Raw genomic sequence first — 53,136 nt, forward strand, 5'->3', positions numbered from 1 at the left:
CTATTGTGTTTTTCTTTATGTTTTATCCGTTTCTAAATATTATTAGCAGTTACCATCATCAAAAATATTTTAACAGCGAAGCTTGGATTGAAAATCCGGCATTACGTTACGAAATGATCGATAATACGATTAAGTCCGATACGTTAATTGGATTTTCAAAAGATAAAGTAACAGCACTTTTAGGTAAAGCCGAATGGCTAACTTGGGATAAGACTAAAGACGTACATTACAACAACAAATGGAATTATGGTCTTGGTATAGAACCTGGTGCGTTTACGGATCAAAGAGAATGTGTAGAAATTACGTTTAAAGATAATAAGGTTATTTCCTTAACACCTTATCAAGAAGACCTAACATACGAGAATGAAAAAGAATAAATCCATCCTATATATTATCGCTATTATTGTTGGACTCATAATCGTTAATGCGATTTCCGGTTCGGTATATCAGCGCTTCGACTTAACAAAAGACCATCGTTACACCCTTTCTGATGTTTCAAAAGCATTGATTAGCGACTTAGATTCTCCATTAATAATTGATGTGTTTTTAGAAGGTAATTTTCCTTCAGAATTTAGATTACTTCAAACCGAAGTGAAGCAGATTGTAGATGAGTTTAAATTAGAATCCAATCAAATATTCGTCAATTACATAGATCCAATTGAAGATGAAACCACACGCCAACAATACATCGAACAGCTTACTAGTGCAGGATTAGAGCCATATATTAATACCGACAACAGTACTGGAAAAGTAACACAAGACATTATTTTCCCTTGGGCTTTTGCCAGTTATAAAGACCAAACACTTAAAATCCCCCTTCTTAAAAAAAGCATTACACAAGGGTTGCCAGAGCAAATTAACAACTCTGTCCAATCTTTAGAATATGCGTTTGCCGATGGCTTTAGTAAGCTTGTCAATGCTAAAGCAAAGAAGATTGCGGTTTTAAAAGGAAATGGACAGTTAGATGACCTTTACATTGCTGATTTTCTAGAAACGATAAAGCCGTATTATAATTTAGGGAAATTCACATTAGATAGTGTGGCTACAAACCCACAAGGCACACTTGATAAATTAAATGCATATGATTTAATCATTGCAGCCAAACCAAGCATCCCATTTACTGAAAATGAAAAATTAGTTTTAGATCAATTTACCATGAATGGAGGTAAAAGCCTTTGGCTGACAGAATCTGTTATAATGGATAAAGACAGCCTTTACAATGATGCGGGCACAGGAGTTTCGATTATGCGCGACTTACAACTGAATGATTTTTTCTTCAAATATGGAGTAAGAGTCAACCCAACGTTAGTAAAAGACCTCTACTCTGCTCCAATTATGTTGGCCATTGGCGAAGGTAGTCAGGCACAAATGCAACCCATTCAATGGCAATATTCACCTTTGGCTGCATCAAACCCTAATCATTCCATTACTAAGAATTTAAGCTTAGTAAAGTTTGATTTTGCAAGTCCAATTGATACGTTAAAAAACGGCATTAAAAAGTCTATTTTATTGCAAAGTTCACCGCAATCAAAGCTTGAGGGAGCACCAACCACTATTTCTTTAGCTAATGTAACCCAAGCACCAGATGAAGCCAATTATAGTTTAGGCCCACAAAATTTAGCAGTCCTTTTAGAAGGGGAATTTTCTTCGGTATATGACCAACGCATATTACCTTTTAAGGTGAACAATTTTAAATCGAAAAGTGTAGCGACTAAAATGGTTGTGATTTCTGATGGAGACCTTATTAAAAATGACGTTATAAGAAACAGGCCACAAGAATTAGGCTTTGATCAACTCACCGGAAAATCATTTGGGAATAAAGAATTTCTACTTAATTCGGTAAATTACCTGTTGGATGATTCTGGACTTATAAACATAAGATCAAAAGAAATAAATGTGGCATTTTTAGATGCTGAAAAAATAAAAGACAGCAAATCCACATGGCAATTTATTAATATTGCTTTGCCACTCATACTTTTAGCACTGTTTGGATTTGTATTTAACTATTTAAGAAAGCGAAAATACACCTCGTAAATTTTTATACTTAACACAAATAAATATCACCCTTAAAATGGGTAATTTGTTAATAAGTTTGTTTTAAAAAACCCTTCTATTGAGATATATTTGTAATACGGATAATAGTATAAAACACATCTATTCAGCATGAAACATCTCACTAAATATGGTTGGGTTTTTCTTAAAAATTCAATTTAAGATGTTACATGTAACTTATAAAAAAAACAATTAAGATATAACGCATGAAATTTATTGTTTCAAGTACCTATTTATTAAAGCAACTCCAAGTATTAGGAGGTGTAATTAATAACAGTAATACATTACCAATTTTAGATAATTTCTTATTTGAACTAAGCCTGTCAAAACTAACGATTTCGGCTAGTGATTTAGAAACGACGATGTCTGCAACAATAGATGTTGAAAGTGATTCTGAAGGTAGCATTGCTTTACCCGCAAGATTACTATTAGATACCCTAAAGACATTTCCTGAGCAACCATTAACTTTTGTTGTTGAAGAAAACAATACAGTTGAAATTAGCTCTAACCATGGTAAATATGCTTTAGCTTATGCTGATGGAGCTGAATTCCCAAATGCAGTTTCTATTGAAGATGCGAGTACCACAACTATAATGGGAGATATCTTAGCAACTGCAATTAGCAAAACAATATTCGCTGCTGGTAATGATGATTTAAGACCTGTAATGAGTGGTGTGTTTTTTCAATTTTCTCAAGATAATTTAACCTTTGTAGCGACTGATGCTCACAAATTAGTTAAATATACAAGAAACGATGTGAGTGCAACCGAAACTGCTGAATTCATTATGCCTAAGAAACCTTTAAATCTTTTAAAAGGAATTTTAGCAGGAAGTGATGATGATGTGTTGGTTGAATACAATGACTCTAATGCGAAATTTACTTTTGAAAATTCTGTATTGATTTGTCGTTTAATTGATGGAAAATATCCAAATTACGAAGCAGTAATTCCTAAAGAGAATCCGAATAAATTAGTAATTGACAGAACTCAGTTTTTAAACTCGGTTCGTCGTGTTAGTATTTTCTCTAACAAAACTACGCACCAAATTCGTTTAAAAATTGCTGGTGCAGAATTAAATATTTCTGCAGAAGATATTGATTATTCTAACAAAGCCGAAGAACGTCTAACCTGTGATTACCAAGGAGACGATATGCAAATTGGTTTTAACTCACGTTTCTTAACCGAAATGATAAATAATTTAAACTCTGATAACGTGCAGTTAGAAATGAGTTTACCAAATAGAGCTGGTATCTTAACACCTATTGATGGTTTAGATGAAGGTGAACATGTAACGATGCTTGTTATGCCTGTAATGCTAAACAATTAAGACTTTCTTGCAACTTAATTCAATTAAAAAAGGCTCACCAATAATTAGGTGAGCCTTTTCAATTCCAAGTCTTTTACTTACTAACTAATAAAATTAAGAGACAATGGATAGCTAGGTAATTCTCCATTACTAGCTTTAACTGCATTTATAATTGGCATTACAAAAGCCAAGACGGCAACTAATATTAACGTTAAAATTCCTAATCCAACTACAAATATTAGAGGAATACTGATTATAGAATAGATAAGCATGCTTAATTGAAAATTCAAAATAGATTTTCCATGAACATCCATACCATCAACTTGCTCTTTCTGTGTCGCCCAAATAATCAAAGGTGCTAAAAGCCCTCCAAAACCGGTTACGTAAGTTAGTAATTGTGATAAGTGGGTAACTACTAATAATTGATTGTCTGTGCGTTTAAGCGTGTGATAATTTGATTCCATGATTGATAATTTTACATTAATAGGACGCAAATTGATTCAGTTTGTTACAGCAAATCATTAAAAATTAACAAGAGGAACAACTTCCACCCGCTTTCTTCACACCTAATTTCACTAAAATAGTCTCTAATAAACACCATTTAGTAAATGCAGACTGAATTAAATTCACTCCAATAAATACGGTAAACCACATCCAATTTGGACTTACGTAAACAGAAAGTACAACACTTAATAATACCATTATACCCACTATAACTCTAAAATACTTGTTTAACATTTTCTCTTATTTTTTAACCTGTTAAGCTTTGCGAACCTTATAGGTTTTTATTATTATTTCATTTTTATAACTGTCAGGTTTTAAAAACCAAACAGGAAATGTGCCTAAATAAATCTTTCAATAGGAACTACAACCGCTTTTATTGGGTTATTAGTTTCTATGTTTGAATTAAATTCTTTTATAATATCAAATAACGCATCAATCTTTTCCTTTTCTGTAAAGGAGAAAAACAAACTAGATTCATTACCTGATTTTTGTCCTGCAAACCAACTTGAAGCCATCAAAACAGATAATCCATTTTTATGACCATCAATATCTGAACTACTAAAATTTTCAATATTTGCCTTCTTGAAGAGTTTCAAAATAGCTGATTCAAATTCTTCAACTGCTGTAACTATGACTAATTTCATACTTTCTTTTTTTACAACCTGCAAGGTTTTGCCAACCTTGTAGGTTTTGATTAATTACTGCTTTTTATACCTATAAGGTTTTTGAAACCTTACAGGTGAAACTAGATTTATTTATAATTCTTCTTCTCTATCATATAATAAACCAATGGCACAACTAACAACGTTAACACTGTTGAAACAATAGTCCCTCCCATTAATGAAATGGCTAAGCCTTGGAAAATTGGGTCGAACAGAATTACAAAGGCTCCGATAACAACCGTTCCTGCTGTTAATAGAATTGGTGTTGTTCTTACAGCTCCTGCTTCAATGGCAGCCTGTTTTAATGGTACACCTTCTGCTGTTCTCAGGTTTATAAAATCTATTAGTAATACTGAGTTTCTCACCATAATTCCTGCTAAAGCAATCATTCCAATAAATGATGTTGCTGTAAAAAAGGCTCCCATAATCCAGTGTCCCAGAATAATCCCGATTAACGATAACGGAATTGCAACCATCATAACGATTGGTGCTTTGAAATTCTGAAACCATCCTACAATTAAGATATAGATTAGGATAATCGCTCCTAAAAAGGCAATACCTAAATCTCTAAAGACTTCTAGTGTAATTTGCCATTCTCCATCCCATTTTACGGTATAATTGTCTTCAAAATCTGGCTGACCTAAATACATTTCGTTCATTTCGTATCCTGCTGGCAACGGAATTTCTTTTAACTTTTCTTCCATTCCCAAAATAGCATACGCCGGACTTTCCAATTCTCCCGCCATATCAGCCAATACATAAACCACACGCTTCTGGTTTTTACGATAAATACTTTTTGCAGCTGTAGTTTCACTAATAGTTACCAAATCTGCAATCGGAACCATATTACCTTGTTTCGATTTTACTTTTAATTGTGAAATATCTGTAATGGTCGATTTTTCCTTTTCATCTAAAGTTAGGACTAAGCCAACTTGGTTTACAGCATCTTCATCATATAAGTTGGTGATGGCTCTGTTAGATAAAGCCAAATTCATAGTATATGCTATTTGCTGTGGTGCAACACCATACAACATTGCTTTTTCTTTGTTGATTTCGAATTGATATTCCGTTTGATCATCTTCAACCATCCAATCAATATCAACCACATCAGCTGTGTTTTTCAGAATATTTTGAACGCTATTCGCTACTTTGATTTGCTCATCGTAATCTGGTCCATAAACCTCTGCAACAATAGTTGATAATACCGGTGGTCCTGGTGGCACTTCAACCAATTTCACATTAGCGTTATATTTCTGCGCAATTTTCTGAATATCTGGTCGTAATAATTTAGCAATATCATGACTCTGAGCAGAGCGTTCTCCTTTATCAATTAAATTCACTTGAATATCTGCCATATTAGAGCCTCCACGTAAATCGTAATGACGAACCAAACCATTAAATGTAATTGGTGCAGACGTCCCAACATAATTTTGATAATTCACAACCTCTGGTCGTGTAGATAAATATTGAGAAATCTCTTGAGCTACAACTCCTGTGCGTTCTAGTGTTGTACCTTCTGGCATATCTATCACCACCTGAAATTCATTCTTATTGTCAAATGGCAACATTTTTACAGCAACCGAATTGGTAAAAAACAATACCATAGTTCCCATTAATACGGCGAACGTTCCTAATAAAAAGATCCAACGTTTTGCTTTACTCTCCATTAAAGGACGTTCAAACTTGTTGTAAATTCTATAAATACGTGTGTCTTCTAATGGCTTTTCTACTTTTTCAACTTTACCTTTTTTATCCTTTTCTCTCAAGAAAATTAATCCTAAATAAGGTGTAATTGTTAAGGCTACAAATAAAGACAATATCATGGCAATAGATGCTCCAATTGGCATTGGTGCCATATATGGTCCCATTAACCCAGAAACAAAAGCCATTGGTAAAACCGAAGCAATCACTGTAAATGTGGCTAGAATCGTTGGATTTCCAACTTCGTTAATCGCATATAAAGCAGCTTGCTTAAATGGTAAACGTTTCATTTTAAAATGTCGATGCATATTCTCGGCGATAATAATGGAGTCATCGACGACAATTCCTGTTACAAAAACTAAAGCGAAAAGTGTGATTCGGTTTAGCGTGTAATCCATCATATAGTAGCTCAATAACGTTAAAGCAAACGTAATTGGCACGGACAAAAACACCACTAATCCACCTCGCCAACCCATGGCTAACATTACAACAAGTGTTACGGCGACTATAGATCCAATTAGGTGCCATAGTAATTCGGACACTTTGTGAGATGCTGTTTCTCCGTAATTTCTAGTGATTTCAACTTTAACATCATCAGGAATTAAAGTTGCACGTAAATGATCTACTTTATCAATAATAATTTTCGAAAGTTTCATTGCATCTGCACCTTTTCGTTTGGCAACAGAAATGGTAACCGCAGGATATTCCGATTTATAATCCGATGATTTGACAGATCCTTTTCCAAAGCCTAAACTCACATAATTTTGAGGCACTTCTGGTCCATCAATAATTTGCGCTACTTGCTTTAAATAAATAGGCTGATTCTGTTGCACACCAACTACTAAATTTTCTACATCTGTAACCGACTCTAAAAACTTCCCAGTATTAATTAAGAATTCGGTATCGTTTTTATCAAAACTTCCTGAACTCATTTGGCTGTTATTCGCCTTTATCATTTCGGAAACGGACAAGAAATCTAATCCGCTTGACGCTAATTTGTCTTTATCTAAAACCACACGTAATTGACGATTTCTTCCACCAATTTTATGAGTCATGGAAACATCATTTACCTTTTTAATTTCAGCTTCCAATTCTTGCGCCATTTGGTTTAACTGATGATCATCGTAGTTTTCACTCCATAAGGTTAAACCTAACATAGGCACATCATCAATAGCCCGTGTTTTTACCAACGGAAACGTAACTCCTGTTGGCATTTGATCCATGTGCTTGTTAATTTCGTTGTACAATTTCACAAACGAGCGCTCAATATCTTCGCCCACATAAAATTGGACAATGACCATGCCTTGCTCTTTCATTGACGTAGAATACACGTATTCCACACCTTTGATATTCGAAATTAATTGCTCTAATGGCTTTATGACGCGCGACTCCACTTCTGTAGGACTTGCTCCTGGATAACCTACAAAAATGTCTGCCATTGGCACATCAATTTGCGGCTCTTCCTCACGTGGAATTAAAAATGAAGCATATACTCCAACAACCATAAACACAATCATTAACAACACAGTTAACTTAGATTGCATAAAGACTTTGGCAATTTTTCCTGCGATACCTTCTTTCATTATTTTAACTTTTTATAATTACCTCGAAAGAGATGTTTTTATTATTTTGGGCGTTACTTTTGGCTCATACCTGTCAGGTTTTTAAAACCTTACAGGATCGCAAAAAGGATTTCCATTACAAATGTTTTTGCATTAATGAGTTCATTAACTTGAAATAATAAACCACGAATAATCCTTAACGCAATTAATTTTCTGCTATTTACTCTTCTTTATATTATACCTACAAGGTTTTGACTTCGACTTCGCTCAGCCACCAAGAAACCTTCCAGGATACTAAAAACAGTGACTGAATAACTACCTACTGAACAATAATTTTAACTCCATTGAAAAGCTTTCCTTCAGCAGAAACGATATAAGCTTCATCTGCATTTAATCCTGATAATACTTCTACTTGATCTCCAAAAGTTCTACCCAAACGCAACCAACGTAATAGCGCTGTATTACTTTGGCTTACCGTATACACACCAGATAACTGTCCGTTTGTAATAATAGCTTCGGTTGGAACTAAAACCATTTCCGATTTTGCTTTTCTTTCTATTGGAAACTGAACTGTAGTAAACATACCTGATAAAATATTAGCCTCTGTTTTGTCTAAAGCTATTTTAACTAAATATTGTCCACCTGTATTTTTAGCAGATGTACTTACTTCTGTTACTTTTCCTTTTATAGTTTGGTTAATGGATTTTACTAAAACATCGACGGTTGATCCATTTTTAATTTCAGAAATTTCAGATTCAGGCACCATTGCCATGACTTCAAAAGCGCCTGGTGTTTCAATGCTTATTAATGGTGCTCCTGGATTTGCCATATTTCCTGGCTCTACATTTTTACTTGTAACAATTCCGCTAAATGGTGCGGTAATATTACTGTATGTAAATTGTGCGTTCACTTCGTTTTTCATTTGGTTAGCCGATTCTAAACGTGCTTTTGCCATTTCAAAATTAGCCGTCATATCATCCATTTCTTTTTGAGAGGCACTTTGCTCTGCAAATAAATTTTTAAAACGATTATAATCTTTTTGCGCGTTATTAAAAGCTGCTGTTGCTTCTGTAATTCCTGCGTTGACTTGTGCACGTTTGGCTTGTAAATCGGCATTATTGATAGACACTAATAATTGTCCTTTACTCACTTTATCCCCAACATTAACGTGAACCTTGTTTACATAACCCATCATTCTAGTACTTAAATCTGCACTATTTGATGCTTGAATTTTTCCGCTTACGGATAAAAACGGACTATTTTCATTAGCTTCCACCTGACTAGTTTTCACCGTAATTACTGGTGTATTTTCTACAACTGATTTTTTGTCTTCGCTTCCGCAATTCGTTAACAACAAGGCTAAAGAAAATGCTACGATGGTATATATCTTTTTATTCATTTTATATCTTTTTTAAAGCAAGCATATTTGTCTTTGCTCTTGGTTCTTTTATCTTGATTCTCTTTTTATTCTTTCGTTAAAAATTGTAAATAAGCTTGTGCGTAATTGTATTCGAAAATAGTTTGATAATATTCTAACTGCTTTTGTGCAAATTGAGTTTCAGCAATTAGTAAATCAGATGTTTTTTCTAAACCTTCTTTAAATCTATTCGTTCTAATTCTTAAAGATTCTTCGGATTGCTCTAAGGCTAAACTGTTTAATTTCAATTTATTTTCTGCATCAATAAAAGCGCGTTTAGCTTTGTTTAATTCTAAATTACTTTGCGATACATATTGTTTGTATTCTAGTTTCGATTTTTCAAATTCGGACTTACTTTTTTGTGCTTTCCCAAAACGTTTAGAGCCTTGAAAAATATCCCAACTTAATTGTGCGCCAAATAAATACCCACTGGCATCGGCTTGAAAAATTTGATCATCATATAACTCATAACTTCCAAAAGCGTTTAACCGTGGTAAAAAAGCCATTTTATCAGCTTTATTCATCGCTTCATATGCGTTTGAAGCTAATTGCATCGCTTTAATATCCGAACGATTTTCTGAAATACTTTTATCCCCTAATCCAAAAGTTATAACCGTTAAGTCATCTGTTGGTGTATACACCACATAGCTTTCGTCATTCATTAAAAACGACAAATAATTAGAGGCGTTTTGCACATTGCTTTTAGCTGACTGTAATTGATTTTGAACTTCCGTAACTCTTACTTCAACATTCAGCACATCGGCACGTTGCAAATACCCTTGTTTTAAACTATTATCGGCTAATGATTTGTTAGCATTTGCAGCTTCTAGAGCTTTTTCTAAAACATCAACTGCTTTATAAGCCAATTGTAATTGCATATATGCTTTTTCAACTTCAAAGGCTAAATAATCTTGAGTTCGCTCTGTTTTTAACGACATCGCTTCCATTTTAGATTTGGCTGCTTTTCTTTGAAACATGCCATCAACATTAATTAATGGCTGTTGAATTTCGAATTTTGTAGCGTAATTTTCAATTTGAGAAGGGTCGTTTAATAAGGCCGGATTGAAATCGTTTTGTGTTAAAATTTCCTGATTCAATTTAGAACCAAAAGCCATCAAAGGATTTGTGGTTGCCATTGCTGTATGACTTGCAGTAATATTTGGTAAAAACACAGCATTAGTTTGTCTGAAATCTGCTTTGGCTTGATTGTATTCTTCAACAGAAATTTTAATACTTGTATTGTTTTCTGATACTTTAGCTAAGACTTCAGTTTTTGTGATAGGAATGCGTTCTTGCGACTGCAATTTAATGCCCCAAAAACAGACAAAAGATATTACTATATAAATTATTTTTTTCATGTTTAAATTATTTCTATGACAAAAATAGTTCGATAAAAAAGTTTACTTGGTAACCTATGTTACCTAACAAAAAAAGCATCCATTTAAAAAATGAATGCTTTTTACTAATCAACCAAAAACTGAAAACCACTTCAGCTCAATTTTACAAACCCCTAACTATAAATCTTTTATATTTTGAAATGTTTCAATTCTGTATAGAAAACAAATTTTATGATTAGTATTATAACTCAACACAAAACACTTTACATAACAAAAGTAAATCAATATCAAACAACGCTTAGTAACTATTGTTACTTAACCTAAAACGTATAACTATTTGACATTTCTATTTTAGATATAGTTTGAATTTTCTACCGTTGGCGTCCTTAGAGTGGCAAAATATGCTTAAATTTATTCACTTTTTTTAAATAAAATCTTATACAAGATATCTATGTTTTGTTTCAGAAATCTTGTCAACATATAATTCGAATTTTCATGAATATTACTGCAGCATATACAGACCTTTATCAAATTACAATGGCTCAAGTTTATTTTGGCAAAAAGCCAAATGGACGTGCGGTTTTTGATTATTACTTTAGACATAATCCCTTTAACAGTGGTTACTCCATTTTTGCTGGACTAGAAGATGTTCTGAATAGTCTTGAAACCCTTAAATTTTCATCTTCGGATATGACCTATTTAAAACAAAAAGGGTTTGACAATGATTTCTTAGAGTATTTAGAAAATTTTCGATTTAAAGGCAGTATATATTCGTGTAAAGAAGGTGATATTGTATTTCCTAATCGACCAATCTTACAAGTCGAAGCAAATATTATAGAAGCTCAAATTATTGAGACTTTTTTGCTAAACATTCTTAATTTTCAAACTTTAATTGCGACAAAAGCAAGTCGTATTAGGTATAGCGCTAAGGATGCTATTCTCTTAGATATGGGCCTGCGTCGTGCACATGCAACTGGTGGCTATTACGCGTCTAGAGCTGCTGCGATTGGAGGTTTTGACAGTACTAGTAATGTGAAGGCTGCCGAAGATTATGATATTCCTTCTACTGGTACTATGGCACATTCATTTATACAAAGTTATGAAGACGAATTGCAAGCATTTAGAGACTTTGCGAGCGTGAGACCCGAAAATTGTGTGCTCTTAATAGACACTTATAACACGCTTAAAAGTGGATTACCGAATGCTATTACGGTCGCCAAAGAAATGGAAAACAAAGGTACGCGCTTATTGGGTGTTCGCTTAGATAGTGGCGATTTGGCGTATTTATCTAAAAAAACACGATCTATACTAGATGATGCTAATTTAGGTTATGTAAAAATTGTAGCGTCTAACCAATTAGATGAATATGTCATAAAAAGTTTGAAAGAACAAGGAGCACCAATTGATATTTTTGGTGTTGGAACTAACCTCGTTACCGGGAAACCAGATGCAGCATTAGATGGTGTTTATAAACTTGCAGCTTTTAACGATACCCCACGAATTAAACTCTCTGAAAATATTATTAAAACCTCACTTCCATTTAAAAAGCAAGTCTATCGCATGCTAGATAAAAATGGCATGTTCTACGGTGCAGATGCTATCGCTATAGCGTCTGAAGATAAGATTACTAAAATGGAACACCCTTTTGATACTACTAAAAACCTAGATCTAAGTCCTTTTAAACACGAACCGTTACTAAAGCAAGTGATGAAAGACGGAAAAAGAACCATTCCGACTCGAACCGTTTCGGAAATTGCAGACTATTCGCAATCGCGCTTGAACCAACTTCCTGACGAATATAAACGTTTTCAGAATCCACATATCTATAAAATCGGACTCAGTACAGAGCTTAAAAAAGAACGAGATGTTCTAATTAATAAGCATAAGTCTTAGACCCAACTAGTTAATTCAATTTATTCAACATAAAATTTTAAGTATGAAAACCCTATTAATCATTGATGTGCAGAACGATTTTATGCCAAATGGATCTCTTCCTGTTCCGAATGGTGATCGTATTGTCCCAGTAATTAATGCCATGCAATATAAATTTGATTTAATCATTGCCACACAAGATTGGCACCCAAAAGATCATATCAGTTTTGCAAGTAATCATAACGGAAAATCTAATTTTGACATTATTGAAATTCATGGTCAGTCACAAACCTTATGGCCAAATCATTGTGTACAAGGCACGGAAGGTGCAGAGTTTCATCCAAATTTAAAAACGGATAAATTTGAAGCTGTTTTTAGAAAAGGAACCGATAAAACTATTGATAGCTACAGCGCGTTTTATGATAACGGCCATTTAAAATCTACCGGATTGGCTGGTTACTTAAAAGACAAAGGGACTTCAAAATTGTACTTATGCGGTTTAGCTGCAGATATCTGTGTTTTCTTTTCCATTATGGATGCTAAAAAAGAAGGCTTTGATTGTTCTTTTATCCATGATGCTTCTGAAGCATTAGATAATAAAACGTTTGAAAAACTAAAAAAGGAGATGATTGGTATGGGAATTGAAATCGTGACATCAGAAACGATATAATATTCATTGAACTATTATTTCTCTGATGTCTTATTCATTTTAAAGTAAGTCCATTTGACAAACAAAAGTCCTAAAACCCCTCCTAAGGCTGACACAAACAAATTGACAGTCAATCGTAGACCATCAAAATCACCATTATTCATAATGTGCCAAGGATCAAAACCAAACCTCCCTAAAGTTTTGATTAACAAAATACTTCCAAAAACACCAACCAACGTATTTCCCTTAAACCCAAATGTATATTTTGTCTTTAAGTATCCAAATACATTCGCGGCTAATATTCCTACAAGAATACTAATTAATGAAATTAATGTACCTGTCATGATAGCGTCATTATATTAATGTCCATAATCCATGCGGTCTATTTTTCCTGCCGTTAATCTTTTCTGAACAATCATGTACACGAGAATGAGCACAAAGCCGATAATTCCCCATATTAAAGCAACAGATAACCCATATTCTGATGCTGCCGTATTATAAATGGTTAAATGCTCATGAGTATTATTTACTGAAGGTAATATAACAGGAAACAATGATGCTAGAGATGACGTAATTCCTCCAACAATTATTAACGTTGAGAGCAAAAATGCATGTCTGTCTTTTTTGATTTTTTTTATAAAAAATAATCCAATAACTCCTGTTAAATAAATAATAGGAAATACCATCAGGTAAGGTTTATGACTAAAATTATCTAAAGAATTAGGATTTACGAGCTGCCATACATATAAAGAAAATGCTGTAAGGATAGCAAGCGTTATATTCAATTTAAAAATGACACCTTTTAATTTACTATTAATGGATGAATTGGTTTTTAATATCACCCAATTTGCACCATGAATAGCCAAAGTAACAACGGATATTAAACCTATAATAATAGTAAACCAATCGATGACACCGGGATGTTCGGCTAAAGGACTAAAACTACTATCCCATAATGGTAAGAAAAAATAATGGCCTTCGTGAACAGATATACCATTATCAACACCTCCTAAATTTACACCTCTAACGATATTACCTAAAGCGATTCCAAAAAACAAGGCGAGCAATAAACTAGAAACCCCAAAAGATTTATCCCAAATATCTTTCCACATTTGATACTTAAACTGTCCTCTGAATTCAAGCCCAATCGCTCTAAATATGATGAGCCATAACACTATAATTAGAGGCAAATAGAAACCACTAAAAACAGAAGCATAAAACGATGGAAACGCCATAAAAAGCATTCCACCTGCGGCCACTAACCACACTTCATTAGAATCCCAAAATAGACCTGCAGATTTCGTTATAACTTCTTTGTCTTTTTCTTTTTTAGCAAAAAACAGATGGATGATTCCTGCTCCGAAATCATAACCATCTAAAACAAAAAAGATGGTTAAAACAACTCCTATTGCGATATACCAAAATAGTTCCATAATTAATGTGTTTGAGGTGTTGGACCTTGGTTAATAGTTTTACCGACTAAGACTAAAAACAATAAGCCTAGTAGCATATATAAAGCCACAAAACCTAATAAGGTAAATAAGGTATTACCAGAAGAAACTGTTGGCGAAACGCCCTCACTTGTTTTTAATAGGCCATAAACTAAATACGGTTGTCTACCCAATTCTGCTGTATACCACCCCGTAATATTAGCGATATAAGGAAACGGAACTAAAAACATAATAGTCCAAAGTAAAGGCTTAATAGTAAATAGCTTTTTTCTCCATAAAAAGAAAAGTGCTAAAGCCATAACGCCTATGAATATGGTACCTAATCCCACCATTATATGATAAGAATAATATAGTGCAGGAATATTATCTGGTAATTCTTCAGCTTCAAACTGATCCATCCCAGGAATTTGCTTGTCCCATTCTTGATAGGTTAAGAAGCTTAATATATTAGGAACGGCAATTTTATTATCTAACTTTTTTTCAACCATATTAGGTTGCCCAATAAGCACAATTTCAGCACCTGCATCTTCAGTTTCAAAAATACCTTCCATAGCAGCAAATGTTCCTGGTTGGTATTTTGCGACGTTTTTAGCATTCCAATCTCCTGTTGGGAAAGCTACCAAAAGACTAGAAATTAACCCGAATACAACCCCTGTTTTTAAAAACAATCTGCCATATTCAGAATGCTTATCTCTTAAAATATAAAATGCACCTATACTCGCCATCACAAAAGCCGATGTTACAACCGAAGCCATTTGATTATGTAAGAAGGCAGGCAACAGCCATGGATTAGTGAAAAGCTCAGAAAAGTTTTCTAATACAAACTTCCCATTATCTAAAATCTCATAACCTACAGGGTGTTGCATCCAAGCATTAGTCGCTAAAATAAACCAACCACTAGCCCAAGACCCTAAAAACACCAAAAAGCCTGTGAGGAAATGTAATTTTTGACCCATTAGTTTTTCTCCAAAAATAAAAAGGGCTAAAAATGAAGACTCCAAAAAGAAAGAGAACATGCCTTCCATAGCTAAAGTCTGACCAATGATGCCACCTGTTAGTTCAGAGAATTTTGCCCAATTAGTTCCAAATTGAAATTCCATAGGAATACCTGTGACGACTCCCATGGTAAAATTAATCGCAAAGATTTTCATAAAGAACTTTGCAGCGTTGTTATATTTTTCAATTTTAGTTTTAAGAAATTTCCACTTAAAGAAGACTATCATGAGTGATAATCCCATAGTCAGTTGCGGAAATATGTAGTGAAATGTGATAGTAAATGCAAATTGCAATCTATCGTAGAATAGCATGTCTTCCATATCTATTTTTTATGTTATTCAAAGATACGAAGCCTATAACATCCTTAAGTAACTTTTGTCACAAAAAAACGACTATTTTAAGCATAAAAAAGAGGGAGCTAATTACGTACTACCCTCTTTTTAAAATTTAAAATACTTATAACTAATACTCGGAACTTTCATCCTCATTGAGCGTGTTAGAATCTTCTGTACTTTTACCTTTCGAAATAAAATTAATTAGAATACCTACCAATGAGATACAAACTAATGCAAAAATTGCAATCATTACGACTCCACTCGTCCAACTATATAATGCTATTACTGTATTAATCATATTTGTGTTTCTTTAGTTTTTACCTTGTAAAATTAATACCAAAATTTATAAAGAAACATGACTTTTATCATCAATGAAGAAATTTATAAAAAATTCTTTAATAAACTAGTGAGATGATTTTATAACATTGATAATATCATCTTTTTGCAAGACTCCCGATTGCCTCCAAACCTGTTTACCATTTTTAAATAACAGCATCGTTGGCACACCTCTAACTTGATACTTTGAAGCTAATTCCTGATTTTTATCTACATCAATTTTAATAATGCTAATACCCTCTCCCATCTCCTCTTTTACCTGCTTTAAAATTGGACTCAACATTTTGCATGGCCCACACCAATCGGCGAAAAAATCAACTAAAACGGGTTGATCTTGATTTATTATTTCTGAAAATTTACTCATACCTGACTTGAATTTTATTAATTAAAAGTAACACCCCAAATCCTTCTAACTTCATTAATATCGTAACCAGTAGCGTTATCCATTGGATATAAACCATTAATTCTTGTTAGCGTTGAAGCTTCTATTGTTCATTAAGTTTACCATGTCATTAAAGACACATTAGGTTAGTCGTAATTGAGTATTTTACCCTTACTTGATCTTCTATTTCTTTTACGATAGAGCTTGCTTTTTATAATTCGCTACAACTAATAATCTTATTCAATTTTTCATACTGAACAAAATTCACATAAAAATATGAACGAAATACGAATACGTTGGTAACATATGTTAAAAGTTCTTAGTCATACTAAGAATGCATTAAAGCCTCTATTTCATTTAATGTCGGATTCGTTTGAAACGATATTTTATCAATTTCAACGTCGTCTCTTGTGATGGCTATGGCTCCTAAGTGATTAGCGTTCAATTTAAAACTTATAACCCTCAAATTTTCAAAATCACAAACCAACGAACTCGATATATTATGAAAACCATTTGTAACGGGAATTTTAATTAAATCTTCATCAATACCTTTTCCTGTTGCCTTTACAATAGCTTCTTTTCTTGTCCATAATTTGTAAAAGGCATGCCTATTAACTTCAGAGTCACGAATGAAATTTAATTCCTCTGTATTAAACACTGTTGGCAGAATATCTTTATATTCAAATTGAGGATTAATATACTCAACATCAACTCCTAATTCACAATCACCTATTGCAATTATCGCAAAATTACCAGCATGTGACACATTAAAAAACAAACCTTTATCTAAAGGAAAATATGGCTTATGATTATCACTTTTTTCAAAATACACTTGAGAAATTTCTAAGTCCTTTTGCTGTGCAATTATTATTTTAAGAAAGCTTCTACAAATTATAAATCGGTTTGAATCTTTTAAGTGATGGTACCTGTGTGCTCTTTGTACTTCATCTGGTGTCAATATTTTCAATAGCACATCTACCAGATCATAATATTGAGGTAATTCGATTTTAAATAATTTAATATTTGGGTCAGCATTATTTAAAAACACTCCACTCTTATCTGACACTTCGGAAGATCCACAGAATAAAGTGCTCTCAGAATTCTTAATTCTCATTTCAACTATCTAGTAAATTTTGCAAGATTCGACCTAACTTTTTATCATTCGGAGGTGAAAGCATATTTCTATGGTTTCCAGGTATATCATGCCTGTTAACACCTCCTTTGGCTATTGGTCCCCAACCTAACAGATCAGTATCGTGTGCATAAAAAATATCATCTTCAGTTACTCTTAATAAGTCTACTTTAATATCTAAAGGTAAAATTTGATAATTATTAACAGCTTTATTGTGCATCTGATCTAATTGATAAGGCCAGCTATTAATAAGATTATGTTGATTTTCTTTCCCTAATTTTATTTTTAAATAGTTGTTTTTTATAGCGTTTTTACACAATTGAATTCTTCGATTAAATTTCGCTTTACTACTTAACATTGTCTTGGTCATAAAAATAGCCATTCCTATTTTATACTTTATCTTAGCCATTTTTTTCGCTCTAGGATTTGAGCTATAATAATGTGGGTAAATATAACTATCTAATAAAACAACCTTCTTAACTTCCTTATTATTAGACATCAACAGCCTGGCCATTTCAAAAGCAATCACTCCTCCAAACGAATAACCTGCCAAAGCGTAAGGACCTTTTGGATTAGTTTTAATGATTTCGGAAATATAATATGCAGCCATATCATGTACCTTATCATGTGGTATGTCTGATCCATTGAGACCTTTTGACTGCAAACCGTACAAAGGTTGATTCTCATCGATATTTTTAACTAAGGCATTTAAAAACAAAACATTATGCTCTGCACCATGTACCACATATAGTGGTGTTTTATTACCGTTTGGTTTTACTGACACTAAAGACTTTAACAAAATTTCTTTATAATCCACAGCAATGAACTCGGCCAACTTGTTAATGGTTGGATAAATCATTAATGCCGATAGTGGTAATCGTTTTCCTGTTTTCTTTTCTAGCAGAGACATTACCTTAACCGCAATTAATGAATGACCTCCAAGTTCAAAGAAATCGCTATAAATATCAATTTTTTCTAGATTTAGACAATCTTGCCAAATGGAAGCTACAATTTTTTCGGTTTCAGTACGAGGAGCGGTATACTCTGTAATATTCGTTTTCTTAGGTACTTTACTTTTTAAAGCATTACGATCTATTTTCCCATTTAATGTAGTGGGAAATTCCTTTAGAAAATAAAAATTATGAGGAATCATATGTGTGGGAAGTTGCTCTGACAAAAACATTTTCCATTTGCTTATGACCTTATCAGAGACCTCTTCGCTGTTAGAAAATATAATATGTGCCTCTAATAGATTCTCATTTACCAAGACAACTGAGCTTTCAACTTTATCTAATTTATTAATTGCTTCTTCAATTTCTCCAAGCTCAATACGGTGTCCTCTTATCTTGACTTGCTGGTCAATACGTCCTAAACACTGAACTTCTCCTGTAGGTAATAACTTAGCCAAATCACCCGTTCTGTAAAGTAATGTGTCCGCCTCAATATTATATGGATTATTTATAAATTTTTCAGATGTTAAATCCCTACGGTTCCAATAACCTTTAGCCACACCATCACCCGCAATACACAATTCACCTATTTTACCAGGTGCCATCAATTGACCAGTATCATTTACAATATATAACTGCGTATTTGCTATCGGTTTTCCAATAGTGATTAAACCCTCTTCTTTCTTAATTTGTTTTATTGCGGACCAAATGGTAGTTTCTGTAGGTCCGTACATATTCCAAAGTTCATCAACTCTATCTAGTAATTTAGTTGCTAAACTCAAAGGGAGTACTTCACCCCCACTAAGCGCTTTTATAGGTAATCTTTTTTCCCAACCTATATCTATTAACATTTGCCATGTCGTTGGTGTAGCCTGCAATATACTTATATCTTCATCATCAAGAAGTTCTAACATTAAACGCGTATCCTTTGCAGTTTCATCATTAGCAATGACCAAGGTCGCCCCTTTTAACAAGGGTAAATATAACTCAAGACCTGCAATATCAAAAGAAATTGTAGTTATAGACAATAGTTTGTCAGTTTCCTCTATACCAGGTTTGTCTAGCATACTATATAGAAAATTAACTAGGTTCTTGTGTGTTACTTGAACTCCTTTGGGGTTACCTGTTGACCCGGAAGTATAAAGTAAGTAAGCCATATCATCTACACCAACAGGAAAATTTTGAGGTGTAGAAGGAAATTTTGACAAGTCATTAAACAAATCTTCCATTACTAACACCGTTGCAGATGTTTCTATATTTAGTATATTTTTATTGGATGAAATAAATACCGCAGCTTCAGAGTCTTTCATCATAAAGTCTAGTCGCTGTTGAGGATAACTAGGGTCTAATGGCAAATATGCAGCGCCACATTGCATAATAGCGGCCAAGCTTACAACCAACTCAATTGATCGCGGTAAAGCTACAGCTATAACAGTTCCAGACTTTACACCTTGTTCTCCTAGAGCATGTGCTAATTGATTGACTTGTTTTTCAAATTCTCGATAGGTAATTTCAGAAGATTCAAATTTTAAAGCAGTCTTAAAAGGAGTAATTTGCGCTTGTTTTGAAATAAGTTCATGTAATGGCTGTTGTGGATATGACGTGGTTGTATCGTTCAATTCTGAATAAACAGAAGGATCTACTTCTATTATATTTCCAATTTTGATACTTGGATTAGCGACTATTTCATTAAGAACTTCTTTGAAAGAAGCCATCATCTGTTCTATAGTTTCAGGTTTGAAAAGTGTTGTATTATATCTCCAACGAAAACAAGGTCCCTGGCTAGACATAAATATCTGAAGTTCAATTTCGAAAGTTCTATACCTATTTTCATTATGCTTTATTTCCGTTGATAGATCATAAAATCTATCTTTATTTTCTAATACGTCACCTAACTGAATATTTATAATTACAGGTACTAAAGGAATCCTTGATGAATCACGAGGAATGGAAATTTTTTCTAAAAGGTGTCCGAAGCTAATTGATTGATTGTCGTAAGCATCAAATAGTTGTGTGTTTCTTTGCGTTAAATAATCATTGAAATTTATTTTTGCATCAAGCTTACTACGAAGAGGTAGTAAGTTAACAGAATGCCCAACCATCTGCATCATATCATAATTTGCACGTGTTGAGCTTATAAGACCTAAAACTAAATCATTCTGACCTGTTTGTTGATATAAGAAAACTTCAAACGCAGATATTAAAGTTGTAACTATACTGGTAAACATGCCGGACTCAGGACTATTCCCGATTTGCTTCAACGAATTTAAAAGACTATTATCTATTACACAGTCTAGATAATTACTGTTATACGATCTTAATTTAGGTCTCGGATAATCTATTGGCAACTCAACTTTTGGAATAGACTCTTTATACATATTGATCCAAAACTCCTCTGAATCTTTAAATGCATCACTTTCGACAAATTTATTTTCTTTATCTGCAAACGAACTGAAGTGATCAGGTTCGTTTAATCTTGGTATTTTACCTTGAGCAAAAGCTGTATATAAAACACTAAGCTCTTCAAGCAATACACTAGTACTTAAACCATCGCAAATAGCATGGTTGACTAACAATAATAACTCATGCTCATGTTCATTTGTTTTAACTAAATTAAACTTTAACAAAGGACCATTAACGAGATCACAGAGATAATTAATATCATCATTAATAAAAGAAGAGATAGACATTTCTTTCTCTGATTCTTCTTGTTTTGAAATATCGTGATATAAAATGTCTACATGAAAATCAGTATAAATTTGCATCGTATTAAGATCCTCACTGAAGGAAGATCTTAAAGATTCGTGACGTTCTACCAAAGATTGAACAGCACGTTCTAAAGCATCATACTTTAATTTACCTGCAAATTTTAACGATACGGAAATATTGTAAGCTCTTTTTGCATCATCACCTCCAAAAATACAATCAGTTAAGATTTCAGATTGCGCTTTAGTAGTTTTAATAACTAGTTCTGTCTTTTTTTTATGTACAACATTAGTGTGTACTTCTTGAGGGTTTAATTTGTTTATGGATGCGGTTACTTTTGCATTAACAGTATCAGCAATTGTTTCACTCTTCTCTTCAACTTGTAAATTTTCACTTAAGGATTCCGCAAGCTGAGAAATTGTAGGATATTGAAATATTTTAATTAAAGGTATTTTTATATTTAACTTTTTTCGTAATGCCCCAATAACTCTTTGAGCTATTAATGAAGATCCACCCATTTCAAAAAAATTGTCTCTAACATCAATTACAGGTATTTGAAGGAGTTCACTCCAAATATTAGCTATATCTTTTTCAAGTTGAGTTTGTGCAATGTTAAGGTCAGAGTTAGAATCGGTTCTTACATATTCTGGACTTGGTAGTTTTGTTTTATCTATTTTCCCATTAGTTGTTAAAGGGAAATTTTCAACCCACATAAATGTTGAAGGAATTTGAAACTCTGGTAATATCTCTTTTAGTTGATCTCTTACTATATTTAAATTATCTTCAGTGTCAATTGGCTGTATATAAGCAACCAAACTCAGTTCTCCCGCAAGGTGATTGCTTGTAACAACAACAGATTGTTTAATGTTTGACAAAGATCTTAAAGCAGCCTCAACTTCTCTAATCTCAATACGGTGACCTCGTATTTTTACTTGGTCATCATTACGACCAATAAACTCAATCTCCCCATTAGGAAGCCATTTTGCAAGATCTCCAGACCGATACATACGTTCATCTTTCTTAAAAATATCAGGCAAAAACCGCTCTTTAGTTAATTCCGGACGATTAAGGTATCCCCTTGCTACACCTTTTCCTGCCACATAAAGTTCACCAACAACTCCTACAGGCTGTGGGTTTTTATATTCATCTAAAATATACGCGGTAAGTGTAGGAATACAATTACCAATAGTACTAATATTGCTATCTATAGCAAATTGATCGATTTCTTTAAAAGTTACATGTACCGTGGTCTCTGTAATCCCGTACATATTAATAAATTTGATGTTGGGATATTTATTATACCATGTTTTTAAATGCTTTGGAAAAAGTGCTTCACCTCCAAAGATTATATAACGTAAATTCAAACTTAAGTCTAAACTATTTGTACTCTCTACTAAGTTAATAAAAGCAGATGGAGTTTGGTTTAATACGGTAATACCTTCCTTTTCTATCATTGAGATGAACTCAAAAGGATCTTTAGCTGTTACTTCTGGAACAATTATTAATTTCCCACCAAAAAATAAAGGGCCATACATTTCCCAAACTGAAAAATCAAAACAAAAAGAATGAAACATGCACCATACATCATTCTCATTAAATTTGAAAAGATTTTTACCATTATAGAGCAAACTAACCACATTCCTATGCTCAACCATAACTCCCTTGGGATTACCAGTGGTTCCAGATGTATAGATGACATAACAACGACTTTCAGGAAGAGTTTTAACTGAATCATTTAATTTAGGTGAAAGCTCATCTAATTTGTTTATGAAATCTGTTATAAACTGGTTGTCTATTACAATTTTACATTCACTATCATCTATAATATACCTTTTTCTTTTTTCAGGATATTTCGGTTCTATCGGTACATACGCAGCTCCAGATTTTAATATCCCAATCGCGACCACAATAATCCATTCACTGCGTTCGATCATAACACTAATTAAATCATCAATCTTTACTCCATGGAAATCGATAAGATAATTTGAAAATTGATTGGATAAACTATCTAACTCTTTATAAGTAATTTTTTTAGACCCAAAAGCTACAGCTATATTATTAGGAGTCTTTTTTACTTGTGATAAGAACAAATCTACTATGCTTTTCTCTTTAGTATAATTTTGATAGTCTTCATCATCTAAAACGCAAGATTTATCAATTATTGAATTTGATAAAAATACATTAGTGTCGTTCAGTTTTGCCGCAGCTGAATTATCCTCTTTTATAATTTTACCTATCTCAATATTTGGGTTTGCTACTATGCCATAAAGCAATTCTTTAAAAGAAGTCATCATCTGCTCTATTCTTGTCGATGTAAAAAGAGCAGCATTATACGACCATTGTAAAACAAGTTCATTTTCTGTTCCTGAGGCATTTAAAGCCAGTTCGAAATTTTCAAAAGACCGTGGATTACTTTTTAACTTATAATTTAAACCCTCAAAAGCAACATTATTGGTCTTACCCATATCGATATTAAAAACAACCGGAACCAAGGGCACTCTTGAGAGATCTCTTGCAATATTGAGTTTTTGTAATAATTGACCAAAGCCAAATCGCTGATGATCGTAATCATCGAAAAATCTATTTTTTCTATTTTTTAAATATGTATTAAATGGCATATCACTTGCAAGTTTACTTCTCAAAGGAAGCAAGTTTACACAATGCCCTATTAATTGAATCTTCCCCGTTTGGGATTGACCAGCTGCAGGAAGTCCTACAACCAAATCATCCTGACCTGTTTGATGATATAAAAAAACCTCAAATGCAGATAGTAATGTTACCACAAAACTAGCGCCAGATTTAATCCCTACTTTTTTCAAATCGGATACCAAATCATAATCAAATCCAAAATCTAAGCGATTGCTTTTAAAGGTTCTTATTTTGGGGCGTGGAAAATCAGTTGGTAGTGATACGATAGGAATTGAAGCTTCATATTGTTTAAGCCAATATTGCTCAGTTTCTTTATACTCTTTACTTCCAATAAATCCATCTTCCTCTTCTGCATAGGCACTAAAACTAACAGGTGTTGCGACATTAGGTGTTTTACCATTCATAGTTGCAGAATAGAAACTACCCAATTCATCTAGCATAACTCCTACTGACCAACCATCGCAAATTATATGATGAGCTGTGAGAACTAAATGATGTTCCGTTTCAGAACATTTTATAAGTCCCACTCTAAAAAGAGGGCCTTTTACTAAATCAAAAACAGTATTAGCATTAGCAGTCACATTTGCCTTTATTGATGCCTTTTTTTCTAATTGACTCAATTTAGATAAGTCTTGAGTTTCTATCTCAATAGGTAGGTTCTTAAAAATAGTCATAAATTGGCCATCAGTACTAAATACTGATCGCAACGCTTCATGTCTAGATACTAAGTTTTGTACAGCATCTTTAAGCACTTCATCTTTTAAACGACCATTTAAAATTAATGAAACCGATTCATTATAAGACATATTAGCATCATCTCCTCCTAACTCACATGCGAACCAAATTTCTACCTGTGATGGTGTTGTATATATGACTTTTTCTATCTCAGGACCCGAAAAAGGATTAAAGTTAGTGGTAGTATTAGATATGTTAGTTTCTTCCATAATTTAAATTCAAAAAAACCGAATCAATGACCTAGCATTGAATTAATTGTAATTATTTTAATGATTTCATCTCAGAACTTATATTTCAATAATTGAGATGAGGATTGGTCACTTTTTATATTAAGGGACTTTGTTGAGATATTATGGTAAATACTACGGAAGTTACGGTATGTTTTTTATCTACAACGTGTTTTCTTTTAGTATCCCATTCTAAAACCTTTACACCCATAACATCTATTTATTACAAATCTATTTGTACAAATTTACCAAGCTCATTTGAATCGGGAATAAACCATGCAGGATTTCCTACTTCGTCTATCCCCAGACGCGCACCATTAACGGGTGGTTGATTTAGTCTTTTTGATGTTAGATTATTAATAACTTCACTACCATTCGTATTCGATTCTGACGTTAAAATACCAACTTCAATAAGTTCCTCAATGCTAATAATAATATTTCTAACTAATTTATCGATATCATCTTCAGTAAAGGCCTCTGTCATATAGCAAGGAAAACCATCCCAAATATGAAATCCTTTCTCTCTCATTAAAACAAAAAGTAATTCAGAATACGGAATATCTTCCAAAAACGTAAGTCGCCATAATGAGCCGTAATATTTGACTTCAATCGGTAAACTATTATTTTTAAAATAAGTATTTAGCTCTGTCGCCAAGCGATCGGTTAAAGATGATAAACCTTCTTGAAGTGCTACTCCTTTATTTTTAAAATGGTTTAACGATGCTTTCGCAGCTGCCAAAGCTAGAGGGTGACGCACAAATGTCCCTGCAAAATAAGTGACCCCTACTTCTGGAAAAGATTGATCTCCGTACTGCCAAAAACCACCATCAAGTGCATCCATATATTTTCGTTCACCGAGTATCGCACCAATGGACATACCACCACCGATAACTTTTCCGTATGTAGCCACATCTGCCTTAATCCCGAATAAAGCCTGAGCTCCTCCCGGGTGCATTCTAAATCCAGTGATAATTTCATCAAAAATAAGAACGGTATCTGAGGCTGTGGTAATTTCCCTTACCTCTTTTAAAAACTCAATTGGCTGAAAATCTGGACGTCGACTTTGTACAGGCTCTACTAATACTGCTGCTATTTCATGAGCCCGCTCTTTAATAATGGTTAAACTTTCTTCTGTTCCATAATCTAAAATCAACATATTCTTTACTGCTTCTGGTAAGATACCTGGTGCTGCTGGAAAGGTTCTTAATTTTTTTGAACCTCTAACAATCACCTCATCATTAATACCATGATATGACCGTGAAAAAGCAACGATAAGAGAGCGCCCTGTAACTGTTCTTGCGATTCGCATAGCACCTAAAACGGCTTCTGACCCTGTATTACATAAGGCTGCACGATCATGCCCTGTAAATTCACATAATAATTCACAAACCTCACCAGCTAGTGGATGCTGTGGACCAACTTCAAAACCTTGTTCAATTTGATGGTGTAAGGCTTCTTTTATAAAATCTGGTTGATGCCCAAATAAACAAGCACCAAATCCATTTAATATATCCATATACTCATTACCATCTAAATCCCAGAGTTTATTACCCAAAGATTTCCCAATTACTAATGGGTAAACAAGCTCTTTTGTTAGAGGTTTAAAACCAGTAACAACCCTCGGGTCAGCCATTTTAGCACGATGATTTTGCGCATAAGCTTTACTCTTAGCTGTTTTAATATTATAACTTCTTATTAAATTCTTTAAAAACAGACTTTGCTCACTACTTAAGTCTGAAGCTAGTTTATCTATTTTTGGAGCCGCCCCAAAAGGCTTTTCATGTTCTTTCTTTTCTTCTTCTGTACGACTATCAGTATTAGAGTCCGTTAATGGAGATACAGAATTGATTGTACTTTTAATTTCAACCTGAGGGGAACTCGGTGTATTTGAAACAACTGGTGCAGGTGGTGCTACATTATTTCCATTGTCTTGAAGCAACTGTAATTGTTGACCTAAAAGTTGTAACTGTTGCGCGATAATATTCAATGCAGAATTTTGTCCTGTCTGTGGAACTACATAATTATTCTGTGCACCATTAGCCGCAGGTGCTGTTGGTTGCACTGGAACTTGTTGCTGAACCGGAACTGGCTGTTGTACTGATTCTGATGCTATGACATTCACAACTGGAGCAAAGGCTTCTGCTGGTAATACCTTATCTAAATGTTCCGCCAATAAGTTTGGGGATCCAAACTCATCATTAAGCTGTCTAAATGTTACAGGAGTATTAAATTCATTTCTACACGTAATAGCCATTTGCGTTAAAACGAGTGAATCGAGCCCAAGTTCTAAGAAGTTTAAATCTGCTTCATTTAATTCAATTTCTATCCCAGAATTATCTTCAATTATATCCGCTATTTTTTTAAGTAATAAAGGCTTTCTCATAATCTCAATATTAGGTTTGGGAGCTATAATTATATGTTCTTCAATTTTAATTTCATTTGCGACAATTTCGGTATCTCTAACCCTATTAATCGTTGTTTCAACAATTGGAGGATCTAACCAACAAGGTTTACGATCAAAAACATAAGCTGGCAACCAAACTTTCTGTCTTGATTGTTCTCCGTAAAATGCTTTCCAGTTTGGCTCTAAGCCATTCAGCCAAAGGCTACCTAATGCATCTAATACAGTATGATAAGCACTTTCGCCCTCTTTAGGTATTTGCATACTAGAAATAGAAGCTAGAGATTTTAAACCTTTCTTTTGCTGAGATAAAGTTGTCAGTGCACGACCTGGACCTATTTCTAATAATATTGGATCATCTAAGCCTAAAACTGTTTCCATGGCGCCAGAAAAGTTAACCGCTTCTCTTAAATGATTCGTCCAATACTGAGAACTTGTCGCTTCTCCATCAGTAAGCCATCCTCCTGTCACAGTAGAAACGAGCGGTACACGAGGCACATTTAACGTCACTTTTTTAACTTCGGCTTCAAAAGCTTCCAAAACAGGATTCATCATGGTTGAGTGAAAAGCATGACTTGTTAATAAATGCATGTTCGCAATACCCCTATCAGTTAAAACCTTTGCGAAATTTTCAATGGCACTGTCAGGACCAGAGACCACGCACAAGCGATCTGAATTGATAGCTGCAATTGAAAGTGTTTCTGGTAATAAATTCTTAACATTATCTAAATCTGCTCGCACAGATAACATACTTCCTCCTGGAAGTTCACTCACTAATTTTCCACGAACAGTTATTAAATGCAATGCATCTTCTAAAGTGAAAATACCTGCTAAATGAGCTGCCACAAATTCGCCAATGCTATGACCACACAGCAGTGTCGGCTTAATCCCCCAACTTATCCAAAGTTGTGAAAGAGCATATTCCACGACAAATAATGCCGGTTGTGTAAACTTAGTATCCTTTAATTGTACCTCAGCTTCATCGCTATGATGTTCTGGGTATATAACATTTCGTATATCTAACTCTAAATCAGTCTTTAATAGTTCCGCGCACTGATCTACAGCGTCTCTAAAAACTTTTTCTCCGTCAAAAAGTGCCTTACCCATTTGGAGGTATTGCGAACCTTGCCCCGGAAATAAGAATGCGACTTCATTAGGAACAACTTTAAGTGTGTTACTGTTAATAGTCTTAGAATTATCAGTATCTAATACATTATGAGCTTCTAAAGTATTACCCGCTACTGTAAAACTACGATATCTAAAAACATCTCTTGTAGCATTTAATGAATAAGCAATATCTGCAAGTTCTGTATCAGGATTCGTTTTTGTATAATTAGATAATGCTTTTCGGTACCCATCTTGACTAATTTCTGATTTAGCTGACCACGTAATTAATTGTAAAGGTCTACCCGAGTCTGATGTTTTTTCTTCGGCTTTATATTCTTCTAAAATAATATGCACATTAGTACCACCAACACCAAAAGAACTGACTCCGGCAATTCTAGGGGTTTCAGATTCCCAAGAACTCAGTTTATCATTAACATAAAATGGACTATTTTCAAAATCTATAGCTGGATTAGGACTCTCATATCCTAAGGATGCCGGAATCTGACGATGCTTCATTGCCAAAACCGTCTTTATAAGTCCAGCAACTCCTGCTGCTGCTGTAAGATGCCCAAAGTTACTTTTAATAGAACCAATAGCGCAATACCCCTTTGTCTCTTGTTCTCCAAACGCCAAACGAAGGCCTTCAATTTCAATCGGATCACCCAAAGGTGTTGCCGTTCCATGGGTTTCTATGTAACTCACTTCGGATGGCTTAATATTTGCATCTAACAGTGCTGTACTGATAGCACCAGCCTCTCCTTCAATACTTGGGGCGGTAAAACTACCTTTATCACTTCCATCATTATTAACTCCAAATCCTTTTATCACTCCATGTATAACATCACCATCTCGTTTTGCTTCGTCCAAACTTTTTAGAAGGACCACACCAGCACCATCAGAAAACATAGTTCCTGTGGCATTAGCATCAAAAGGTCTACACCTTCCATCCGCACTTTTCATAGAGCCTTCTTGGTATAAATGTCCGCTGTACATAGGGGATGTTATACTAGAACCACCTGCTAAAGCAACATCACAATGTCCATTACGTATAGAGTCAACTGCTTGAGCAATTGCTAGTGACGATGTAGAACAAGCAGAATGCACACTAACTGCAGGACCTTTTAAATTTAAATGATAGGCAATCCGTGTCGCAACATAACCTTTATCATTGATGAGATCCGCCTGCATATCGCCAATTTGGCTCAATAACTCTTTATTTGGAAATACATTATTAAGAAAGTAGGTGTTTGATTTAACTCCTGCATATACTCCAACCCGACCATTGTAAAGGCTAGATAAATATCCCGATTGTTCTAAGGCCTCCCAACTTACTTCGAGAAATAAACGTTGTTGTGGGTCCATTGCAGAAGCAACCTTTGGATTAAGTCCAAAAAATTTAGCATCAAATCCTCTAGCAGATGGTACAATACCTCTTGCTCCCACATAAAGAGGGTCGTTACGTAAATCTTCTGGTATGCTTTTATCTAATTCATCTGGTGTAAAAAATGAAATCGTGTCTTTACCTTCTCTTAAGATTTCCCATAATTCTTGTATAGATTCAGCACCGGGAAATCGTCCTGCCATCGCAATAATGGCAATATCACTATTTGCTTGCCTTTTCTTTCTTTTTTGAGGTTTTAAAGCCGTTTTCAATTTATGATTTGGTTCGATAATTTTAGAAAGATCAGAAATTGTAGGGTGCTGATATATTTTTGTTATCGGCACATTCAAATTTAGGTTTTCGTTTAATATAACGGCCATCTTTTTTGTTAAGAGTGAAGTCCCTCCCATTTCAAAAAAGTTATCATCAACACCAACTTCAGCTATACATAATAATTCACTCCATATTTTAGCAAGGTCTTTTTCTAATTTGGTTCTTGGTTTCCTTAAAATTGGAGCAGATTCTGGTCTCACATGAGCAGGGTCTGGTAAATTTCTTTTATCGATTTTACCATTGGATGTATTTGGAAATTCGTCCATCCAAATAAATATAGAAGGTACCATATAAGATGGTAGATTTTCCACAAGTTCTTTCTGCACAGCAGCTGTGTCTCTAGTTTTATCTTCCGATTGCATATAGGCAACTAACCTATTCTCTCCTGCGACAGCATTATTAACTAAAACGACTGCTCTTTTTATATTAGGAATAGCATTAATTGCATTTTCTACATCGCCTAACTCAATACGAAAGCCTCTTATTTTAACTTGATCATCCTTACGTCCTATAATTTCGAGATTACCAGTTGGTAACCATTTAGCAAAATCACCTGTTCTGTATAATTTCTCTCCTAATTCAAAAGGATTATTTATAAACCGTTCTGAAGTAAGTTGTTCTAAATTTAAATAGCCTTTTGCTAAACCTACGCCGGAAATACATAATTCACCCGTTTCACTAATTGGACATAATTCTAAGTCATCTGATAAAATATAAATTTTAGTGTTTCCGATGGGTTTGCCAATTGATAAGGAATTTTCATTTTCATCTTCAGAGGAATACTTATAAATTGATGACGCTACAGTTGTTTCTGTAGGACCATATTTGTTGTAAAAATCACCATAGACAGATAATTTTTCTGCCAACTTAGTGGTGCACACTTCAGCAGCAGCGACAATACGTCTAATTGCTGTTGCTTGGGATAAATCTGAAATAGTTTCTAAATAGCTGGCTGTGGCATGAAGGTGAGTAATTTTTTGTTCTATTACAAACTCTTTAAGCCTATGTTCTTTTAATACCGCACCATCAATCATAACTAAAGTGGCACCATTCAATAAACCTAAAAAAATCTGTTCTACCGAGGCATCAAAATATGGATTCGCAATCTGAGAAATGCGTTCACCAGCTTCAATACCATAATAAGATTTTAACCAAGTTATTAAATTAACGACACCTCTATTTTCAATCATAACCCCTTTTGGGTTCCCAGTAGTACCTGAGGTGTAAATAATATAAGCTAAATCATTAGGCTGTGCTTCTGAGGTAAAAGTTAGCGCGTGATTATAACGTTCTTTTAAAGCCGCAAATTCTTCAATAACTGAATTATCCACTATAAATTTGCAATTACTATCCCCTTTTACATAGTCCTTTCTTTTCTGTGGAGCTTCAATATCGATAGGTACATATGTCGCTCCAGCCTTGAGTATTCCTAAAATACTAATAATAACCCACTCGCTTCGATCTATCATAAGACCTACGAAATCTCTTCGCAAAATGTTATGATTGTCAGTTAGATAATTGGCGAATTGGTTAGACATCACATCCAACTCGTTAAAGGTAATTTCTTTACCATGCCAAATAACAGCTGTATAATCTGGAGTACTTTGAACTTGCATCGAGAACAAGTCAACTATTGTTTTATCACTTGGAAACTCAAAATAAGTTGAATTAAATTCCCTAATTGATTCAAGTATTTCTTGATTAGTTGAGTCCATAATATAAAATTCTAATTTTTAAAAAGTATAACGGTTAAATTATTCTTTATGATAATTAATATTAAAATAGAGGGGATGCTATTATAGGGAAGAGTAAATCTATTACTAATTTTTCATATTATGAAAAACTTTTAGTCAAATAACACTTTTCTTAGTTTAATAACAGCGACTATAAAAAAAACACAAACCTGTTAATTTCTAAGCGATTAGAGTGCCCATTTATTATTTAAAAGTTTTTCTTCAAAAGAAACTAAATATTATAAAACGGTATAAAAACAAATGAGTCATTTGTAATCATTTACAAAGGGTTGAATCATAAATGAATAATGAGTCCCTTTAGTGTATGTGTAATTTACAATTATCTTCATTTTTAATGTCATTAATTATAAACAAGTTTTCTCTAAAAATTTTTTGCTCCAATTATTCTCATAATATTAGTATGCCAAGATTCTTTTTTTTGATCTGAATACCAAATTTTGAACCCTGCATCCTCAAAAAGTTTTTTATGATTATGAGAAAAAGATGCCTCAAAACCATAAACCTTAGAATCTGGATGCTCCTCAAAATTATGTGCAGAATCTGTAGGCTCTATAGCAAAAAATATAATGTTCCCCGACGTGTTCAGTTTTTCAAAAAAATTAATAAGCTGTGGTTGCGTAAAATATTCTAAAACCCCTCTAAATGTTAGGAAAACCATATTAGCTTGTTCTTGATTTTCGATCCAATCCAAAACATCACCACCCACAAATTCTAGCTTGTTGTTATTCTTATATTTCTCCTGATTAATTTTAGTCTGTTTTTCACTTAGATCTATTCCAATAAAACTGTCTATGTTAGAATAACGTGATGATAAATAATCTAAAACACTACCATTACCAGTTCCTATTTCTATCAGTTTATTAAATTTAATAGACTCATTGGACACTTCGTTTTTAAGAACATCGAGTATGGTCTTGTAGGCTGGCAAATTTGTGTTCTCTAACTTATTTTCTGTATAATTCACAAAATTATCTCCTTGTTTGGTCCAATAGGACTTATGTAATTCCGCAAGTTTATCATATTCTTGAGCTTTTTCAATTTTCTTAAGAAGAGCTCTTCGCATTAAACGTTCTGGGAAATTTAAATTATTACCTAATTCTAAAGTAAGACCTTTCTTAGATAACTGACGGACTTTTTTTGGACGTAAAGCAACTAGTATATTGCCTAAAGAATCTTTAATCAATTTTACAATAATATATTTCATTTTCCTATCTTAATAAAATTTAAAAACTCACTTACTAATATCTACAAATTATGATCATTATCAGCTACTTAAATATATAACACATAATAAGCGCTTACGGTTAACATGTCTTTAGGTTACTAACTCACTTGTTATAGATTCTTTATTGTTTTTCTTTTTTATGAGATAATCTAAACCCCATAATCCTAACATAATTACAAAATAAATGACAGCAAAAGCGGTGTAAGTTGGTGCTCCTCCTCTTGTAGGAATAATTGGAAATGAAATCAGAGTAAAATTCACAGCTGATTGTAATATAAGTACACAAATACCACTTTTAGTGCGACTATAAATAAGAGCACATAAACCTGCAGACCCAAACCTAAATATAAAAGAAGACACCAAAGGAATGTCAGGGAATATACCTTCTCCGAAAAGAATTACAGGAACAAACCATAAACCCCAAAAAACAGCAACAATTTGACCAGCATAGAATGGTTTTGTTTTTTTTGATAATTCACCAATACTGTAACTAACCCAGACTACTTCACCAAGAAAAGACCAAACTAATAGTCGCAGATACGCTTTAAAAATATAGGATTCAAAACTAAAAACCGCTGTAAAATCAACACTATAATAGAAAGACTTTAATAATAAAGCAATAACAGCTATTGTTGTTGGAAATAGCAAAGCCAAAAAATACCACTTAGGATGCACTTTCCAATTAAGCATAGGCTTAAATAAGTTTATTATTCCTTTAGTACCCTTAGTATATATTAGTATGCTCATTAAAAGTAACAACAACATTACGAAACGACCATTAGCATATACAGAAGCAGAAATGAGGTCGTGCACCCTAGCTTTAACAAAAATCACTCCCGAAATAGGAGCAAGAACTAAATATACCCAAATTTCATATTTTTTTATAAACTCTCTCATACCTTATTTACCTACTATATAAAAAACAATTAATGACACCAAACACATGCTATAAAAAAGAATTAAGACATTCATTCAATTTTAAACATGTAAACCTACACCAACTCAAACAACTCATAATAAACAACTTAAGCAATAGCTAAGTACAGATGTTGAAAGTTCAAAAAAAAGATTAAAAGAACAATACATTTCCTATGAAAAGCTATAAATCAAGTTGAGTGACTATGCATGAATCAATATACAATTAATCATCTTTATAAGTTTTATGTATATTTTATTTTGAAACCTTATCTTAGTGTTATATTATGGATTCACTCACACAAATCATTTTAGGTGCTGCCGCAGGCGAAGCTGTCTTAGGTAGAAAAGTTGGCAATAAAGCAATTTTATACGGAGCTATTGCTGGTACAATTCCTGACTTAGATATTTTTGCGTCGTATTTTACAGATACCGTTTCTGCATTGGCCATTCATCGTGGCTTTACACATTCTATTCTGTTTTCAGTACTATTTGCTCCTATTTTAGGTTGGCTTGTATCCCGATATGAAAGCTACAAGGATTTTAAAGGATGGTCATGGTTGTTCTTTTGGGCATTAATTACACACCCTATGCTAGACGCTCATACCACATGGGGAACGCAATTCTTTTGGCCTTTGGATTTAAGATTAGCGTTTAAAACAATTTTTGTAATTGACCCACTGTATACATTGCCCTTTTTAGTGTTTGTAATTTTGGCAATGTTTCAAAAACGTAATTCAAAAAAACGACGTTTGTATAATGGTATCGGGCTTACGATAAGCACCGCATATTTGGCCTTAACGTTCATATTAAAAGACGTCGCATTAACTCAATTTACAGACGAATTATTAATGCAAAATATAGATTACAGAGAAATAGACACACGACCATCTCCGCTTAACACTATACTATGGAATGCCAATGTTGAAACTAAAAATGCGTATTTATTGGGGGCCTATTCCTTTTTTGATACTAAAGATATTACATTTGAAAGCTACCCTAAGAACCATGAACTGTTAGGAGACTTAATCCATAATGAAAAAGTAAAACAAATGATTGCTATTTCTGAAGGTTGGTACACCATAAATAAAATAGACGACCAACTCTATTTTAACGATCTTAGATTTGGGTTACTAAGTATGGAACCTCAATCGCAAAATTTTGTGTTTAGATATTTAATAGATGTAGATTCCTATGGAAATGTAAAATTTATAGAACAAGAAAAAACACAAAGAGACGGTAAACAATTGATGTTAAATCTATGGAAACGCGTTAAGGGTAATTAATCAGTTTAATATTTATTTTTTGCTATTATTAAACCACCTAAATTCATTAGTCCTAATAACATAACCTAATCTAATCATGCTCTGTGATTGCTGATAATTCAGTAATCCTTCCGCTTGTCCGACATACCACTCTAACATTAAATATTGATTAGATATATTATTGCCAAACGGGTTATAATAAACTCGTGCTCTAACAGATCCTTTACCTTCAAAATTTAAACCTTTCCGTAATCTTAAATCAAATATTAACTTATCTGGCTTATAGGTATGCGATACGTTAACTTGTCCTAACCCAACGTATTCTAAAATATCTGGATTACCTTCGTCATAGGCAAATGGCAACCAAGCTTTAAAACTGGCCACTGTATTTTTAAAAATACCCGTAGTGTATTCTACATTTATACGGTTCCAACTACGAGATGCAATACTATCTCTACCATTAGACTCATGCTCAAAAGATAACGTCCCAACTCCTTTTAAACGATTATCTTTATCATAAAAGAACTTACCCAAAGCAATAGAAGGATTAAAATTAATATCCTTAAACGGAAAAGAGTCTTCGTATATATTCCAAAATGACTTCTGAGTATAGGTTAAAAACAGATAGGTGTCTAATGGCAACTTACTTCGCGTTAAAATTTGTTTAAAACTAATTTGATATTTCGCATTAGCTGTGGCACTATTAATTGCCTTATTTGTAGGGACACCTGTAACTAAAAAATTGTCTTTGTGTATTGAAAAATATGGCTGCTTAGCAATAGAATCTTGAAGTCTTTCTTTAGTATAGGCTTGTGAATGCACTGTACTTATAACAAAAAGCATTAAAATAATGAAGGCCGTTGTTTTAAGCACTTTAGTGTTGTCTATCAATTTTATCATAGGAAGTAGTGAAATTTCGGATTGTATAAATTTAGAAAACAAAGATGATTAATTCTAATCAACAAAAATAACTCATATACAGTTTACACTAATCCAGAACAACAAAATATTCCTTTTTTAGAATTGCAATAAAAGCAATCATAATTCTAAATGAGCACCACTCCTATTTTTTCTGTATTTACATTTAGATTTTATCTCAAAAATTTATGGAGCTCTCAATAATTTTAGTTTTCATCATCATTGGTGTCAGCATTCTACTTTTTATCACGGAGCTTTTTCCTGTTGATAAAATTTCATTTTTTATTATAGTAGCGCTGGTCTTACTTCAACTAACAACTCCTGAAGAAGCCGTAAGTGGTTTTGCCAACCCAGCAACGATAACCGTTTTAGCTTTAATGATATTAGCTGTTGGATTGGAAGAGAATGGAGTCATTCAATTGCTTTCCGACGGTATTAAAAAGCTAAAAATATTACCTCTCATTTTATTAACGCCTGCGTTTATGATTATATCTGCAAGTATCTCTGCGTTTATCAGCACTACCGCAGTCGTTATCATATTCATAAAAATTATAACCAGACTTTCAGAAAAATATGGCTTCTCATCGTCGCGGTTATTAATGCCCGTATCATTTGCTGGTATACTTGGTGGTAGCTGTACATTAATGGGAACCTCCACCAATCTTATTGTAAATGCTATTGCAAAAAAACAAGGTATTGAGGCTTTTAGTTTTTTTGAATTCTCATTATATGGTATTACTTTTTTTATAATAGGATTGATTATTATGACGTTTGCTTCTCGGTTTTTACCTAAGAACAAAAAAAGAAACTTATCTAGTGATTATAAAATTGAATCTTACGTATTTACTGTTAAAGTAACGGAAGACTCTCCGTTGATAGGCGAACGATTTGGGGAAATTGAATTTTTAAACCAAGAGGATTCTAAGTTACTTAAATTAATTAGAAATAACCGGGTTATTAACGATCCAGGAAAGTATATTAAACTTATGGATAAAGATAATTTAGTCCTAATGAGTAATTTAGACAATTTTCAATCCTTTATGAAGGAAAACGGTTTTGTATTAAATGAAAAACGGCAACGACAACAACTTGAAAACATTGGTAAAATTGATGGGGACAAAGATTTAACTTACATAGAAACCCTTATTTTACCTGGGTCCAATCTTATCGGAAAGACCTTAAAAAGCTTGCGTCGTATGTCTTTTGAAGGTGCATTTCCTATTGCTATAAAAAAGCGAAGAAACCTAAGAAATACGCAAGAGCGCTTACTGCGTAAAAACATAGAGGATATTAATCTAAAACCAGGAGACCGTGTGTTACTAGAAATGCAAGAGCACAAGATTTCAGATTTATATAATATTGAAAATATTGCCATTTTAAATGAGCATGAGTTTAAGCCTAACGTCTCAAAATCTAAAAGGCTACTGGCCCTTTTAATTTTACTAAGTGTAATTACGTTAGCGGCTACTAGTGTAATTACCATACTAACAGCGTCGCTTGTTGGCGTTTCGGCTATGTTACTTACTAATATTATTCAGCTAGAAAGCGTATATCAAAAGGTGAATTGGCAAATCATATTTTTACTTGCTGGTATGATTCCATTAGGAGTTGCCATGACCAATAGCGGTGCAGATATTTGGTTATCCAATCATTTACTGAATATAATGAGCAACCAAGATCCAACCATTGTTCTAGGTTTATTATTTGGAATTACCATAATATTATCTGGTGTTATATCTAATAATGCTACTGCAATTATTATGACGCCTATAGCTATTGCTGTTGCGAGTGGATTAAACCTAGACATAAAACCATTTTTATTAGCTGTGATGTTTGGCTCTAATTTTAGCTTTTTTACCCCTGTAGGCTACCAAACCAATACACTTATTTATGGCACTGGTGCTTATAAATTTAAGCACTTCTTAATCATTGGAGGTATTTTATCTATTACGCTTTGGATTGTTGGGACACTCTTACTATCAAGTAAGCTGTAGTAATTAAACGGTCCGAATTTCAGACATTTAGATTATGACTTCTCAATCTTATTTCCTTTAGCCATTTCCTTACGCATTTGCTTAATGGTTAACGTACTTCCATCATGACTCCATCCTGGAGGTGCAAATACATACATAAATTTGTGATACCAATTCTTAGATTTTTTCATATCCTCCCAAATGTTCTTGTATTCGTGAGTAAGAATTACGTATAAGTTATAGGAATTAGGTGGAGTTGAAACCCCATATTCAATCTCAATGTTTTCGTCTAACTCTTTCCATGTTCCAAATATTCTATCAAAAACATTTAAAAAGCCACCATGGTTTTTATCCATATATTCGATATTTCTAGCATGATGTACTTGATGCATTGTATGGGTGTTAACAAATTTTTCAATAAAACCCATTTTCTTAACATACTGTGTATGTAACTGAAATTGCCAAAGCGCTTCAATACCCAAACAAACCACAAGCATCTCTGGTGGGAAACCTATCATTACAATCCAAACATAAAAAAATGGTTTATAAAAAATAGTAAACCAACCATTTCTAACAGCAGTTCCTAAATTAAAATTATCTGAAGAATGATGCACGATATGTGCCGCCCAAAAAAACCGAACCATATGATTTTGTCTATGAAACCAATAATAGGTAAAATCATCTAACAGCATACAAATCACCCAAATATACCAGACATACCCAAAAGATTCATATCCCATTATATTTGTACGAACACCATCTACTAAGGGATTAAAAATGTCATAGGCAAATTTAAAAATCACGACTATAGAAACCGTTTTTATCAACGCAGCAACTACAGCTGACCCAACACCAAGTGAAACACTAGATATTAAATCTTTCCAATTATAAAGTTTCTTATTATCTAAAACCTTACTATAAGTAAGCTCTAATGCGATAAGACCTAAAAAACACGGAACACCGTAAACTAAAGGGTTTGTAAAATCCATTTACTACTAATTTTGAAAAATTGGGATTGTTTATATGAGTCTAAATTCCGAAGAAAACAAGCCGTTTAAACATTTCATTATAATTTGATAAAAATGACTAACAAAAAAAATTAACGTTTTGCTACTAAATTTAATTTGTGAAGATACGTCAACATCACTAAAAATCCGAATTTTCAATCTTGGTTTTTCAAATTTTAAGGATTAACATAAAAAATCATTATTAATCTATAGAGTTAACTCAATAAATCAACTTTTATTTTAGATACCTTAATAACTATATCTGCAAATCCACATTATCAAGTTGCCTTTAAGCAAATTTACGAGTAAACCGAATTAGAGTTACAAGAATAAAAAGGTACGTCACCATTGATCTTGGAACAAAAAAAAGTCCTGTAAAGGACTTTTTTTTTAAATTACACAATTACGATTTCGTTACTTTTACTTGGTTTAATGAACTTATTGGTTCATTGCCATATTGTGGTCGTACTTACAACATTCAGGTAAATCATTATACGCCTCTAAATTACCAAGAACTTTTTCAGTGTCATAACCCGAAGCTGAAATAGCATTATGAATAGCCATAGCATCCGTATGTGCATCCTCAAAATATACACCAATTTTCTTTTTTTCTACATCCCATATAGCATTTGAAACACCTTCTACTCCATTAGCCGCTTTCTCAATTGTAGACTTACACATGCCACAATTACCTCTTACTCCAAAAGAAATATCTGCCATTGCTATGTCTTTCGATGCTTCTGTTGTCGTTGTTTCTGTGACTTGTTTGTTTTCGTTTTTACAACCTGTAAAACCTAAAGCAAAAATTACAGTAACACTTAGCATTATTTTTTTACTCACATTGTTTAGATAGCTGTTTTTGTGTTCGTGATTTCTCTTTATAAAATTCATTGTTTAAAAATTTGATTGTTATTAATTAATTTCTATTTATTCTATTATTTGTTTCACTTCTCCGCAAGTCAACATTGCTCCTCCAAAATAAGGGTTAATCACTTTTTCTTCTTTGCTCAACCAATATGCTCCGTTGTTATTATCTCCCATTGGGCAATATTGATGATACACTCTTTCATTTATTCCAAATATTTCAAGCGCATTCGCTAGGTGTGCAGAAAGACTTTTAAAATAGCGACGTTGATCTTCTATTTTAGAGCTCTTTGATAGTGAAGTCGCATCAGTTTTTATCTTTTTTTCAATGGCCATCCAATGCTTATGCGTCTCTTTATCTGTTAATAATGCCATATTTACGTTAGATAAATTAGTCAATAGTTGTTTTGACTCTGCTACCACATTATTTAGATCATCTTGCACCAAAGCATCTTTTAATTTGATATAATCATCAAAAACCACTTTTAGTTGCTTTTGAAAACCTTCAGATACTTCCACTCTTTCATTCACATTAGAATGATTCTCATTGTTTTCCGAAGCCGTATTCCCCATTCCAAGATGCCCCTCGTGACCAGTCGATGTTTTACCACCTGTTTTATTCATCATCGATTTTTTGCCTTGCAATTGTGCTGCCGCATCAATAGTAAACGTACCATTTGTAACAATTTCGTCTCCATCATTTAAACCTTCTAAAACTTCATAATTATCTCTAATAGAATTGCCTAGAGTTATTTGTCGCATTTCAAAAACTGGTTCATTCGGGTCTGCTTTTATATACACAACTGAGCGTTCTCCTGTCCATAAAACAGCCGTTGACGGTATTACTAATACAGTTTCTTTATTGATAGAACTATTGCTTTTAATTTTACCTTCTACAAACATTCCCGGTTTTAATACATCATCTGTATTACTGAGCACGACTCGTAATTTTACAGTTCGTGTGTTAGTATCTAAAATAGGATCTATAAAATCGACTTTCCCTTTAAATGTTTTATCTGGATAAGCTTTAGTAGAAACCATGACCTCTTGACCTGTTTTAAATTGACCAATTTGATTTTCATACACATCAAAATTTGCCCAAACGGTATTTAAATTCGATACTTTAAAAATGGGTTTTCCATCCATAATATGAGACCCTTCGTTTATCGAAATTTCGGTAACCACACCAGAGACATGCGAGTAGATGGTAAAACTTGTTTTTACTTGCCCAGTTTGTTCAACCTCATCTAGCTGGTTTCCATGAATCATCCAATTCTTAAACTTATTTTTCACTGCATTATAAAGCTGCGGTTGCGACGCTTTTAACTTATAGGCTACAATTAATTCTTGTTGCGCTGCAATAAGTTCTGGTGAATATATCTTCGCTATAGCTTGTCCTTTATTGACCTTTTCTCCTAATGAATTGACATACAACTTCTCTATTCTACCATTAAAATGTGCTGGCATGGTTGCTGTTTCATTTTCGTTTTCTTTGATTTTTCCAGATAAAACAAAACCTGCATCTGCGCCTAAAGTACCACTACCAACAATGGACGTTTGAATATTGGCCAAAGCCATTGCGTTTTCCGTCAACTTAAATTGATTCGCCATTAATCCTTCAGCACTACTTTCCGCAGGAATTAAATCCATACCACAAATAGGACAGTCCCCAGCTTCGGGCTGCATAATTTGCGGATGCATAGAACAGGTCCACATTTGTTTAGTTTCCGCTACGGCATTGTGATTATGAACCGGTTCTTTAGTTGTATTACCTCCAAATACTAACCATCCTAATAAAACACCTACAGCAAGAATACCTAGATATATAATTATCTTATTATTTTTCATTTTCTAATCGTTTTATCATGGCTTTCATATCTTCTATTTCTTTACGCTGTGCTTTAATAATATCTTCCGCCAGTTGTTTTACTTCTGGGTCTTGAATATTTGCACGTTCACTTGTAAGTATTGCTATTGAGTGATGTGGTATCATTCCTTTTAACCAAAGCACGTCTCCAACAATTGGTGCTTGTGCTCTTACCAAACTTAACGCGCTCATAAAAAGCACTAAGCTTCCAACGAGTATTGCTGTGTTCTTCTTTTTATTTTTATACATTTTTAGCATAAATAAAAGCATTATCACTGCCATTGCTGAAATCCCTAAACAAACCATATAAAAACGTGTCATACTAAAATACACGTGGTCTATGGCATAAGTGTTTAGATACATTGTAATGTACATAGCGACAAATGATAGCCCTAACATTAAAAAAAATGTATTGTAATTTCCTTTGTTTGAATGTTGGTTTGAATGTTCCATAATTTTATAATTAAATTTTAATTCTTCGTAATCGTAAGGCGTTCGTAATAACAGAAACCGAACTAAAACTCATGGCTAAAGCCGCAATCATCGGTGACAATAAAATCCCGAAAAACGGAAACAAAACGCCTGCTGCTATCGGAATACCTACGGTGTTATAAATAAGTGCAAAAAACAGATTTTGCTTAATGTTTTTCATCACAGCATGACTTAAATTTTTAGCTTTAACAATACCATGTAAATCCCCTTTTACTAAAGTGATCATTGCACTCTCAATGGCGACATCTGTTCCTGTACCCATGGCAATCCCGACATCACTTTTGGCAAGTGCTGGCGCATCGTTAATTCCGTCACCTGCCATGGCAACGATCTTACCTTGTTTTTGTAGTTGCTCTACTTCTTTCATTTTATCTTCAGGTAACATACTCGCTTTAAAATCGGCTAGATTCAATTCTGAAGCCACCGCTTGTGCTGTATCATGGTTATCACCTGTAAGCATCACAACAGCAATCCCTTTATCTTGAAGTGCTTTAATCGCTTTTGCACTTGTCTTTTTGATTTTATCACCAATAACAACGTAACCAACGACAGAATTGTCTATTGATAAATAAGACACCGTTTTACCTTGTTTTTGGTAGGTTTTAGCTTCTTCCTCCATTTGGGATGAAATTTCTGCATTCGCATGTGCCATCATTTCAGGATTTCCTAAGGCTACGTTTTTACCATTTACGTTGCCTTCAACGCCTTTACCTGTAACGGCACTAAATCCATCGGATTTTAATAATTCTATTTGCTGTTCTTTTCCGTATTTAACGGTAGCTTCGGCTAATGGATGCTCACTATGACTGTTTAATGAGACAATATATTGAAGCACTTCGCTAACACTTAAATTGTCATTGAATGCACCAACTTTTTCTACGGTTGGTTTCCCTTCTGTTATGGTTCCTGTTTTGTCAATAATAAGCGTATCTACCTTATCTAACTTCTCAAGTGCTTCAGCGTTTTTAATCAGAACTCCATTCTGAGCACCTTTCCCCACACCAACCATTACTGACATTGGTGTCGCCAATCCAAGTGCGCACGGACAAGCAATGATTAAAACAGATATCCCATTTACTAAAGCATAAACATAAGCTGGTTCTGGTCCCCAAATAGCCCAAACTGCAAATGTTATTAATGAAATAATAACAACCACAGGTACAAAATACCCTGAAACTTTATCGGCTAAATTCTGAATTGGCGCACGACTTCGACTAGCATCATTCACCATATGAATAATTTGAGACAATAAAGTATCACTACCCACTTTCTCTGCTTTCATTAAAAACGATTGATTACCATTGATGGTGCCACTACTCACTTTATCGCCTTCCGATTTGTTAACAGGAATAGGTTCTCCTGTAATCATAGATTCATCAATACTTGTATCTCCTTCGGTTATTGAGCCATCAACTGGTATTTTCTCACCGGGTTTTACTTTTAAAATATCGTTGAGTTCAATCTTATCAATACTGACTTCAATCTCTTCTTCATCTACTATTTTTATAGCTTTATTTGGCGCTAATTTTAAGAGTTCTTTTACTGCGGAATTAGTTTTACTATGTGCACGCGCTTCTAAAAGTTGTCCGAGTAATACCAATGTAAGAATTACAGCTGCGGCTTCAAAATACACATGTACCGCTCCTGATCCCGTTTTAAATTGACTTGGAAAAAAGTCTGGAAAAAACATTCCAAATACAGAAAATAACCACGCCACTCCTGCTCCAATTCCAATAAGCGTAAACATATTGAGATTCCATGTTTTTATACTATTGTAAGCACGTTCAAAGAACATCCACGTTGCATAAAACACGACAGGAATGGATAGTGCAAACTGCATCCAATTCCAGTTTTTTTGTTCTAAAACATCGTATAATGGATTGTTAGGAATCATTTCACTCATCGCTATTAAAAATATTGGCAGAGTGAATATCACGGCAATCCAAAACTTTTTCACGAGCTTTTTATAGGTTTTCTCTTCTGAAGAAATATCGGGTTGCATAGGGACTAAATCCATACCGCATATTGGACACGGACCGGCTTCATCTTTTACGACTTCTGGATGCATAGGGCAAGTCCATTGTTCTGAAGCGTACGTGGACAGATTCTGTTCTTCAACTAAATCCATACCACAAACTGGACAATCTCCTGCCTTATCGTAGGTTTTATCCCCTTCGCAATGCATCGGACAATAAAAGGTTCCTGTGCCTTTACCTTTTTTAATTCCCACGGAAGTGGGATTCTCATCCTTCACATGATGATGTTCACCGAGTTTATGAATACTATAGCGTCCACCATCGTTTTTTAAAGCGTCTTGAAACTTTTCTATAGGAATATGAGATGCCATTTCAATGCTTGCTTCACCTTGTTCTAAATCAACCGTAGCTTGCGAAACACCTTCAACTTTTGAAAGTATGTCTTCAACATGACTGCGACAACCCTTGCAAGTCATTCCGTGTATGTGATAAGTCTGTTTCATCTCCATTCCCACGGAAGTGGGAATCTCATCCTTCATATCATGATGTTCACCTAGTTTATGAATACTATAGCGTCCACCATCATTTTTTAAAGCCTCTTGAAACTTTTCTAAAGGAATATGAGAATCCATTTCAATGCTTGCTTCTTCCTGTTCTAAATCAACCGTGGCTTGGGAAACTCCTTCAACTTTAGATAATGTTTCTTCAACATGACTGCGACAACCGTTGCAAGTCATTCCGTGTATGTGATATGTATGTTTCATTTTATTCGTTCTTTATAATTCAATAACAAATGTATTACTGTTTTAAAGCATACGTTTTTCCAATTCTGATTATAATTTATACAATTTGGTCTAATGCTTTCCGATCCCAATCTTGCAATTTTTTATAGTCTGTCATAGACATTCCTGTTACCGATTTAAACTGTTTGGCTAAATGGCTACTATTGTTATAATTGAGTTGGTATGCTATTTCAGAAAAATTGAGTTGATTCAATTGAATGTACTCTTTTACCTTTTCAATTTTTAAATTGATAATATATTTCTCAAGTGTAAGGCCTTCAGATTTACTAAAAAGCTTACTAATTGCCGAATCATTCTTGCCTATTTCTTTTGTTATTTTTGAAATAATAGGTTCCGAAGTGTTTTCGGATATATACTGAATGACAAGAACTTTAATTTGTTCTATCAATGCTTTCGATTCATCTTCAATTAACTCAAACCCTAAGTCTTTTAGTTCACTTTTAATAAGGTCATACTTGGTTTTGAAATCCTGCTTGACAACCACTTTCCCAAGCGCTATAGATTCAATATCTAAACCATGACGTTCCAATAGATCCACTATAGTTGATTTGCATCTCGCACAAACCATGTTTTTTATGATTAAGGTATGTCCCATGTTATTGAATTAAATAGTTAATACGCGTTGTTTGAATATAATACAAAAAGATCGCTTCAATTTGATTCATTTGAAACTTTAATTGTAATTCCTGAATATCTAAAACATCATTAAAATCAATAGTGCCGGTTTCATAACTTCGCATCAAAATGTTTTCTGCATCTTTGGCTTGTTTTAAGTTCTTAACTTGTGTGTCATAACTTATTCTGGCAGAAATCCTATCGTTTATAGCCGTATCTAAAAGGGTTTCTAAAGTATTTAAACGTTCTTGTTTTTGGGCTTCAATTTCTTGTTGCTGTAAGTCGTTTTGTTTTGTTATCGATTTGTATTTTTTATTAAAGACAGGAATAGATAACGCTACGGTTGGCATGAAAATATCTTTGCCTTTTTCACTAAACGTAATATCAGAACCAGCTTGAATATTAATATAATCGAATCCAAAACCAATTGACGGATGACTTTCCTTCTGGATCAATAATTCGGATTGTTCTACAGATTGAAACAGTTTATCGTATTTCAACAATTCAGGATGTAATGCTAGATTTTTCGTATTAATTTCAAAATCTTCAGAAGGCATCATCAGCGCCTCAACAACAGCAATTTCAATAGTTTTTTCTCTATTCAAAAGCTTATTAAGCGTAGTTTGTTCTGTTAAATATTGTTGTTCTAAAACCAACCTTAGTTGCTCTAATTCATTCTGTCGCATTTGCAATCTAAAAACATCTACAGCAGAAGCTTTACCCACTTCAATAGAGGTTAATGCTAACGTTTCATAGGTTTTAAGCAGTTCACTGTTTTCGATTAAAACGGCTTGTTTTGCTTTGTTGACGTATAGTTTGTAATACGATTGCGACACAGAAACCATGAGTTTACGTTTTGCAATTACAATGTCTTCGTATTTTGAATCTGCCAAAGCACTGGCGTAGTTTTCGCGAGACGAAATCGTTCCAAACCAAGGCAACATTTGTTTTGCTGACACTTTAAAACGTTGTGTTCCTGTTCGGGTTTCTGGTTCTAACACAAAATAGCCTGCGCTAAATTCGGTGTTTGGCAATGTGTTAACTTCATTCACTTTCTCTGAAGCGATACGATACTGTAACTCGAATTTTTGAATTTCAGGATTGTTTTCTAATGCTTCATTAATGTGCTTCTCTAGTTCTTGACTTTGAGCTGGAAGAGCAAAGAGTATAGAGCCAAGAACAAAGACTGTTCTGAGTATGATATAATAATTGTAATTTCTCATTAGTGTTTCCTTTAAAATCTATATTCTATTCTCTTTTTTCTCTAATCTTTTTAATCGAAACTCTTCTCTCCAACTATATAAAACAGGCACAATAAAGTAAGATGTAATGTCAATCACCATACCTCCAAAAATCGGGATGGCCATCGGAATCATAATGTCACTCCCTTTTCCTGTGGACGTTAATACCGGAAGCAAAGCCAAAATGGTAGTCACGGTGGTCATTAAACATGGACGAATTCGTTTTTCAGCCGCCTGTAAAGCGGAAGCTCTAATGCTCATTTTATCTGATGGTTTTTCTCTATCAAACGTTTGTGTAAGATAGGTTGCCATCACCACACCATCATCCGTAGCGATTCCAAATAATGCTATAAATCCGACCCAAACTGCCACACTTAAGTTGATGGTTTTCATGTTGAAAAGATCTCGCATATTCTCACCAAAGAGACTGAAATTGAAAAACCAATCTTGTCCATACAACCAAATCATAATAAAACCACCTGCGAAAGCCACTGTGATTCCGGTAAACACCATTAACGATGTGGTTATCGATTTAAACTGAAAATAAAGAATTAAAAAAATAATGGCTAATGCCAATGGCACCACAACAGCCAATGTTTTTTCTGCACGTAACTGGTTCTCGTAGGTCCCAGTGAATTTATAACTGATCCCTTTTGGAACTATTAATTCACCAGAGTCTATTTTCTCTTGAAACAGCGCTTGTGCATTTTCTACAACATCAACTTCTGCAAATCCGTCTATTTTATCGAACAGAACATAACCGACTAAAAAGGTATCTTCACTTTTTATCACTTGCGGACCTTGCTCATAACGAATCGTCGCCAATTCACTTAAGGGTACAGGGCTACCTTTTTCAACAGGAATGTAAATGTCTTTTATATCTTCTGGATTGCCACGCAACTCTCTTGGATAACGCACACGGACTCCGTAGCGTTCTCTCCCTTCTACAGTTTGCGTTAATGCCATGCCGCCAATAGCAACTTTTAATACACTTTGAACATCTTCAATAGAAATACCATAACGCGCTATTTTTTCTCTATCAATATCGATGAGTAAATACGGTTTCCCTACAATTCTGTCCGCAAAAACGGCTTCAACTTTAACACCTTCAGCTTGTTTTAAAAGTGTTTCTAATTGCAATCCGAATGCTTCAATTTGTTTTAAATCTTGACCCTTGACTTTGATTCCCATTGGTGCACGCATTCCTGTTTGTAACATGACCAATCGGGTTTCAATAGGTTGTAATTTTGGCGCCGACGTCACTCCTGGTAATTTGGTGACTTTTACGATTTCATTCCAAATATCATCTGGACTGTTAATTTCTGGTCGCCAGTTACGATAGTATTCACCATCATTGTCTTCTATGAGTTGATTGCTTGTCGCATTGAGCGCCGTTGAAATGTTTTCCGCTTTGTTCTCGACTGCGCTCGAACTGACAGCTAAATTTGCATTATAAAACAGTCGTCCGTCTTTCAATTCAAACAACCCATCGTCATTAACTTTATAACGTTGTCGTTTCCCATCTGCATTTCGCATGTATTCAGATGTATACTGAATCATATTTTCATACATGGATAAAGGTGCCGGATCTAAAGCCGATTCTGTTCTACCAGCTTTTCCTACAACGGTTTCAATCTCTGGAATCGTCGCTACAGCCATATCTAATTGCTGCAACACACGCTTGTTTTCTTCCACGCCAGAATGTGGTAATGAAGTTGGCATCAGCAGAAAAGAACCTTCGTTTAAGGATGGCATAAATTCTTTTCCGGTGTTATTCATAATCCATACTCCAGAAACCAATACGAGTGTCGGAATCAATAAAAATAACAACTTATTCGCTAAAGCCCATGCCAAAATCTGACCATAAAAACGTCTTAACACAGAGAATATCCCTAATATTCCGAAGCAGATAATGGCCACGAAAACCAAGTTGATAAGGATACTACGATCAAAACCTAAAGGCCTCCAATAGTCGGCAAGAAGAAATACAATAGCTGCCGAAGACATGATGATGTTAATGAGGTTACCTTTTTTCGTGTCTAATTTTCCTAATAGCGTTAGTAAACCTGTGACTCCAAATGCCATCAGAACAATACCTAACCAATAACCGCTTATAACGATAGCAAGTCCGGCCGCGATTATCACACCATTTAAAATATGCCTAAATGATGTTTTAAGCGTCGTTTTTCTAAATAAATAGGCTGCGAAAGGCGGAATTAAAAATAAGGCAATCACTAAGGAAGCCGTTAACGCCATTGTTTTAGTAAAGGCTAATGGTCTAAACAATTTTCCTTCGGCACCGATCATAGTAAAGACAGGCACAAAACTGATAATTGTGGTTAATACGGCTGTTAAAATGGCACCAGAAACTTCGGAAGTGGCGTTGTAAACAACTTCGTTTATGGTGTATTCTGAACCATCATCTCGCAGACGCAATTTTTTATCATCGAGGTGCCGAATCATATTCTCAGCCAGAATCACTCCGACATCCACCATCGTCCCTATGGCAATCGCAATACCAGAAAGTGCCACGATATTGGCATCCACATCAAATAATTTCATGGCCACAAAAACCATTAAAACAGCCACAGGTAATAATCCGGAAATTAAAATGGAAGCACGCAGATTAAAGACCATCACAATGATGACTAAAATTGTAATTAGTATTTCGAGGGTTAAAGCCTCATTTAAGGTGTCTAATGTTTCTACAATAAGCTCGGTACGATCGTAAAAAGGCACAACTGTTAATTGAGAGGTGCGGCCGTCTGCCAAAACTTTGCTTGGCAAACCTCCTTTAAGTTCTGCTATTTTTTCTTTAACATTGGTAATCACTTCCATCGGATTAGCCCCATATCTCGCCACTACAACACCTCCGACAACTTCAGCTCCTTCTTTGTCTAAAATACCGCGTCGTGCTGCAGGACCTAACGAAACGTTAGCAATATCCTTAACTTTAATAGAGGTATAATCTTCGGAAGTCACAACAGCGTTTTCAATATCTTCAACCGACTTTACATAACCCAATCCACGAACTAAATATTCCGCCTGATTAATTTCTAAAGTCTGTGCTCCAATATCTTGATTACTTTCTTTGACCGCTTTTACAACTTGGCTTAAACCGATGTTGTATTGACGCATCAATTCCGGATTCACATCAATTTGATATTCCTGCACATAACCACCAATAGAAGCCACTTCAGAAACACCACTTGCAGACGATAAGGCATATTTTACGTAGTAATCTTGAATGCTTCGCAGTTCGTGCAAATCCCAACCACCAGTAACGTTTCCGTTTTCATCGCGTCCTTCAAGCGTATACCAATAAATTTGACCTAAACCTGTGGCGTCTGGTCCTAAAGCAGGATTGACATCTTGAGGTAATAAGCCACTTGGTAAGGAATTCAGTTTTTCTAAAATTCGGCTACGCGACCAATAGAATTCAATATCCTCTTCAAAAATGATATAGATACTCGAAAAACCAAACATAGACGAACTACGAATGGTTTTTACACCAGGAATACCGAGTAAAGACGTGGTTAATGGATAGGTAATTTGGTCTTCAATATCTTGTGGGGAACGACCATCCCATTTGGTGAAAACGATTTGTTGATTTTCGCCAATATCTGGAATAGCATCTACAGCGACAGAATCACTTGGTAAAAAGCCAGTATCCCCATTAAAAGGTGCATTTACAGTGCCCCATCCTACAAAAAGGACGAGCAATAAAACAGCTATGAGTTTATTCTCTATTAAGAATTTGATGCTCTTATTTAGCATGACGTTTGATATTTAAACAATTAGATATAGGTATTAGGAAAACACCGCATACAGAAAATTATCCTAATGAATGAGATCACCGGATAATACAGTCTATTGTTTAAAAATCAAATTAAATACGTCTCGTCGAGCTTGAAGAGTTGCTTCCGGACGAGTGGCGGTTTATAGTCTTCATAAGACGATGTATTAGTATCTAAACTTTCGAAAAGATTGATATACGTATAAACAAATGATGCTATAAAAACCTGCTGTTCTATAGAAATTTTATCGAATCCCAAGTGGAGTTCATCTTGGCCATCAACAACGGATTGTTCGTTTTTACAACAATCCTTTTTGGTAATTGTACAACCTTCCGTTGAAGGATTTGCCATATCCATACCACAGCCTTTGGCTTTGTTAAAGACAGCGGTTTCTACTAAAGTGTCTCCACAATAATGCATATTGATTGTGAACGACAGTGTAGAAAATAAAACTACAAACGCCATCACTAAAGACATTATTTTATGAGAGACTGCTTTCATATGAAACGCGAAGTTACAAAAATTGAACAAACTATTTTTTTGTTTAACAGAAGTTTAAATGACATAACGCGCTTTGAGGACATCTTAAAACGGTTTAAAGGTATAAAAACGCTGCACCACTCCCTTTTAAACTTATGAAGGGATTCCGAACCTGTTTACAAATTATTAACTATCAAGACACTACGTAAAGTTACGTATATAAAAATCGAAAGGATGTTGTAACTTTATAAACTTATAACGGCGTGTTAAAACATATCTTATTCGGAAAGAAATAAGGGATATGGAATGTTATTTAGTTGATATCACACGTTGGGCTTAATTTGAAACAACCGATGAAAGAAACAGATTACGGACATAAAAACCCTTTACGTTGCCCTAAATGTGACGACTATAGGTTTCTTGATTTTAAGGGAGTTCAATTTCCAAAAGAGAACAAATCAATTGGAATAAAAATTCCTTTTTTTGACTGTAGAAACTGTGATACTTCAACACCTGTTGTTCTTTTTCCTAAACCAATAATTGACAATATAAAGGAAGCTGAGAATTACTATAAAGAAATAGCAAATGAGCAACTCGAAAAGTTAAACGATGGAGAATTTATTGGATTAACAAATAGCACAGAGAACAAAGTATTTGAATCATTAAATACAGTTGGTTTTAAATATGACTCTCGAGATTATTATCATATTCCAGGACTATTTAGACAATGGGACGAAGGCTATTTGACGCCAATATTTTTTAGCAAGGATTTATTACTTTACTACAATTCACATTCGGATTATAAAGTAAAATTTGCATCAACTTCTCGATTTCACATTTTTAATAAAAATGACGAGACACTTATAAGACACGGTTTCGGAATTAACAGGAATGGAAAAATAATTTGTTGGTTGGGTGACCTTGAAAAAGATTTACAAGATGATGAAAATGATGTTCACAGAAAACTATTCTTAACTTTCAATATCGATTCAGACCACGATATAATTTCAGATTATTATTTTAATCAAATTGAAGCTAATTGGACAAGTTCCGACAATGAGACAGGGATTTTCTATTATCGAAACGAATTTGACAAAAAAATAAAGGATTTGTTCGAATTTGAATTAACACAATTAGATATTGAAACGCTTATCGATGAATATAAGCATCCAATAATAAATGAATCACATCAAATTGAAAACTCATATATAAAGCTTAACTCTCTTTTGAGCGAATCCTTAAATGTATCTGAACTTAAAAAATCATTAAGAGAAAATGGAGTTGATTCAAAATTAATTAAAGGACTGAAAGGTTTGAAATTGTTTGAAAAGTTTATTGAACATTGCTTAAAAATTGAAAACGCATCGGAAATAGTCAGTCCATTATTTGTGCTTTATGATTTACGCTTATTAGCAGGACATATCAAAGACAGTAAATATGATGAAAAATTTAAGTCTTGTAAGGAAAGATTAAACTTAACTGATGATGTTAACGATTTAGAAGTACATCAAGAAGTGTGTAAAAAAATAAAAGAGATGTATGAATATCTAAATAAAAACTAAGCCCAACAATGTATATAATTTATTGCTAGGTTCTAGCCTGCTTACGAAAGTCCTCGCGGACTTTCTATTCGGTTTTTATTTACTAACTTAGTTACTTGATCACGCAACAAACCATATACTAAACCGTTAGCATACATTTACCACAAAACTCAAATTAAACAATGAAAAAAAGAATTCTACTAATTTTTATGGTTAGTTTTT

34 protein-coding genes (1 of these 34 running past the window's edge) are annotated in these 53,136 nt (G+C 33.9%); 8 read left to right on the forward strand and 26 right to left on the reverse strand.

The genetic code is table 11. The features are described 5' to 3' along the window. The 3 genes from HM986_RS11280 to dnaN form a co-directional block, all read left to right on the forward strand. A protein-coding gene (locus HM986_RS11280) for a hypothetical protein (RefSeq protein WP_179335191.1) crosses the window boundary here: on the forward strand, positions 1–377 show its 3' portion. It extends 121 nt beyond the left edge of the window; only the last 377 of its 498 coding nucleotides appear in the window; the start codon falls outside the window, past its left edge; the stop codon is at positions 375–377. Beyond that, a complete protein-coding gene (gene gldG, locus HM986_RS11285) occupies positions 364–2,034 on the forward strand; it encodes a gliding motility-associated ABC transporter substrate-binding protein GldG (protein WP_179335192.1) in 1,671 nt (556 codons plus the stop codon). The genes HM986_RS11280 and gldG overlap by 14 nt, the downstream gene beginning before the upstream one ends. A gap of 224 nt (positions 2,035–2,258) precedes the next feature. Then, entirely contained in the window at positions 2,259–3,377 is a 1,119-nt protein-coding gene (gene dnaN / locus HM986_RS11290; RefSeq protein WP_179335193.1) for a DNA polymerase III subunit beta, read from the forward strand. Positions 3,378–3,457: 80 nt separating this feature from the next. On the opposite strand, the gene HM986_RS11295 is transcribed toward dnaN, so the two are convergent. From HM986_RS11295 to HM986_RS11320, 6 genes are all read right to left on the reverse strand, one after another. After that, on the reverse strand, positions 3,458–3,820 hold the full coding sequence (locus tag HM986_RS11295; protein ID WP_179335194.1) for a DUF4870 domain-containing protein: 363 nt from the start codon (positions 3,818–3,820) through the stop codon (positions 3,458–3,460). A 64-nt stretch (positions 3,821–3,884) separates the two neighbouring features. After that, the gene (locus tag HM986_RS11300) at positions 3,885–4,094 is read right to left on the reverse strand and encodes a YgaP family membrane protein (RefSeq protein WP_179335195.1); all 210 of its coding nucleotides are present in this window, start codon (positions 4,092–4,094) and stop codon (positions 3,885–3,887) included. A 104-nt stretch (positions 4,095–4,198) separates the two neighbouring features. Then, positions 4,199–4,504 carry a hypothetical protein gene (locus tag HM986_RS11305; protein WP_179335196.1) on the reverse strand — a complete coding sequence of 102 codons (306 nt, stop codon included), beginning with the start codon at positions 4,502–4,504 and terminating at the stop codon, positions 4,199–4,201. Between the two features lie 107 nt (positions 4,505–4,611). Further along, the gene (locus tag HM986_RS11310) at positions 4,612–7,806 is read right to left on the reverse strand and encodes an efflux RND transporter permease subunit (protein WP_179335197.1); all 3,195 of its coding nucleotides are present in this window, start codon (positions 7,804–7,806) and stop codon (positions 4,612–4,614) included. A gap of 298 nt (positions 7,807–8,104) precedes the next feature. Beyond that, positions 8,105–9,184 carry an efflux RND transporter periplasmic adaptor subunit gene (locus HM986_RS11315; protein ID WP_179335198.1) on the reverse strand — a complete coding sequence of 360 codons (1,080 nt, stop codon included), beginning with the start codon at positions 9,182–9,184 and terminating at the stop codon, positions 8,105–8,107. 65 nt (positions 9,185–9,249) lie between these two features. Continuing rightward, positions 9,250–10,560: a TolC family protein gene (locus HM986_RS11320; protein WP_179335199.1), complete on the reverse strand. Its 1,311-nt coding sequence runs from the start codon at positions 10,558–10,560 to the stop codon at positions 9,250–9,252. 474 nt (positions 10,561–11,034) lie between these two features. On the opposite strand from HM986_RS11320, the gene HM986_RS11325 reads away from it, so the two are divergent. Beyond that, entirely contained in the window at positions 11,035–12,432 is a 1,398-nt protein-coding gene (locus HM986_RS11325; RefSeq protein WP_179335200.1) for a nicotinate phosphoribosyltransferase, read from the forward strand. Between the two features lie 43 nt (positions 12,433–12,475). Next, positions 12,476–13,081, forward strand: coding sequence for a bifunctional nicotinamidase/pyrazinamidase (pncA, locus tag HM986_RS11330; RefSeq protein ID WP_179335201.1), 606 nt, complete (start codon positions 12,476–12,478; stop codon positions 13,079–13,081). A 14-nt stretch (positions 13,082–13,095) separates the two neighbouring features. Here the strand turns inward: pncA and HM986_RS11335 are convergent, their stop codons facing one another. The 10 genes from HM986_RS11335 to HM986_RS11380 form a co-directional block, all read right to left on the reverse strand. Beyond that, on the reverse strand, positions 13,096–13,404 hold the full coding sequence (locus HM986_RS11335; RefSeq protein WP_179335202.1) for a hypothetical protein: 309 nt from the start codon (positions 13,402–13,404) through the stop codon (positions 13,096–13,098). Between the two features lie 15 nt (positions 13,405–13,419). Next, positions 13,420–14,493 carry a cytochrome d ubiquinol oxidase subunit II gene (cydB, locus tag HM986_RS11340; RefSeq protein ID WP_179335203.1) on the reverse strand — a complete coding sequence of 358 codons (1,074 nt, stop codon included), beginning with the start codon at positions 14,491–14,493 and terminating at the stop codon, positions 13,420–13,422. Positions 14,494–14,495: 2 nt separating this feature from the next. Next, a complete protein-coding gene (locus HM986_RS11345; RefSeq protein WP_179335204.1) occupies positions 14,496–15,827 on the reverse strand; it encodes a cytochrome ubiquinol oxidase subunit I in 1,332 nt (443 codons plus the stop codon). 142 nt (positions 15,828–15,969) lie between these two features. Then, a complete protein-coding gene (locus HM986_RS11350) occupies positions 15,970–16,140 on the reverse strand; it encodes a hypothetical protein (RefSeq protein WP_179335205.1) in 171 nt (56 codons plus the stop codon). Between the two features lie 105 nt (positions 16,141–16,245). Then, positions 16,246–16,542 carry a thioredoxin gene (trxA, locus tag HM986_RS11355; RefSeq protein WP_179335206.1) on the reverse strand — a complete coding sequence of 99 codons (297 nt, stop codon included), beginning with the start codon at positions 16,540–16,542 and terminating at the stop codon, positions 16,246–16,248. 346 nt (positions 16,543–16,888) lie between these two features. Then, positions 16,889–17,674, reverse strand: coding sequence for a 4'-phosphopantetheinyl transferase family protein (locus HM986_RS11360; RefSeq protein ID WP_179335207.1), 786 nt, complete (start codon positions 17,672–17,674; stop codon positions 16,889–16,891). Position 17,675: 1 nt separating this feature from the next. Then, entirely contained in the window at positions 17,676–24,941 is a 7,266-nt protein-coding gene (locus tag HM986_RS11365; RefSeq protein ID WP_179335208.1) for a non-ribosomal peptide synthetase, read from the reverse strand. 241 nt (positions 24,942–25,182) lie between these two features. Further along, entirely contained in the window at positions 25,183–31,896 is a 6,714-nt protein-coding gene (locus HM986_RS11370; RefSeq protein ID WP_179335209.1) for a polyketide synthase, read from the reverse strand. Between the two features lie 400 nt (positions 31,897–32,296). Beyond that, complete coding sequence (locus HM986_RS11375; RefSeq protein ID WP_179335210.1) at positions 32,297–33,139, reverse strand: class I SAM-dependent methyltransferase; 843 nt, start codon at positions 33,137–33,139, stop codon at positions 32,297–32,299. Positions 33,140–33,250: 111 nt separating this feature from the next. After that, positions 33,251–34,057, reverse strand: a complete 807-nt coding sequence (locus tag HM986_RS11380) for a CPBP family glutamic-type intramembrane protease (RefSeq protein WP_179335211.1) — start codon at positions 34,055–34,057, stop codon at positions 33,251–33,253. 305 nt (positions 34,058–34,362) lie between these two features. Between HM986_RS11380 and HM986_RS11385 the strand changes: the two genes are divergently transcribed. Continuing rightward, complete coding sequence (locus HM986_RS11385) at positions 34,363–35,361, forward strand: metal-dependent hydrolase (protein ID WP_179335212.1); 999 nt, start codon at positions 34,363–34,365, stop codon at positions 35,359–35,361. A 12-nt stretch (positions 35,362–35,373) separates the two neighbouring features. On the opposite strand, the gene HM986_RS11390 is transcribed toward HM986_RS11385, so the two are convergent. Further along, positions 35,374–36,240, reverse strand: a complete 867-nt coding sequence (locus HM986_RS11390; protein WP_179335213.1) for a phospholipase A — start codon at positions 36,238–36,240, stop codon at positions 35,374–35,376. Between the two features lie 206 nt (positions 36,241–36,446). Between HM986_RS11390 and HM986_RS11395 the strand changes: the two genes are divergently transcribed. Then, positions 36,447–38,252 carry an SLC13 family permease gene (locus HM986_RS11395; protein ID WP_179335214.1) on the forward strand — a complete coding sequence of 602 codons (1,806 nt, stop codon included), beginning with the start codon at positions 36,447–36,449 and terminating at the stop codon, positions 38,250–38,252. Positions 38,253–38,284: 32 nt separating this feature from the next. Here the strand turns inward: HM986_RS11395 and HM986_RS11400 are convergent, their stop codons facing one another. From HM986_RS11400 to HM986_RS11440, 9 genes are all read right to left on the reverse strand, one after another. Continuing rightward, positions 38,285–39,220 carry a sterol desaturase family protein gene (locus HM986_RS11400; RefSeq protein ID WP_179335215.1) on the reverse strand — a complete coding sequence of 312 codons (936 nt, stop codon included), beginning with the start codon at positions 39,218–39,220 and terminating at the stop codon, positions 38,285–38,287. 456 nt (positions 39,221–39,676) lie between these two features. Further along, entirely contained in the window at positions 39,677–40,129 is a 453-nt protein-coding gene (locus HM986_RS11405; protein WP_179335216.1) for a heavy-metal-associated domain-containing protein, read from the reverse strand. A gap of 36 nt (positions 40,130–40,165) precedes the next feature. Continuing rightward, on the reverse strand, positions 40,166–41,950 hold the full coding sequence (locus HM986_RS11410; protein ID WP_179335217.1) for an efflux RND transporter periplasmic adaptor subunit: 1,785 nt from the start codon (positions 41,948–41,950) through the stop codon (positions 40,166–40,168). Then, on the reverse strand, positions 41,940–42,422 hold the full coding sequence (locus tag HM986_RS11415) for a DUF305 domain-containing protein (protein WP_179335218.1): 483 nt from the start codon (positions 42,420–42,422) through the stop codon (positions 41,940–41,942). The genes HM986_RS11410 and HM986_RS11415 overlap by 11 nt, the downstream gene beginning before the upstream one ends. A gap of 10 nt (positions 42,423–42,432) precedes the next feature. Continuing rightward, positions 42,433–45,201 carry a heavy metal translocating P-type ATPase gene (locus tag HM986_RS11420; RefSeq protein WP_179335219.1) on the reverse strand — a complete coding sequence of 923 codons (2,769 nt, stop codon included), beginning with the start codon at positions 45,199–45,201 and terminating at the stop codon, positions 42,433–42,435. A gap of 76 nt (positions 45,202–45,277) precedes the next feature. Next, positions 45,278–45,835, reverse strand: coding sequence for a helix-turn-helix domain-containing protein (locus HM986_RS11425; protein WP_179335220.1), 558 nt, complete (start codon positions 45,833–45,835; stop codon positions 45,278–45,280). A 1-nt stretch (position 45,836) separates the two neighbouring features. Further along, positions 45,837–47,078 (reverse strand): TolC family protein, encoded by a 1,242-nt coding sequence (locus HM986_RS11430; protein ID WP_179335221.1) that lies wholly within the window; start codon positions 47,076–47,078, stop codon positions 45,837–45,839. Between the two features lie 18 nt (positions 47,079–47,096). Further along, positions 47,097–50,873 (reverse strand): efflux RND transporter permease subunit, encoded by a 3,777-nt coding sequence (locus HM986_RS11435; RefSeq protein ID WP_179335222.1) that lies wholly within the window; start codon positions 50,871–50,873, stop codon positions 47,097–47,099. A gap of 107 nt (positions 50,874–50,980) precedes the next feature. Beyond that, positions 50,981–51,394 (reverse strand): HYC_CC_PP family protein, encoded by a 414-nt coding sequence (locus HM986_RS11440; protein ID WP_179335223.1) that lies wholly within the window; start codon positions 51,392–51,394, stop codon positions 50,981–50,983. Positions 51,395–51,726: 332 nt separating this feature from the next. Here HM986_RS11440 and HM986_RS11445 point away from each other — a divergent pair, with 332 nt between their 5' ends. Continuing rightward, positions 51,727–52,935 carry a hypothetical protein gene (locus HM986_RS11445; RefSeq protein ID WP_179335224.1) on the forward strand — a complete coding sequence of 403 codons (1,209 nt, stop codon included), beginning with the start codon at positions 51,727–51,729 and terminating at the stop codon, positions 52,933–52,935. Positions 52,936–53,136 lie beyond the last annotated feature (201 nt).

The sequence above is a fragment of the Winogradskyella costae genome, assembly GCF_013403865.1.
In the GTDB taxonomy this organism is placed as follows: Bacteria; Bacteroidota; Bacteroidia; order Flavobacteriales; family Flavobacteriaceae; genus Winogradskyella; species Winogradskyella costae.

Excerpts from the sequence above, each read along its gene's own strand:
- gldG (WP_179335192.1), top strand. The coding sequence starts at position 364 with ATGAAAAAGAATAAATCCATCCTATATATTATCGCTATTATTGTTGGA.
- dnaN (WP_179335193.1), top strand. The coding sequence starts at position 2,259 with ATGAAATTTATTGTTTCAAGTACCTATTTATTAAAGCAACTCCAAGTA.
- HM986_RS11295 (WP_179335194.1), bottom strand. The coding sequence starts at position 3,820 with ATGGAATCAAATTATCACACGCTTAAACGCACAGACAATCAATTATTA.
- HM986_RS11300 (WP_179335195.1), bottom strand. The coding sequence starts at position 4,094 with ATGTTAAACAAGTATTTTAGAGTTATAGTGGGTATAATGGTATTATTA.
- HM986_RS11305 (WP_179335196.1), bottom strand. The coding sequence starts at position 4,504 with ATGAAATTAGTCATAGTTACAGCAGTTGAAGAATTTGAATCAGCTATT.
- HM986_RS11310 (WP_179335197.1), bottom strand. The coding sequence starts at position 7,806 with ATGAAAGAAGGTATCGCAGGAAAAATTGCCAAAGTCTTTATGCAATCT.
- HM986_RS11315 (WP_179335198.1), bottom strand. The coding sequence starts at position 9,184 with ATGAATAAAAAGATATATACCATCGTAGCATTTTCTTTAGCCTTGTTG.
- HM986_RS11320 (WP_179335199.1), bottom strand. The coding sequence starts at position 10,560 with ATGAAAAAAATAATTTATATAGTAATATCTTTTGTCTGTTTTTGGGGC.
- HM986_RS11325 (WP_179335200.1), top strand. The coding sequence starts at position 11,035 with ATGAATATTACTGCAGCATATACAGACCTTTATCAAATTACAATGGCT.
- pncA (WP_179335201.1), top strand. The coding sequence starts at position 12,476 with ATGAAAACCCTATTAATCATTGATGTGCAGAACGATTTTATGCCAAAT.
- HM986_RS11335 (WP_179335202.1), bottom strand. The coding sequence starts at position 13,404 with ATGACAGGTACATTAATTTCATTAATTAGTATTCTTGTAGGAATATTA.
- cydB (WP_179335203.1), bottom strand. The coding sequence starts at position 14,493 with ATGGAACTATTTTGGTATATCGCAATAGGAGTTGTTTTAACCATCTTT.
- HM986_RS11345 (WP_179335204.1), bottom strand. The coding sequence starts at position 15,827 with ATGGAAGACATGCTATTCTACGATAGATTGCAATTTGCATTTACTATC.
- HM986_RS11350 (WP_179335205.1), bottom strand. The coding sequence starts at position 16,140 with ATGATTAATACAGTAATAGCATTATATAGTTGGACGAGTGGAGTCGTA.
- trxA (WP_179335206.1), bottom strand. The coding sequence starts at position 16,542 with ATGAGTAAATTTTCAGAAATAATAAATCAAGATCAACCCGTTTTAGTT.
- HM986_RS11360 (WP_179335207.1), bottom strand. The coding sequence starts at position 17,674 with ATGAGAATTAAGAATTCTGAGAGCACTTTATTCTGTGGATCTTCCGAA.
- HM986_RS11365 (WP_179335208.1), bottom strand. The coding sequence starts at position 24,941 with ATGGAAGAAACTAACATATCTAATACTACCACTAACTTTAATCCTTTT.
- HM986_RS11370 (WP_179335209.1), bottom strand. The coding sequence starts at position 31,896 with ATGGACTCAACTAATCAAGAAATACTTGAATCAATTAGGGAATTTAAT.
- HM986_RS11375 (WP_179335210.1), bottom strand. The coding sequence starts at position 33,139 with ATGAAATATATTATTGTAAAATTGATTAAAGATTCTTTAGGCAATATA.
- HM986_RS11380 (WP_179335211.1), bottom strand. The coding sequence starts at position 34,057 with ATGAGAGAGTTTATAAAAAAATATGAAATTTGGGTATATTTAGTTCTT.
- HM986_RS11385 (WP_179335212.1), top strand. The coding sequence starts at position 34,363 with ATGGATTCACTCACACAAATCATTTTAGGTGCTGCCGCAGGCGAAGCT.
- HM986_RS11390 (WP_179335213.1), bottom strand. The coding sequence starts at position 36,240 with ATGATAAAATTGATAGACAACACTAAAGTGCTTAAAACAACGGCCTTC.
- HM986_RS11395 (WP_179335214.1), top strand. The coding sequence starts at position 36,447 with ATGGAGCTCTCAATAATTTTAGTTTTCATCATCATTGGTGTCAGCATT.
- HM986_RS11400 (WP_179335215.1), bottom strand. The coding sequence starts at position 39,220 with ATGGATTTTACAAACCCTTTAGTTTACGGTGTTCCGTGTTTTTTAGGT.
- HM986_RS11405 (WP_179335216.1), bottom strand. The coding sequence starts at position 40,129 with ATGAATTTTATAAAGAGAAATCACGAACACAAAAACAGCTATCTAAAC.
- HM986_RS11410 (WP_179335217.1), bottom strand. The coding sequence starts at position 41,950 with ATGAAAAATAATAAGATAATTATATATCTAGGTATTCTTGCTGTAGGT.
- HM986_RS11415 (WP_179335218.1), bottom strand. The coding sequence starts at position 42,422 with ATGGAACATTCAAACCAACATTCAAACAAAGGAAATTACAATACATTT.
- HM986_RS11420 (WP_179335219.1), bottom strand. The coding sequence starts at position 45,201 with ATGAAACATACATATCACATACACGGAATGACTTGCAACGGTTGTCGC.
- HM986_RS11425 (WP_179335220.1), bottom strand. The coding sequence starts at position 45,835 with ATGGGACATACCTTAATCATAAAAAACATGGTTTGTGCGAGATGCAAA.
- HM986_RS11430 (WP_179335221.1), bottom strand. The coding sequence starts at position 47,078 with ATGAGAAATTACAATTATTATATCATACTCAGAACAGTCTTTGTTCTT.
- HM986_RS11435 (WP_179335222.1), bottom strand. The coding sequence starts at position 50,873 with ATGCTAAATAAGAGCATCAAATTCTTAATAGAGAATAAACTCATAGCT.
- HM986_RS11440 (WP_179335223.1), bottom strand. The coding sequence starts at position 51,394 with ATGAAAGCAGTCTCTCATAAAATAATGTCTTTAGTGATGGCGTTTGTA.
- HM986_RS11445 (WP_179335224.1), top strand. The coding sequence starts at position 51,727 with ATGAAAGAAACAGATTACGGACATAAAAACCCTTTACGTTGCCCTAAA.